Origin of the sequence: Stenotrophomonas maltophilia (assembly GCF_001676385.1) — a bacterium.
GTDB classification, from domain to species: domain Bacteria; phylum Pseudomonadota; class Gammaproteobacteria; order Xanthomonadales; family Xanthomonadaceae; genus Stenotrophomonas; species Stenotrophomonas maltophilia_J.
In genome coordinates, this window is the sequence record NZ_LYVJ01000006.1 from 114,746 (window position 1) to 171,571 (window position 56,826).

Annotated in this window: 48 protein-coding genes (2 of these 48 only partly in view); 23 read left to right on the top strand and 25 right to left on the bottom strand. The window is 66.9% G+C overall.

All coding sequences use genetic code 11. The features are described from left to right. Positions 1–577 carry the final stretch of an acetyl-CoA C-acyltransferase gene (locus tag A9K58_RS09315; RefSeq protein ID WP_005409292.1) on the top strand. 632 nt of this gene lie to the left of the window's left edge, so only the last 577 of its 1,209 coding nucleotides appear in the window; the start codon falls outside the window, past its left edge; its stop codon occupies positions 575–577. Between the two features lie 478 nt (positions 578–1,055). On the opposite strand, the gene galU is transcribed toward A9K58_RS09315, so the two are convergent. The 8 genes from galU to cmk form a co-directional block, all read right to left on the bottom strand. Continuing rightward, positions 1,056–1,934: a UTP--glucose-1-phosphate uridylyltransferase GalU gene (gene galU, locus A9K58_RS09320; protein WP_065199117.1), complete on the bottom strand. Its 879-nt coding sequence runs from the start codon at positions 1,932–1,934 to the stop codon at positions 1,056–1,058. Continuing rightward, positions 1,931–3,844 (bottom strand): polysaccharide biosynthesis protein, encoded by a 1,914-nt coding sequence (locus tag A9K58_RS09325; RefSeq protein ID WP_065199118.1) that lies wholly within the window; start codon positions 3,842–3,844, stop codon positions 1,931–1,933. The genes galU and A9K58_RS09325 overlap by 4 nt, the downstream gene beginning before the upstream one ends. Before the next feature lie 3 nt (positions 3,845–3,847). Then, positions 3,848–4,837 (bottom strand): MraY family glycosyltransferase, encoded by a 990-nt coding sequence (locus A9K58_RS09330; protein ID WP_065199119.1) that lies wholly within the window; start codon positions 4,835–4,837, stop codon positions 3,848–3,850. A 3-nt stretch (positions 4,838–4,840) separates the two neighbouring features. After that, entirely contained in the window at positions 4,841–6,019 is a 1,179-nt protein-coding gene (gene lapB, locus A9K58_RS09335; RefSeq protein ID WP_065199120.1) for a lipopolysaccharide assembly protein LapB, read from the bottom strand. Between the two features lie 6 nt (positions 6,020–6,025). Continuing rightward, positions 6,026–6,310 carry a lipopolysaccharide assembly protein LapA domain-containing protein gene (locus tag A9K58_RS09340; protein WP_065199121.1) on the bottom strand — a complete coding sequence of 95 codons (285 nt, stop codon included), beginning with the start codon at positions 6,308–6,310 and terminating at the stop codon, positions 6,026–6,028. Positions 6,311–6,387: 77 nt separating this feature from the next. After that, positions 6,388–6,693, bottom strand: a complete 306-nt coding sequence (locus A9K58_RS09345) for an integration host factor subunit beta (RefSeq protein WP_005409286.1) — start codon at positions 6,691–6,693, stop codon at positions 6,388–6,390. Positions 6,694–6,779: 86 nt separating this feature from the next. After that, positions 6,780–8,459 (bottom strand): 30S ribosomal protein S1, encoded by a 1,680-nt coding sequence (gene rpsA / locus A9K58_RS09350; RefSeq protein ID WP_065199122.1) that lies wholly within the window; start codon positions 8,457–8,459, stop codon positions 6,780–6,782. Between the two features lie 198 nt (positions 8,460–8,657). After that, a complete protein-coding gene (gene cmk / locus A9K58_RS09355) occupies positions 8,658–9,335 on the bottom strand; it encodes a (d)CMP kinase (protein WP_065199123.1) in 678 nt (225 codons plus the stop codon). 197 nt (positions 9,336–9,532) lie between these two features. Between cmk and ykgO the strand changes: the two genes are divergently transcribed. The 6 genes from ykgO to A9K58_RS09385 all read left to right on the top strand — a co-directional run bounded on the left by ykgO (position 9,533) and on the right by A9K58_RS09385 (position 14,060). Then, positions 9,533–9,658 (top strand): type B 50S ribosomal protein L36, encoded by a 126-nt coding sequence (gene ykgO, locus A9K58_RS09360; RefSeq protein WP_005409283.1) that lies wholly within the window; start codon positions 9,533–9,535, stop codon positions 9,656–9,658. Between the two features lie 146 nt (positions 9,659–9,804). Continuing rightward, a complete protein-coding gene (locus tag A9K58_RS09365) occupies positions 9,805–10,134 on the top strand; it encodes a hypothetical protein (protein ID WP_065199124.1) in 330 nt (109 codons plus the stop codon). A gap of 39 nt (positions 10,135–10,173) precedes the next feature. Beyond that, the gene (locus A9K58_RS09370; protein ID WP_065199125.1) at positions 10,174–11,211 is read left to right on the top strand and encodes an agmatine deiminase family protein; all 1,038 of its coding nucleotides are present in this window, start codon (positions 10,174–10,176) and stop codon (positions 11,209–11,211) included. 191 nt (positions 11,212–11,402) lie between these two features. After that, positions 11,403–12,290, top strand: a complete 888-nt coding sequence (locus A9K58_RS09375) for a carbon-nitrogen hydrolase (protein WP_065199126.1) — start codon at positions 11,403–11,405, stop codon at positions 12,288–12,290. 14 nt (positions 12,291–12,304) lie between these two features. Further along, positions 12,305–12,835 carry a GNAT family N-acetyltransferase gene (locus tag A9K58_RS09380; protein WP_065199127.1) on the top strand — a complete coding sequence of 177 codons (531 nt, stop codon included), beginning with the start codon at positions 12,305–12,307 and terminating at the stop codon, positions 12,833–12,835. A 4-nt stretch (positions 12,836–12,839) separates the two neighbouring features. Next, positions 12,840–14,060, top strand: coding sequence for a TraB/GumN family protein (locus A9K58_RS09385; RefSeq protein ID WP_155760464.1), 1,221 nt, complete (start codon positions 12,840–12,842; stop codon positions 14,058–14,060). Between the two features lie 201 nt (positions 14,061–14,261). Here the strand turns inward: A9K58_RS09385 and A9K58_RS09390 are convergent, their stop codons facing one another. Genes A9K58_RS09390 through A9K58_RS09400 form a run of 3 tightly spaced genes read right to left on the bottom strand, consistent with a single transcriptional unit; the run spans position 14,262 to position 21,999 of the window. Beyond that, the gene (locus A9K58_RS09390) at positions 14,262–17,339 is read right to left on the bottom strand and encodes an efflux RND transporter permease subunit (RefSeq protein ID WP_065199129.1); all 3,078 of its coding nucleotides are present in this window, start codon (positions 17,337–17,339) and stop codon (positions 14,262–14,264) included. Then, on the bottom strand, positions 17,336–20,857 hold the full coding sequence (locus tag A9K58_RS09395; RefSeq protein ID WP_065199130.1) for an efflux RND transporter permease subunit: 3,522 nt from the start codon (positions 20,855–20,857) through the stop codon (positions 17,336–17,338). Before A9K58_RS09395 ends, A9K58_RS09390 begins: the two co-directional genes overlap by 4 nt. After that, positions 20,854–21,999: an efflux RND transporter periplasmic adaptor subunit gene (locus A9K58_RS09400; RefSeq protein ID WP_065199131.1), complete on the bottom strand. Its 1,146-nt coding sequence runs from the start codon at positions 21,997–21,999 to the stop codon at positions 20,854–20,856. Before A9K58_RS09400 ends, A9K58_RS09395 begins: the two co-directional genes overlap by 4 nt. A 205-nt stretch (positions 22,000–22,204) precedes the next feature. On the opposite strand from A9K58_RS09400, the gene A9K58_RS09405 reads away from it, so the two are divergent. Both A9K58_RS09405 and A9K58_RS09410 read left to right on the top strand, forming a co-directional pair. After that, on the top strand, positions 22,205–22,588 hold the full coding sequence (locus A9K58_RS09405; RefSeq protein WP_065199132.1) for a c-type cytochrome: 384 nt from the start codon (positions 22,205–22,207) through the stop codon (positions 22,586–22,588). A 9-nt stretch (positions 22,589–22,597) separates the two neighbouring features. After that, positions 22,598–23,059, top strand: coding sequence for a c-type cytochrome (locus A9K58_RS09410; protein WP_065199133.1), 462 nt, complete (start codon positions 22,598–22,600; stop codon positions 23,057–23,059). Positions 23,060–23,221: 162 nt separating this feature from the next. On the opposite strand, the gene A9K58_RS09415 is transcribed toward A9K58_RS09410, so the two are convergent. Continuing rightward, a complete protein-coding gene (locus tag A9K58_RS09415) occupies positions 23,222–25,105 on the bottom strand; it encodes an ATP-binding cassette domain-containing protein (protein ID WP_065199134.1) in 1,884 nt (627 codons plus the stop codon). Between the two features lie 498 nt (positions 25,106–25,603). After that, positions 25,604–26,479, bottom strand: coding sequence for a LysR family transcriptional regulator (locus tag A9K58_RS09420; protein WP_065199135.1), 876 nt, complete (start codon positions 26,477–26,479; stop codon positions 25,604–25,606). Positions 26,480–26,580: 101 nt separating this feature from the next. Here A9K58_RS09420 and A9K58_RS09425 point away from each other — a divergent pair, with 101 nt between their 5' ends. From A9K58_RS09425 to dbpA, 3 genes are all read left to right on the top strand, one after another. After that, complete coding sequence (locus tag A9K58_RS09425) at positions 26,581–27,660, top strand: YeiH family protein (protein ID WP_065199136.1); 1,080 nt, start codon at positions 26,581–26,583, stop codon at positions 27,658–27,660. Positions 27,661–27,718: 58 nt separating this feature from the next. Next, a complete protein-coding gene (locus A9K58_RS09430; protein WP_155760465.1) occupies positions 27,719–27,991 on the top strand; it encodes a hypothetical protein in 273 nt (90 codons plus the stop codon). Between the two features lie 103 nt (positions 27,992–28,094). After that, entirely contained in the window at positions 28,095–29,471 is a 1,377-nt protein-coding gene (dbpA, locus tag A9K58_RS09435) for an ATP-dependent RNA helicase DbpA (protein ID WP_065199138.1), read from the top strand. A gap of 78 nt (positions 29,472–29,549) precedes the next feature. On the opposite strand, the gene A9K58_RS09440 is transcribed toward dbpA, so the two are convergent. The 4 genes from A9K58_RS09440 to A9K58_RS09455 all read right to left on the bottom strand — a co-directional run bounded on the left by A9K58_RS09440 (position 29,550) and on the right by A9K58_RS09455 (position 33,375). Then, positions 29,550–30,086 (bottom strand): adenine phosphoribosyltransferase, encoded by a 537-nt coding sequence (locus A9K58_RS09440; protein ID WP_065199139.1) that lies wholly within the window; start codon positions 30,084–30,086, stop codon positions 29,550–29,552. A 605-nt stretch (positions 30,087–30,691) separates the two neighbouring features. Next, positions 30,692–32,257 carry a protein adenylyltransferase SelO gene (locus A9K58_RS09445; protein ID WP_065199140.1) on the bottom strand — a complete coding sequence of 522 codons (1,566 nt, stop codon included), beginning with the start codon at positions 32,255–32,257 and terminating at the stop codon, positions 30,692–30,694. Positions 32,258–32,289: 32 nt separating this feature from the next. Next, on the bottom strand, positions 32,290–32,979 hold the full coding sequence (locus A9K58_RS09450) for a glutathione S-transferase family protein (RefSeq protein ID WP_065199141.1): 690 nt from the start codon (positions 32,977–32,979) through the stop codon (positions 32,290–32,292). 186 nt (positions 32,980–33,165) lie between these two features. Next, the gene (locus A9K58_RS09455; RefSeq protein ID WP_004153307.1) at positions 33,166–33,375 is read right to left on the bottom strand and encodes a cold-shock protein; all 210 of its coding nucleotides are present in this window, start codon (positions 33,373–33,375) and stop codon (positions 33,166–33,168) included. A 302-nt stretch (positions 33,376–33,677) separates the two neighbouring features. On the opposite strand from A9K58_RS09455, the gene A9K58_RS09460 reads away from it, so the two are divergent. Beyond that, entirely contained in the window at positions 33,678–34,166 is a 489-nt protein-coding gene (locus tag A9K58_RS09460) for a YaiI/YqxD family protein (protein WP_065199142.1), read from the top strand. A 6-nt stretch (positions 34,167–34,172) separates the two neighbouring features. Here the strand turns inward: A9K58_RS09460 and A9K58_RS09465 are convergent, their stop codons facing one another. Further along, on the bottom strand, positions 34,173–35,051 hold the full coding sequence (locus tag A9K58_RS09465) for a pseudouridine synthase (protein ID WP_065199143.1): 879 nt from the start codon (positions 35,049–35,051) through the stop codon (positions 34,173–34,175). A 123-nt stretch (positions 35,052–35,174) separates the two neighbouring features. Between A9K58_RS09465 and A9K58_RS09470 the strand changes: the two genes are divergently transcribed. The 3 genes from A9K58_RS09470 (at position 35,175) to A9K58_RS09480 (ending at position 39,065) form a co-directional block, all read left to right on the top strand. Beyond that, positions 35,175–35,723: a YaeQ family protein gene (locus tag A9K58_RS09470; protein WP_065199144.1), complete on the top strand. Its 549-nt coding sequence runs from the start codon at positions 35,175–35,177 to the stop codon at positions 35,721–35,723. Continuing rightward, on the top strand, positions 35,720–36,904 hold the full coding sequence (locus tag A9K58_RS09475) for a BaiN/RdsA family NAD(P)/FAD-dependent oxidoreductase (protein ID WP_065199145.1): 1,185 nt from the start codon (positions 35,720–35,722) through the stop codon (positions 36,902–36,904). The genes A9K58_RS09470 and A9K58_RS09475 overlap by 4 nt, the downstream gene beginning before the upstream one ends. A gap of 91 nt (positions 36,905–36,995) precedes the next feature. Continuing rightward, complete coding sequence (locus tag A9K58_RS09480; protein ID WP_065199146.1) at positions 36,996–39,065, top strand: EAL domain-containing response regulator; 2,070 nt, start codon at positions 36,996–36,998, stop codon at positions 39,063–39,065. A 114-nt stretch (positions 39,066–39,179) separates the two neighbouring features. On the opposite strand, the gene fabV is transcribed toward A9K58_RS09480, so the two are convergent. The 6 genes from fabV to queA all read right to left on the bottom strand — a co-directional run bounded on the left by fabV (position 39,180) and on the right by queA (position 47,020). Next, on the bottom strand, positions 39,180–40,439 hold the full coding sequence (fabV, locus tag A9K58_RS09485) for an enoyl-ACP reductase FabV (protein WP_065199147.1): 1,260 nt from the start codon (positions 40,437–40,439) through the stop codon (positions 39,180–39,182). A gap of 830 nt (positions 40,440–41,269) precedes the next feature. Continuing rightward, complete coding sequence (gene secF, locus A9K58_RS09490) at positions 41,270–42,250, bottom strand: protein translocase subunit SecF (protein ID WP_065199148.1); 981 nt, start codon at positions 42,248–42,250, stop codon at positions 41,270–41,272. A gap of 16 nt (positions 42,251–42,266) precedes the next feature. Then, positions 42,267–44,123: a protein translocase subunit SecD gene (secD, locus tag A9K58_RS09495; RefSeq protein ID WP_065199149.1), complete on the bottom strand. Its 1,857-nt coding sequence runs from the start codon at positions 44,121–44,123 to the stop codon at positions 42,267–42,269. Between the two features lie 61 nt (positions 44,124–44,184). Further along, positions 44,185–44,529, bottom strand: a complete 345-nt coding sequence (gene yajC / locus A9K58_RS09500) for a preprotein translocase subunit YajC (protein WP_005416201.1) — start codon at positions 44,527–44,529, stop codon at positions 44,185–44,187. 134 nt (positions 44,530–44,663) lie between these two features. Further along, positions 44,664–45,794 carry a tRNA guanosine(34) transglycosylase Tgt gene (gene tgt / locus A9K58_RS09505; protein WP_065199150.1) on the bottom strand — a complete coding sequence of 377 codons (1,131 nt, stop codon included), beginning with the start codon at positions 45,792–45,794 and terminating at the stop codon, positions 44,664–44,666. Positions 45,795–45,952: 158 nt separating this feature from the next. Then, a complete protein-coding gene (queA, locus tag A9K58_RS09510) occupies positions 45,953–47,020 on the bottom strand; it encodes a tRNA preQ1(34) S-adenosylmethionine ribosyltransferase-isomerase QueA (RefSeq protein WP_065199151.1) in 1,068 nt (355 codons plus the stop codon). A gap of 210 nt (positions 47,021–47,230) precedes the next feature. Between queA and A9K58_RS09515 the strand changes: the two genes are divergently transcribed. Further along, complete coding sequence (locus A9K58_RS09515; RefSeq protein ID WP_065199152.1) at positions 47,231–48,727, top strand: aminotransferase class III-fold pyridoxal phosphate-dependent enzyme; 1,497 nt, start codon at positions 47,231–47,233, stop codon at positions 48,725–48,727. Between the two features lie 252 nt (positions 48,728–48,979). Next, a complete protein-coding gene (locus A9K58_RS09520; protein WP_065199153.1) occupies positions 48,980–49,573 on the top strand; it encodes an LOG family protein in 594 nt (197 codons plus the stop codon). Between the two features lie 19 nt (positions 49,574–49,592). Here A9K58_RS09520 and A9K58_RS09525 read toward each other — a convergent pair whose 3' ends face one another. Further along, positions 49,593–52,430: a bifunctional diguanylate cyclase/phosphodiesterase gene (locus A9K58_RS09525; RefSeq protein ID WP_065199154.1), complete on the bottom strand. Its 2,838-nt coding sequence runs from the start codon at positions 52,428–52,430 to the stop codon at positions 49,593–49,595. A 247-nt stretch (positions 52,431–52,677) separates the two neighbouring features. Here A9K58_RS09525 and A9K58_RS09530 point away from each other — a divergent pair, with 247 nt between their 5' ends. From A9K58_RS09530 to A9K58_RS09550, 5 genes are all read left to right on the top strand, one after another. Further along, positions 52,678–53,196 carry an RNA polymerase sigma factor gene (locus tag A9K58_RS09530; RefSeq protein WP_231109285.1) on the top strand — a complete coding sequence of 173 codons (519 nt, stop codon included), beginning with the start codon at positions 52,678–52,680 and terminating at the stop codon, positions 53,194–53,196. Further along, positions 53,193–54,206: a hypothetical protein gene (locus A9K58_RS09535; RefSeq protein ID WP_065199156.1), complete on the top strand. Its 1,014-nt coding sequence runs from the start codon at positions 53,193–53,195 to the stop codon at positions 54,204–54,206. Before A9K58_RS09530 ends, A9K58_RS09535 begins: the two co-directional genes overlap by 4 nt. Before the next feature lie 38 nt (positions 54,207–54,244). Further along, positions 54,245–54,838 carry an IMPACT family protein gene (locus tag A9K58_RS09540; RefSeq protein ID WP_065199157.1) on the top strand — a complete coding sequence of 198 codons (594 nt, stop codon included), beginning with the start codon at positions 54,245–54,247 and terminating at the stop codon, positions 54,836–54,838. Next, positions 54,831–56,603, top strand: a complete 1,773-nt coding sequence (locus A9K58_RS09545) for an ABC transporter transmembrane domain-containing protein (RefSeq protein ID WP_065199158.1) — start codon at positions 54,831–54,833, stop codon at positions 56,601–56,603. Before A9K58_RS09540 ends, A9K58_RS09545 begins: the two co-directional genes overlap by 8 nt. A 70-nt stretch (positions 56,604–56,673) precedes the next feature. After that, positions 56,674–56,826: the 5' portion of a hypothetical protein gene (locus A9K58_RS09550; RefSeq protein ID WP_065199159.1), read on the top strand. 42 nt of this gene lie beyond the right edge of the window; only the first 153 of its 195 coding nucleotides appear in the window; it begins with the start codon at positions 56,674–56,676; the stop codon falls past the right edge of the window.

The window sequence follows — 56,826 nt, forward strand, 5'->3', positions numbered from 1 at the left end:
GCGCATCATCACCCGCAACAAGATCGCCGACACCGACGAAGGCCCGCGCCCGGATTCTTCGGCTGAAGGCCTGGCCAAGCTGCGCCCGGTGTTCCGCAACGGCCAGTTCGGCGGCACCGTCACCGCCGGCAACTCGTCGCAGATGAGCGACGGCGCCGGCGCGGTGCTGCTGGCCTCGGAACAGGCGATCAAGGACTACGGCCTGACCCCGTTGGCCCGCTTCGTCAGCTTCTCGGTGGCCGGCGTGCGGCCGGAAGTGATGGGCATCGGCCCGATCGCCGCGATCCCGAAGGCACTGAAGCAGGCCGGCCTGACCCAGGACCAGCTGGACTGGATCGAACTCAACGAAGCGTTCGCCGCGCAGTCGCTGGCGGTGATCCGTGATTGCGGCCTGGACCCAAGCAAGGTCAACCCGCTGGGCGGCGCGATCGCCCTGGGCCACCCGCTGGGCGCGACCGGCGCGATCCGTACCGCAACCCTGCTGCACGGCCTGCGTCGGCGCCAGCAGAAGTACGGCATGGTGACGATGTGCATCGGCACCGGCATGGGTGCGGCGGGTATTTTCGAGGCGCTGTAAGGTTCAAAGCGTTGCCGGCGGACGTTTCGGCTTGCTGTGGGGCCCGGGTGGGTGAGACTGCCCGGGACACGCCGCAAGTACATCCCTGTAGGCTTGGCAGCGGCATCCATGCCGCTGACAGTCCCGGTCAGCCTCACCCGCCCGTGCCATCCAACATTCCGCGCGGCGGAGGGATGAGCAAAGGCAGGGTCAAAGGCCGGGGTCAGATCCCTTTGCTGCGCAAAGGGATCTGACCCCAACAAGCAGAAAAGGCAGCCAATGGCTGCCTTTTCTGCTTGTGCTTCTGCCTTTGATTCCGCCCTTCCCGTCCGCGCCGGCAGGAAACTGTCGAGAGGCGTGGGCAGGCCGCTGCAGGACCGTTGGCGCCATGGATGGCGCCATCGAGCCCCCAGGGATGGGTTTACGGCGTGTCCTGCAGCGGCCTGCCCGCGCCTCCCCCACTTTGGCAGGAAGGCGCTGACGGAGCGCTTGATAAACCTTATTCCGCCAACATCGCCGTCAGCTTCTCCCGCGCCGGGCCGGCCAGCTTCGGGTTGTCCAGCGCAAAGCGGATCGTCGCCTCCACCAGGCCCAGGTGCGTGCCGCAGTCGAAGCGGGTGCCCTCGAAGCGATAGGCATCCACTTCTTCGGTCTTCAGCAGCTGCGCGATCGCATCGGTCAGCTGGATCTCGCCACCGGCACCACTGCCGGTCTGCTCCAGCAGTTCGAAGATCTTCGGGCTCAGCACATAGCGTCCCACCACCGCCAGGTCGCTCGGCGCGTCCTCCGGCTTCGGCTTCTCGACAATCTGCGAAATGCGGCCCTTGCGGCCGTCGAACGCCTCCGTGGCGACGATGCCGTAGCTGGCGGTCTTGTCGTGCGGCACGTCTTCGACCGCAATCACGCTGGCACCACTGGCCTCGTTGAGGTCGGCCATCTGCTTCAGTGCACCGGCGCCGCGGTTCCAGATCAGGTCGTCGGGCAGCAGCACCGCAAACGGCTCGTCACCGATGACGGCCTTGGCACACAAGACGGCATGGCCCAAGCCCAGGGCCTCGGCCTGGGTCACGAAGATCGCGCGCACGCCATTGGGCAGCACGTGACGGATCATCTCCAGCTGCTCCTGCTTGCCGGCCCGCTCGAGCTTCTGCTCCAGCTCGTAGGCCTTGTCGAAATAGTCGGCCACCGCGTGCTTGTAGCGGTTGGTGATGAACACCAGCGTGTCGCAGCCCGCCTCGATCGCCTCATCGACCGCGTACTGGATCAATGGACGATCGATGATCGGCAACATTTCCTTCGGAACCGTCTTGGTAGCAGGGAGGAAGCGCGTCCCCAGCCCTGCCACCGGAAAGACCGCCTTGCGAATTCGCTTGCTCATTGGTGCCTGTTGGCCTCACGTGCCGGAAAAGGCACGACTTTAGCGGATGAAATGTAAGCGTCCTGTTCGATTGGCGAGAACTCCGGCATGGTCGCGAACAGGATTTCCTGGATGGTGCCGGTGTCGTAGCTGCACACCGCCTCGCGCAGGCGCGGGACATTGCCCAGCACCAGGTCACGTGAGAACGCGCGCACACCGGCCTCGAGAATCTTCGGGTGCGCGGTGGAACGATAGTCCTCGTCCGAATAGAACAGCGTCTCGTGCAGCTTCTCGCCCGGACGCAGCCCGGTGTAGATTATCGGAATGTCCTTGTACGGCTGCTTGCCGGCCAGGCGGATCATCTGCTCGGCCAGTACGCGGATCGGCACCGGCTCGCCCATGTCGAGGGTATAGATCGCACCGTGCGACGCCGAGGCGGCGGCCTGCAGGATCAGCTGGCAGGCCTCCGGGATGGTCATGAAGTAGCGGCTGACTTCCGGGTCGGTGACCGTCACCGGGCCACCCCGCAGGATCTGCTCGCGGAACAGCGGCACCACGCTGCCGGCCGAGGCCAGCACGTTGCCGAAGCGCACGGTGACGAAACGGGTATGCGTGGACTTCTGGTCCAGGCTCTGGCAGATCATCTCGGCGTAGCGCTTGCTGGCGCCCAGCGCGTTGACCGGATCGACCGCCTTGTCGGTGGAGATGAACACGAAATGCTCGACACGCGCTTCAAGGCAGGCGCGGGCCACGTTCTCGGTGGCCAGGATGTTGTTGCGCACCGCTTCACGCAGCTGCCGCTCCAGCACCGGCACATGCTTGTACGCCGCAGCGTGGAACGCGGTATCCACCGAATGCAGCGACAGCGCATGACGGATCACAGCCGGATCACCACAGTCGCCCAGCACCGCCTCGATCTCGACATCGGGGAAGCTGCGGCGCAGCTCGCCCTCGATGGTCAGCAGCAGCAGCTCGCTGATCTCCAGCAGGATGATGCGACCGGCGCCATGGCGTGCGCACTGGCGGCACAGTTCCGAGCCAATCGAGCCACCGGCGCCGGTCACCAGCACGGTACGCCCGCCCAGCCAGCCACGGATCAGGTTCCAGTCCGGCATGATCGGCTTGCGGCCGAGCAGGTCCTCGATCGCCACTTCCTTCAGCTGCCCGGGGAGCGACTGGCCCTGCAGGATGTCGCTGAGCTTGGGCACGGTGCGGAACGGCACGCCGGTGCTTTCGCAGATGGCGACGACCCGCTGCATGCCCGCCGCGTCCAGCGATGGAATGGCGATGACCAGCAGCTTGGCGGCCGTCTCGCGCACCACGCTCGGGGCATCATCCAGGGTGCCCAGGATCGGCAGTCCCTGCAGCTTGGCGCCGCGCAGGTGAGGAGCGTCGTCGAGCAGGCCGACCGGCTCGAAATTGCCGGAACGGCGCAGGTCACGGACCAGGGTTTCGGCCGCCTGCCCGGCGCCCAGGATCAGTACCCGCCGCGCGGTCGAGTCCGACTGCAGCGCCTGGTAATCCTTCCAGGCGCGATACAGCAGGCGCGGTGCACCCAGCAGCGCCGAGAGGGCGAACGGATAGATCACCAGGACCGACATCGGCACGCCGTCGAACCGCTTCCACATCAGTACCAGCACGATGGCGACCATGCCGATGAAGCTGGCCTTGAAGATGTTCAGCAGGTCGCTGACGCTGGCGAACCGCCACAGGCCGCGATACAGGCCCACGCGCCAGAACACCAGGCCCTGCAGCAGCAGGACCAGGGTGGTATCGACATTCCACAGGGGCAGCGCAGGCGCGTTGGGCAGGATCGAGTAACGTCCCGCATGTAGCAGCTGCCAGCATGCCCAGACCATGAACAGGTCGTGGCAGACGATGGCCGAACGCGGCATCAGGCCGAGGATTCTGTCCCGCCAGGGTGAAGCCATAAGTCAGGTAATTCCTTGTCGGTGGCGCATTCCATTGCGCAGGAGGAGCCAGAGGACGCTCAGCGCGATGAACCACGCGATCGCCACGGCAGCCTCCCACCTCGGCTGCAGTTTGGAGCAGACATTGAACACTGTAATGCTGAACAGGCCTAAAGCAAAGTACATCCCTGTCACCTGGGGGTGACTGGCTCCTGCCTGCACCGCGCGCTGGTAGACATGCTGGGTATGGGGTTCCATCCAGCGTTGTCCGGAAATGATGCGCGCCAGCAGTGTGAAGCCTGCGTCCACGAGGAACAGCGACGCGGGCACCAGCAACAGGATCCAGTGGATGTCGGTGCGCAGCGCGGCCATGGCCAGCACGACGGCTACGGCATAGCCGAGGGCACCACTCCCGACATCCCCCATGAAAATCCGCGCCCGCGGGAAGTTGAACGGCAGGAAACCGAGGCAGGCCAGGCCCAACGCCAATGCCGCGAGCGAGTATGGCCACGGCAGCACCGGCGCCAGCCCCAGCGCGACCACGACGGCCTGGCTGGCGGCGATGCCGTTGATGCCATCCATGAAGTTCCAGATATTGATCAGCGACGCAGTGAACAGCAGCACCAGGCCGGCCAGCAGCCAGCTGCCGCCATGCACCTTGACCAACGCTGCCAGCAGGGCGGCGGCGATGAAATGAACGAGCAGGCGACGCATGGCCGGAAGCGGCCGGTGGTCATCCCACCAGCCGATACCCGCTACCAGCATCAGGCCCAGGCTGGCGACCAGCAGGCCGGGCATCGCGTGCGGCCAGGCCCACATGGCCGCAGCGGCAGCCACCAACAGCGTGATGACGATGGCGATGCCACCCCCACGCGGCGTCGCGACGCTGTGGCTGCGGCGCTCGCCAGGCTGGTCCATCAACTGCCGGCGCAGCGCATAGCCACGCGCCGCCCAGGTCAATGCGGCGCTCAGCAGGGCCAGCCCCAGCAGCGCGCCCATCACAAGCCACGGCATGGATCAGAGCACCGCGTAGTTCAGCAACGGCTTGACCGTGCCCCACTCCTTGCAGCTCGGGCACTGCCAGTGGTGAGTGCGTGCACCGAAGCCACAACGGGTGCAGCGATAGGCCGGGTTGCGTACCAGCAACTGGTCGGTGATGTGCTTGAGATCATGCAGCGTTGCGGTGGAATCGGCGCCTTCGGCCAGGGTCAGGTCGATCAGTGCCGACTCGCCCCGCACCGACGGCCGATCCTTGAGCTGCCGCCCGAGGTAGGCGCGGGCCGGGGCAACGCCCTCCTGCTCTTCCATCAGGCGGGTCAGTGCCAGCACCGGGGCGATGCCCCGGTAATGCTCGGTCATTTCCGACAGGAAGGCGCGCGCGCCGGCCAGGTCGCCGACCTTGCGGTAGTTCTGCATCAGTGCCGGCAGCAGTTCCGGCAGGTATTCGGGATCGTTGCGGGCGGCGCGTTCGAAGGCGCGCACGGCGGCCTCGGGGTTGCCCGCATCGGTTTCCAGGCGGCCTTCGATGATGCCGGCCCGCACCGACATCGCGTCGGCCTGGTAGGCGCGGGCAATGGCCGCCCTCGCCTCGTCCAGCTTGCCGGCCCCGCGGAAGCGCTCGGCCAGTTCGCATTCGAACTGGCCGATCAGCTTGCCCATCGGCTCACCGGTGACGTCCTCGAAGCGGGTGGCGTTGTCGATCGCCTTTTCCCAGTCGCGCTCGGCCTGGTAGATGCCGATCAGGTGCTTGAGCGCCTGGGGCGCGCGCTGGTCGAGCTGGGCCAGCTCGGTGAACACGGTCTCGGCGCGATCCAGCAGGCCGGACTTCATGTAGTCCTCGCCCAGTGCCAGCAAGGCCTGCACGCGCTGCGCGTCGCTCAGGTCGTGGCGGTTGACCAGGCCCTGGTGCAGGCGGATGGCGCGGTCGACCTCGCCACGGCGGCGGAACAGATGGCCCAGCGCGACCTGGGTCTCGAAGGTTTCCTTGTCCAGTTCGGCGATGTGCAGGAACAGTTCGATGGCCTTGTCCGGCTGCTCGTTGAGCAGGTAGTTCAGGCCCCGGAAGTACGTGCTGGACAGGCGGCTGACCTGGTTGTCACCGTGGCGTTGGCCGCCACGACGCCCGATCACCCATCCGGCCAGCGCGGCCAACGGAACGAACAGGAAGAACCAGAACCACTCGGTGACGAAATCCATCTTCGATCAGCGTCCATCAAAGGATTGCGGGGAAGCGACCGGCGCCGGCGACGCGGCGGCGGACTTGTTGGCGCGGCGCAGTTGGCCGTAGAGCGGAATGACCACACTCACCAGCACCAGGCCGGCACCGACCACGACGCCCAGCAGCAACGCAGCGATCAGGGCGACGCCGACGGGCGCATGGAATTCGGTGAACAGCAGGTTGATCGACATGTCGGCCATGTTGGCCGCACCGATGATCAGCCCGAGGATCAGGATTGCCAGCAGAACCAGCAGGCGAAAAACCTTCATGCGACAGCTCCAGTGGCAGGAGCCCGTAGCTTATCCGACTCGCGGCTGGATTCGCACGCGGTGGCGCGACGGGAGGCTCAGGCCGGATCGGCGTCCAGCGGCAGCACGCTGCTGACCCGCTCGCGCAGTTCCTTGCCCGGCTTGAAATGGGGGACGTGCTTGCCCGGCAGGGCAACCGATTCGCCGGTCTTCGGGTTGCGACCCAGGCGCGGCGGCCGATAGTGCAGCGAGAAGCTGCCGAAACCACGGATTTCGATGCGATCCCCGGCGGACAGCGAGCCGCCCATCATTTCCAGCAACGACTTCACCGCCAGATCGACATCATCGGCCTTCAGGTGCGCCTGGCGGCGCGCAAGGATTTCGATCAGTTCGGATTTGGTCATCACCGGCTCACATCAGGGGTATCTCAGCCTGAAACGGCCCGGGCAGTGCCCGGGCCGTCCAGGAAACAACAGAACCGCGGATCCGATTACTCGGACTTGCCACCGTTCAGCTGTGCACGCAGCAGCGCGCCGAGCTGGGTGGTACCGCCCGAAGCCGACTGGTATTCCTCCAGCACTTCGCGCATTTCCGCGTCGTCCTTGGCCTTGATCGACAGCTGCAGGGTGCGGCCCTTGCGGTCCATGCCCACGAACTTGGCTTCGACCTTGTCGCCGACCTTCAGGTGCTGGGTGGCGTCGTCAACGCGCTCGTTGGCGATGTCGCGAGCCGACACGTAGCCTTCGATGCCGTCGGCCAGTTCGATCACGGCGCCCTTGGCGTCGACTTCCTTCACCACGCCTTCGACCTTGGAGCCCTTCGGATTGGCAGCCATGTACTGGCCAAACGGATCCTGCTCCAGCTGCTTCACGCCCAGCGAGATGCGCTCGCGCTCCGGGTCGACGGCCAGGACGACGGCGTCCAGGGTATCGCCCTTCTTGAAGTTGCGAACGACGTCTTCGCCGGTGGTGTTCCAGCTGATGTCGGACAGGTGGACCAGACCGTCGATGCCGCCGTCCAGGCCGATGAAGATGCCGAAGTCGGTGATCGACTTGATCTGGCCCGACACCTTGTCACCCTTCTTGTGGGTGGCAGCGAAGGTTTCCCACGGATTGGCGGCAACCTGCTTCATGCCCAGCGAGATGCGGCGACGCTCTTCATCGACGTCCAGCACCATCACTTCGACTTCGTCACCGACCTGCACGACCTTGGACGGGTTGACGTTCTTGTTGGTCCAATCCATCTCGGAGACGTGCACCAGGCCTTCGACGCCCGGCTCGATCTCAACGAACGCACCGTAATCGGTGACGTTGGAGACCTTGCCGAAGACGCGGCTGTTGGCCGGGTAACGACGGCCGATGTTGTCCCACGGATCCTCGCCCAGCTGCTTCAGGCCCAGCGAAACGCGGTTGCGCTCGCGGTCGAACTTCAGCACGCGGACGTCCAGCTCGTCGCCGACGTTCACGACTTCCGACGGGTGACGCACGCGCTTCCACGCCATGTCGGTGATGTGCAGCAGGCCATCGATGCCGCCCAGGTCCACGAACGCGCCGTAATCGGTCAGGTTCTTGACGACACCCTTCAGGATCGCGCCTTCCTGCAGCTTGTCCATCAGCTGCTCGCGCTCTTCCGAGTGCTCGCTTTCGACGACAGCGCGGCGCGAGACCACGACGTTGTTGCGCTTGCGGTCCAGCTTGATGAGCTTGAACTCCAGCTCCTTGCCTTCCAGGTAGGCCGGATCGCGCACCGGGCGCACATCGACCAGGGAACCCGGCAGGAAGGCGCGGACATCCTTGATGTCCACGGTGAAACCACCCTTGACCTTGCCGCTGATGCGGCCGGTGATGGTTTCGTTCTTTTCCAACGCTTCTTCCAGCTCGTCCCACACCATCGCGCGCTTGGCCTTCTCGCGCGACAGGACGGTTTCGCCGAAGCCGTTCTCGATGGAGTCGAGGGCGACCTTGACGACGTCGCCTTCGGCAACGTCGATCTCGCCAGCGTCGTTACGGAACTGTTCGATCGGCACGATGCCTTCGGACTTCAGGCCAGCGTTGATCACCACGACGTCGCCGCGGACTTCAACAACGGTACCGCTGACGATGGCGCCCGGCTTCAGCTTGGCCAGGTTGGCCTGGCTGGCTTCAAACAGTTCGGCAAATGATTCGGTCATTAGATTTACTCTGTTGGACACATGGGTCGGTGGCGTCCCCTTCAGGGGAATGGCGACCGCCCGCCTGTTGGTCGACCCCGGAAACGCAGGTCGTGTGTAGTAGGAAAACCGCCACGCATCATTGCGCGGCGGAGCGTGTACAGCACTGCTTTGCGCGACCACCACCGGTGCTGCTGGCAGTGCTCCCGCGCGAACGGATCAGGCAGCCGGAACCGGAAGCAGATCCATCACTCGGGCAACGACATCTGCGATGCCGATGCCTGTGGTGTCGATGAGGACAGCATCATCTGCCGGCTTCAGGGGCGCCACGGTACGCTGAGCATCACGGGCGTCGCGGGCCATGATCTCGCGCAGGAGGTCATCAAAGTTAACAGAAACCCCCTTGTCTTTCAACTGCTTATGCCGGCGCTCGGCGCGCTCCTCGGCACTGGCGGTCAGGAACACCTTGTAGGGGGCGTCCGGGAAGATCACCGTGCCCATGTCGCGACCGTCGGCAACCAGGCCGGGCAGCTCCCTGAATGCGCGCTGGCGCTCCTTCAGGGCGGCCCGGACTTCGGGAATGGCGGCAATGGCCGAGGCCAGTGCACCGGTGGTCTCCAGGCGCAGTTCGTCGGTGGCGTCGGTGCCATTGACCATCACCCGCATGGCCTCGCCCTGTTCGACAAACTGAACATGGGTATCGAAGGTGCAGCGGACCAGGGCCGATGCGTCCGAAGTGTCGATGTCGGCCCAGCTCGCGGCCACCCCCACCGCCCGGTACAGCGCCCCCGAATCCAGGTAATGCCAGCCCATCCGGCGCGCCACGATGCGGCTGATGGTACCCTTGCCAGCCCCGGACGGGCCGTCGATGGTCAGGACGGGAGCGAGTGGATTCATGGGGGTCCCAGAGCGTGTGAAGAGGCCATTCTAGCCCCTGCCACGCGCCCCGCGACGGGTCATTTGTGCAACCACTTGAAACCATGAGGAAAAGCCCGGTAGAATGGCGGGCTTGAACGAGCGTCAACTGCCGATTGTCTTTCGCATATCGCGGCCACGCTCCACCCGAACAACTACTGTTTACGCCGAGGTATGCCATGAAAGTCCTGTCCTCCCTGAAGTCGGCGAAGGCCCGTCACCGTGACTGCAAGGTCGTCCGTCGCCGTGGCAAGATCTTCGTGATCTGCAAGTCGAACCCGCGTTTCAAGGCGCGTCAGCGCTGAGCCCGACAGCCCTCGCGGCTGCGGCTGGCCCCGCGCGGGGCCGACCCGATGCAAGAAACCGCCTTCGGGCGGTTTTTTGTTTATGCGGCTTTTTCCTGCCGTTTTTGCTGTAATCGCCTTTCTTGACCACTGGGGAGTAGATCGAGATGAAGCGTTACCTGTCCACCCTGGCCGTGATGGCCACCCTGGCCGCCGCCACGCCGGCGCTGGCCGATACCCTGCTTGTCGACCGCGCCCGCGAGAAGCCGGCCGGTGCCCTGCCCGTGCGCGGCCAGAGCATGCAGCAGGTGCAGGCGCAGTTTGGCGCGCCGAGTGAGCAGCTGCAGCCGCGTGGTGGGCAGAAGCGGCAGTGGCCGACCATCAACCGCTGGGTGTACCCGCAGTTCACCGTCTACTTCGAGAAGCAGAAGGTGATCGACGTGGTGGCCAACCAGGCGGACCCGAACGAAATCGGCCCGAAACCTCCGATCCGTTGATCCCTTTACCCGCCGTGGGCGGGCCTGTGTAGCGAGACCATGAACCAGACCCTTCGTTTTCCTGCCGAGTGGGAAGCCCAGAGCGGCGTCCTGATTGCCTGGCCCACCGCCGACACCGACTGGGCTGAGCGCCTGGACCAGGTGGAAGAGACCTACATCGCCCTGGTCGCGGCCATCACCCGCTTCCAGCCGGTGCTGATCTGCGTGGCCGACGACGATGTGGAGACCTACGCCGAGATGCGGCTGCGCTCCAACCGCATCGACATGGACAAGGTTCATTTCACCACCGCGGCCTACGACGATACCTGGCTGCGCGACTCGGGCCCGATCACCCTGCGCCGTGCCGACGGCGGCTTCCAGCTGCTGGACTTCCGCTTCACCGGCTGGGGCGGCAAGTTCGACGCCACCCTGGATGACCAACTGGTGGGCGTGCTCGACCAGGCCGGCGTGTTCAACGATGCGCCGGTACGCAGCATTCCGTTCGCGCTGGAAGGCGGCGGCATCGAGACCGACGGCGAAGGTACCCTGCTGACCACCTGGAAATGCCTGCACGAGCGTCATCCGGACCGCGACCGTGCCAGCCTGAGCGCCGACCTCGCCGACTGGCTGCAGCAGGACCGCGTGCTGTGGCTGGACCACGGCTACCTGGAAGGCGACGACACCGACGCGCATATCGACACCCTCGCCCGCTTCGCCTCGGCCGACAGCATCGTCTACCAGGCCTGCGACGACGAGAGCGACTCGCACTACGCCGAGCTGCAGGCGATGGGCAGGGAACTGGCCGCACTGCGCACAAGGGACGGCCAGCCATACCGCCTGTTCCCGCTGCCGTGGGCACGGCCGGTGATCGATGAGGGACGCCGCCTGGCCGCGTCGTACGCCAATTACCTGATCATCAACGGCGCAGTGCTGATGCCCGCCTATGGCGACCCGGCCGATGACCTGGCCCGTGACGTGCTGGCCCAGGCCCACCCCGGTCGCGAGATCGTGCAGGTACCCTGCCGCTCGCTGATCTGGCAGAACGGCAGCCTGCACTGCATCACCATGCAGTTGCCGGAAGGGCTGCTGAAGGCCTGATGGATGACGCCGGGCCCCGCCCGGCGCCGCTTTTGTAGAGTCGAGCCATGCTCGACTGCTCTCCGATCAGATCGCACGGTAAGGCAGTCGAGCATGGCTCGACTCTACAAAGGGCGGCCCATTCAGCGCGCGACACGCTGCGACCGCCCATCCGCGCTAACATGCAGGTTTTCCCCCGCAGGAACGCCCGCATGAACTCGCGCAGCCCCCTTACCGTCGCCCTGATCCAGGAGCGCAACCACGGCGACGCCGCCGCCAACCTGGCGGTGATCGAAGCGCGCGTGGCCGAGGCGGCTGCGCAGGGTGCCAGGCTGGTGCTGCTGCAGGAACTGCACAACGGCCCGTACTTCTGCCAGCACGAATCGGTCGATGAATTCGACCTGGCCGAACCGATTCCCGGCCCCAGCACCGAGCGTCTCGGCGCGCTGGCGAAGAAGCACGGCGTGGTGCTGGTAGGCTCGCTGTTCGAGCGCCGCGCTGCCGGCCTGTACCACAACACAGCCGTGGTGTTCGAGAAGGACGGCACCCTGCTGGGCAAGTACCGCAAGATGCACATCCCCGACGATCCGGGCTTCTACGAGAAGTTCTACTTCACCCCGGGCGACCTCGGCTTCACCCCGATCGATACCTCGGTGGGCCGCCTTGGCGTGCTGGTGTGCTGGGACCAGTGGTACCCGGAAGCGGCGCGCCTGATGGCGCTGGCCGGCGCCGAACTGCTGCTGTACCCGACCGCGATCGGCTGGGATCCAGACGACGGGCAGGACGAGAAGACCCGCCAGCGCGATGCCTGGGTGCTCAGCCACCGCGGTCATGCCGTAGCCAACGGCCTGCCGGTACTGAGCTGCAACCGTGTCGGCCACGAAGCCTCGCCGCTGGGCGCTTCCGGGATCCAGTTCTGGGGCAACAGCCACGTGCTCGGCCCGCAGGGCGAGTTCCTGGCCGAGGCTGGTACCGAGGCCACCGTGCTGCTGTGCGATGTCGACCTGCAGCGCAGCGAGCATGTGCGCCGCATCTGGCCGTTCCTGCGCGATCGCCGCATCGATGCCTACGGCGACCTGCTCAAGCGCTACATCGACTGAGCCGGAGCCTGCGCATGGCCGTCCTCATCCGTGATGCCGGCCCGGCCGACATCGCCGCGATCACCGCGATCTACGCGGTGGAAGTGACCGACTTCGTCAACACCTACGAGTACGACGTCCCGGACCAGGAGGAGATGCTGCGCCGCATGCGCGACATCGCCGGCCGCGGCTTCCCCTACCTGGTCGCCGAGATCGACGGCCAGGTGGCCGGCTATGCCTATGCCAACACCTACCGCACCCGCATCGCTTACCAGTGGACCGTGGAAAACTCGGTCTACGTCGATGCGCGCTTCCAGGGCCGGGGCGTCGGCGCCAGCCTGCTGCAGGCATTGATCGACGCCTGCACCGCGCGTGGCTACCGGCAGATGGTGGCGGTGATCGGCGAACCGGCCAATACCGCTTCGATCAGGCTGCACGAGCGCTTCGGCTTCGAGCGGGTGGGCGTGTTCCGTGGCCTCGGCCGCAAGCATGGCCGCTGGCTGGACACCGTGCAGATGCAGCGCGCACTCGGCGATGGCGCCGACTCCGCACCTTCCAATGAATGAACCCATGACCGAACTCCTTCCCGAAACCGGCGACGACCTGTTCGCCGGCCAGCCGGTGCGCGTCGTCGAACGCGACGGCGTGCGCTACACCCTGCTGGGCACCGCCCACGTTTCCCATGCCAGCGTCGAGGCCGTGGAGAACGCCATCGACAGTGGCCGCTTCGACGCGATCGCCGTCGAGCTGGACCCGCAGCGCCTGCAGGCACTGAGCGACCCGGACACCTTGGCCAAGCTTGATCTGGTGGAAGTGATCCGCAAGGGGCGCGTGGCCCTGTTCGCGGCCAATCTGGCGCTGTCCGCGTACCAGCGCCGACTGGCCGAACAACTGGGCATCGAGCCCGGTGCCGAACTGAAACGCGCGGCGGACCTTGCGCGCGAACGCAATCTGCCGCTGCACCTGATCGACCGCGAAGTGGGCCTGACGTTCCGCCGCGCATCGCAGCGCCTGGGCTTCTTCGGCAAGCTGAAGCTGATTGCCGGCCTCGGCGCGGGCCTGTTCTCCTCGGAGGAGGTGGGCGAGAACGAGATCGAGAAGCTCAAGCAGGGGGACATGCTGGAATCGAGCTTCGGCGAGTTCGCCAGCGAAAGCCCGGCACTGTACGAGACGATCATCGGCGAGCGCGACCGCTACATGGCCACGCGCCTGCGCGAAGCGCACGACCCGCACCAGCGCGAAGTACTGGCGGTGGTCGGCGCGGGCCATCTGGCCGGGCTGGCGCGTTACCTGGAGACCGATACCGAAGCGCCGGCAGCGTTGCGTGCCGAGCTGGAAGCGGTGCCAAAGAAGCGCAACATCCCGTGGTTCACATTGGGCATCCTCGCGATTGTGGCCACGGGCATCGGCGTGGGCTTCTACCGTGGTGGCCTGGGCGTGGGCACCGAACTGCTGGCGACCTGGGCGATGTACACCGGTGGCCTCGCGGGCCTGGGCTGCCTGCTGGCCGGCGGCCACCCGCTGAGCATCCTCACCGCAATTGCCGTGGCCCCGTTCAAGCCGTTCCGCCTGAGCATTCCCACCGGCGCGTTCTCAGCGCTGGTGGAAGCGCGCGTGCGCAAGCCTACGTACGAGGACTTCCTGAAACTGCGCGACGACGCACAGAACGTGAAGGGCTGGTACCGCAACCGCGTCACCCGCGTGGTGCTGGCCTTCATGTTGACCAATCTGGGCAGCATGCTGGGCCTGTGGCTGACCACGTTCAAGGTGTGGGGCAAGGTGGCGGGATAAGCCTCTCAACCGACCACAGAATCTGTAGCGCCCGAGCCCATGCTCGGGCGACGCCGCGATGCGGCGAACGGCAGCCGAGCATGGCTCTACAGAGGCAAACAGACGCGGCGAGCCGAAAAAAGGGGGAGGCCGCCCCACTACGACCGGCCTCCCCCACACCACAACACATTGCCGCCACGTACGACCGAGCAAGCTCGGCCACTACACCGCGGTTCCCGCCGCCACCTCGAGGCCGCGCGCCCGGCGGATCAGCCGCGTCACCGCGCTGCGTAGATCGTCCAGCACGGCATAGATGGTCGGCAGGAACAGCAGGCTGACCACGGTCGAGAACGCCAGGCCACCGGCGATCGCGCGCGCCATCGGTGCGTACTCCGGGCCATCGCCGAACATCTGGGTGCTGGTCAGCGAGATCGGCACCATCGCCAGGATCGCCGTGCCCATGGTCATCATGATCGGGCGCAGGCGTTCGCGCGAGCCTTCCACCAGCGCCTGGGTGCGCCCCATCCCGCTGCGCCGCAGGTTGTTGATGTGCTCGATCATTACGATGCCGTTGTTCACCACCACGCCCATCAGCACCAGGATGCCGATGAAGGACATGATCCCGAACGACGTGCCGGTGACCCAGAACAGCCAGAACACGCCGAAGATCGAGAACAGCACGCCGCTCATGATGGCCGCCGGGAACAGCAGCGACTCGAATACGGCCGCCATCACCACGTAGATCATCACCAGCGCGATCAGCAGGTTGAACACCATCTGCTGCATGGCCTCGTCGTCGTTGCCGTAGTCGCCGCCGTCGAAGGTGAAGCCATAGCCAGCCGGGAAGTTCATCGGCTTGAGCACCGCTTCGATCGCCTTGCGCCCCTCCGGGGCAGTGACCTTCCCGGCCAGGTTGGCCTTGATGGTCAGCGTGGTCTGGCGGTTGGTGCGGCCAATCTGGGTGGCTGACGAACCGACATCCACCGTGACCAGACTGAGCAGGGGAACGCTGCGGCCGTCACCGGTGCGCACACTGAAACCCGCCAGGTCTTCCGGGCTGCTCTGCTCGGCACCGGCGAAGCGCACCCACACCGGCACTTCGTTGTCGCCGCGGCGGAACTCGCGCATCGGCGCACCACGCAGGGCCAGGCCGACGAAGCTGGCGACCTGTTCGGCGTTGAAGCCGAACGCCGCGGCACGTTCGCGGTCGACCCGCACCTTCAGTTCGCCCCCCTTCTCACCGTTGTCGATGCGCACGTCACGCAGCTCGGAACGCTGGGCGAGCATCGGCAGCACGTCCTGGCCGATCTCCTGCAGCATCGAGCTGGAATCGCCCACCAGCTGTACCTGCACGCCCTGGTTGCCACCGCCACCGTCCCCGCCCTGGTTGCCGACGAAGTAGTCAGTCCGCGCCGACTTCGGCAGGCCCTTGCGCAGCTCTTCCTGCAATGCCTTGATGTCCTTGGCGTACTTCTCGTCCAGGGTGACCACGGTCGAGCTGCCTTCCTGCTCGCTGTACCAGGAGTACACCTGCTGCACATGCAGGCGCTCGCGGTTCTGGTCGATCCAGTTCTCCACCCGTGCCACTTCCTCGGACATCTGCCGGTAGGTGTAGGCGCCCTTCCACATGTAGCCGATGAAGATGTCCTTGCCGCCGTCACCACCGAACATGTCGACCTTGGTCAGTTTCATCGGTACCAGGCTCACCAGCACCACCAGCAGGATGCCGAGCAGGCTCCAGCCACGATGGCGCAGCGACCAGTCCAGCACCTGCGCGTAGCGGCGCTGCAGGCGCGCGATCATGCCGTTCTGCGAGTGCACCAGCTTGGGCGTGGCCATGCGCGCGGACAGCATCGGGATCAGGCTGACCGCAACCAGCCAGGAGGCCAGCAGCGAGACCGAGATGGTGATCGCGATCTGTGCCATGAAGATGCTGATGTTGTTGGTCTCACCAAACAGGTTCGGCACGAACACGATGCAGTGGCACAGCGTGCCCGCGCTGAGCGCGATGGCCACGTTGCGGGTGCCGATGATCGAGGCCAGCCGCGGCTGGCCAGGCATGCGCTCGCGCTCCTGGTAGATGCTCTCCACCACCACCACGGCATTGTCGACGAGCATGCCCACGGCCAGCAGCAGGCCCATCATGGTCAGGATGTTCAGCGTCACCCCGGCGAAGTACATGAAGCCCAGGGTGATGGTGAAGCAGATCGGAATGGCCAGGGTCACCATCAGCGTGGACGGCCAGTGGCGCAGGAAGAAGAACAGCACGGTGACCGACAGGATCAGGCCGACTGCGCCGGCTTCGGCCAGCTCCAGCAGCGACGACGTCACCGCCTTGCCCTGGTTGTCGATTACCTTGATCTGCACGTCGCGCATCGACGGCTGCGCACGGATCGCCTCGACTTCGGCCAGCGCCCCACGCGAGACATCCACCAGGTTGGCGCTGCGCTCCTTGAAGATGTCCAGGCCCACCGCCGGGTTTCCATCCAGGCGACGCCCGTAGTTCATGCGCGCCGGTTTCAGGCGAACGTCGGCAATATCTCCAAGGCGCAGGCCCTTGGCGTTGATCACCAGGTCACGCATTTCCTGCAGATCGGTGATTTCGCCCACCGGCTGCACGCGCACGCGTTGGCCATTGTCATCAATCTGCCCGGCCGAGATCGAGAAGTTCAACGTGCGCAGGCGCTCGCTCAGCTCGTTGATGCTCAACCCATGTGCATTGAGCCGGTTCGGATCAATGGCGATCTCCACTTCGTTGGGCGGCGCACCGGTGATCTCGACGCGCGCCACGCCGGGAATGCGTTCGATGCGCCGCTTGAACTCGCGGTCGAGCATGTCATAGGCGGTGGTCAGGTCGGTGGCGCTGGCCAGGCGCACCTTCAGCACCGGCTCGTCGCTGCTGGACCACTTGAATACGTTGTAGCGCTGCAGGTCATCAGGCAGGTCGCTGCGGATCGCATCGATGCGTTCGCGCGCGTCCGACGCGGCGATGGCGATGTCGCGGTCCCAGTCGCTGAACTCGATGAAGATCAGCGCCGCCTCGGACGTGGCCGAGGAACGCATGCGCTTGATCCCGGTCATCGTCGCCAGCGACTCCTCCACTGGGCGGATGATGGTCCGCTCCACTTCCTCCGGCGTCGAGCCGGTGTACGGGATCTGCACGAACAGGAACGGCGCGGAAATGTCCGGCAGCGCCTCGAGCGGCAGGCGGAACGAGGCAATCAGGCCGATCACCACCAGTGACACGAAACACATGATGGTGGTGACCGGGCGCCGGATGGAGAACTCGGCAACGCTCATGCCGGTTCCTCCGCTCCGCGGGCGCCGGCGCCGCCGTCCTGCAGGCCTTCGCCGGCATGCTTGCGGCCGCGCTCGCGGTAATAGGCATCACCGCGGCGGTCCATCAGGTCATAGACCACCGGGATCACCAGCAGGGTCAACAGGGTCGACACCAGCAGGCCGCCGATTACGGTGATCGCCATCGGCGCACGCACTTCGGCACCCTCGCCCATCGCCACCGCCAACGGCAGGAAGCCGAACAGCGTGCACAGCGTCGTCATGATGATCGGGCGCAGGCGCGAGCGTGCCCCCTCCACCAGCGCCTCATGCTTGGCGACGCCGGCTTCGCGCAGCTGGTTCACCTTGTCGATGAGGATGATCGCGTTCTTGGTCACCAGCCCGACCAGCAGGATCAGGCCGATGAACACCACCACCGAAATGGGCTTGCCGGTCAGCATCAAGGCGAGGATGGCCCCCACCAGTGCCAGCGGGATGGTGAACAGGATCACAAACGGATGCAGCAGCGACTCGAACTGCGAGGCCATCACCAGATAGACCAGGAAGATCGCCAGGCCGAAGGCGAAGATCAACGACTTCGCCGCCTGCGCCAGTTCCTCGCCCTGGCCGCCGATGTGCAGGCCGACACCGGCGCCCAGCGGCTGCTCGGCCACCATCTGCTGCACCTCGCGCATGGCCGCGCCGAGGTCGATGTCGCGCAGGTTGGCCGACACGACCGCAACCCGGGTCTGGTCGGCGCGGTGGATCTCGCTGGGACCGGTGGTAGCGACCACGTCGGCCACTGCGCCCAGAGTGACCGGACGCGTGCTGCCCGGATTGACGATCAGCCTGCGGATGCTCTCGACACTGGCGCGGTCGCCCTCCTGTGCACGCACCAGTACGTCGATCTTGCGGTCGCGGAAGCTGTAGCGGGTGGCCACGTCGCCACGCACCTTCTTCACCACCACATCGGCGATCTGGCGGGTGGTCAGGCCCAGCGCGCCGGCGCGCTCCTGGTCGAAGCGGATCTGGATTTCCGGGAAGCCCTCCTCCACCGTCGACTTCACGTCGGCATAGTGCGCATTGCCGCGCAGCATCGCCGCCAGGCGCTGGCCCGCCACTTCCAGGGTGGCCATGTCCTGCCCGCGCAGTTCGATTTCCAGGGGCGTGGAAAAACTGAACAATGCCGGTCGCGCGAAGTCGACCTGCACGCCCGGATGCTGGCCCATGGTGTCGCGCAGGCGCTCTGTGATCTCCGCTTCGGTGCGCGCGTTGCCACCGCCTTCCATCACCACGGTCAGCTTGCCGATGTTCTCCCCGCTCTCGGTCGGATTGGCGTCCAGCCGGGTGCCACTGCCGCTGACGCCGTACAGCGAGGCCACGCCCTCGCCCTGGCCGTGCGCCATCTGCAACTCGCGGACCAGCGCATCGGTGTGCTTGAGGGGCGTGCCCGCGGGCAGCTTGACCGTCATCTCGAAGCGATCCTGGGCCAGCTGCGGAATCAGGTCGGCCCCAAGCATCGGCACCATCGCCATGGTCGCCACGAAGATGGCCGTGGCCACGCCGAGCACCTTGCCCGGATGCGCCAGCGCACTGGGCAGCAGGCGCAGGTAGCCACGTTCGGCGCCAGCGTACGGCTTCATCGCCAGGTCGCTGGCCCTGCGCATCACCGGGCCGACCACGGCCACCACGCCGCGCCACAGGCGCACGATCAGCCAGGCCAGTGCGAAGAAGCTCCAGCGCACGGTCGCGACCATGCCCCGTCGACCCAGCGCGACCGGCTTCTGCCAGCGGTTCTCCGGTTGCCACGGCTCATGCGCCGGCTCCTCCGGGAAGGCCAGCGGCGGCCGTCCCTTCAACGAACTCAGCATTGGGATCAGGGTCATCGACACCACCAGTGAGATCGCGATGGCGATCGCCACGGTCAGTGCCTGGTCGCGGAACAGCTGGCCTGCGATACCGTCGACGAATACCAGCGGCAGGAACACCGCGATGGTGGTCAGGGTCGAGGCAACCACCGCCATGCTCACTTCACGGGTACCGGCGATGGCGGCCTGCAGGATGCCCAGGCCACGCTCGCGCGCCTTGGCGATGCTCTCCAGCACCACGATCGAGTCATCCACCACCAGGCCGGTAGCCAGTGCCAGTCCGCCCAGCGACATCACGTTCAGGCTCAGGCCGAGCTGGCCCATGAAGAAGAACGTGGCGATGATCGAGACCGGCAGCGACAAGCTGATCACGAACGTGCTCCAGCCATCCCGCAGGAACAGGAAGATGATCAGGATCGCCAGCAGGCCGCCGATCACCGCGTCCTTCTTGACGTCGGCGATGGCGTGCTCGATGAAGCGCGACTGGTCCTCGATGGTGGTCAGCTCGGCATCGGCCGGGAAGGTCCCCTTGATCTGCTCCAGGCGCTTGCGCAGGGCTTCTGCGGTGGAAACGGTATTGGCATCGCCCTCCTTGTAGATGGCCAGCTCGACCGACTCCTTGCCCCCCAGGCGGATGATCGCTTCGCGTTCCTTGTAGCCCTGGCGCACGGTGGCAACGTCCTTCAAGCGCACCGGCACACCGTTGGCGACCACGCTGGAGCCACTGCCGGACGACGCGCTCTGCGCCGCCGAGGCTGCCGCGATGGCCGCCGCCGAACCGGTCGAGGCCGCGATATTGAACATCTGCTGCAACGCCGAGTCAGCCGCGCTGCCGTTGGCCCCCTGGGTGGTCACCAGCAGGTTGCGGATTTCCTCCAGGTCGGCGAACTGGTTGACGGTACGCACCAGGAAGCGCTGCGAGCCCTCCTCGAGACGGCCACCGGAAATGTTGATGTTCTCGTCCTTGAGGCGCTTGATGACGGTGTCGATCGGCAGATTCAGCTGCGCCAGCTTCTGCTGGTCGATATCAACCTGGATCTCGTCCTCCAGGCCGCCGCCGACCTTGACCGCCGCCACGCCGGCAACCGGCTCCAGCTTCTTCTTCAGGTCTTCATCGGCATAGCGGCGCAGGCCGGTCAGTTCGCGGATCGCATCGGCATCTGTCGCCGGTGCCGCCTTGGTCGACAGCACCAGGCGCATGATCGGCTCGGTGGACGGATTGAAGCGCAGCAGCACCGGAGCCTTGGCCTCCAGTGGCAGGTTCAGCGCCTCCATTTTGTCGCGCACCTCCAGGCTGGCCTGGTCCATGTTGGTGCCCCACGCGAATTCGAGCACCACATCGCTCTGGCCGGTGCGCGAGATCGACTTCAGCTTGCGCAGGTTCTTGACCACGCCGACCGCTTCTTCCACCGGCTGGGTGATCAGGGTTTCGATCTCGGTCGGTGCCGCACCGGTGTACTCGGTACGCACGGTCAGCGTCGGGTAACTCAGGTCGGGCAGCAGGTTGACCTTCAGGTTGCCCAACGCGATCAGGCCGAACAGCAACAGGGTGACCGTGCACATGGCGATGGTCACGCGGCGGCGGGTGGCGAACTCCACCAGGCCGCCGCGCATGCCGGCGGCGGCACCGTCGCTCGCCGGCGAGGCACCGTGGTCGTGGCCCGCGGCGGTCATTGCTTGCTCCCAGCCTTGTCTGCCGGCTTGGCGGCTGTGGCGACGGTCTTCGCCTTCGGATCGGCAATCACCTGCACGGTGGTGCCGTCGCGCAGGGCGACCTTGCCGGCAGTGACCACCTGATCACCGGCCACCAGGCCATCACGGATCTCCACCCACGGGCCCTCGGCGTAACCCAGCTTGACCGGAATGCGTGCGACCTTGCCTTCGCGCACCCGGAACACCGCCGGCTCACCGTCGTCGAGCAGCGCCAGGCGCGGCACCACCAGCGCGTCGGCACGCTGGTCGTAATCGATGCGGATGCGACCGAACATGCCGGGCTGCAGTGCGCCTGCGCCGCCGTCGAAGGCACTGACCACCCTGAACGTACCGCTACCCGAATCGACCACCGGCGCGATGCGATCAACGGTTCCGGCAAAGCTCTGGCCCGGCAGCGCGTCGGCGGCCAGCGTCACCGGCTGGCCGGCGCGCAAGGTCGCGAGCTCGCGCTCGGGCACGTTGAGGGTGGCTTCCAGGCGCGTGTTGTCGACAATGCGGAAGATCGGCGTATTGATCTGCACGAAGTTGCCGGTCTTGATCGAGCGCGAGGCGATCACGCCGGAGATCGGAGCCACCACCGTGGTGTAGGACAATTCCAGCGTGGCCAGGCGGTACTGCGCACGGGCGTTTTCCAGGTCATATCGCAGTTGGTCGACGTCGGCGGCACTGATCATCTGCTGGCCGACCAGCTTCTGCGCGCGTTGGTAGCTGTTCTCCAGCTTGCGCATCTGCGCCTCGCTCTGCGCCACGGCCAGGCGCGCGCGGTCCGGGTCCAGCCGCACCAGCGGCTGGCCGGCGGTCACCCGCTGGCCTTCTTCGACCAACACCGCCAGCGCCACGCCGGAAGTCTTGGCGACCACCTGCGATTCGGCCCGCGGTTCCAGCGCGGCGGTGCCGGTGTAGCTGGCCGCAACCGCGCGGTGGCTCGCTACCGCCACTTCAACCGGGACCGCGTCGGCCTTCTTCTCCTCCTTGGTCTCGGCAGCCTTGGCGTCGGCGTTGGGCCCTGCGGCGCAACCGCCCAGCAACAAGGAGGAGGAAATCAGCAGTGCGGCGGCGCAGATTCCGCTACGACGGCCGGACAGGAAGGTTGAGTGCGACATCGTCAGGTCCCTGGAGGATGCGTGGGCAGGTGTGGTAGCAAAGTAATGCACCACTTCACGGCAACACCATATCCCAAAGGTCATGGTGCCTTCACGCCGTTGGTCGGCGTCCCCCCATTTCAGCTAGATGAAACCTGAGGCTATACTCGGGTCGTTCCGTACCCCACGCCGGAACGACCAGACCCGAATCCCCGGAAACGACACCATGCGCCCGCAGCCGCTCGCCGCTTGTCTCGCTCTGGCCGTCCTCCTGCCCCTTGGGGCCGCCGCACAGCCCGCTCCTGCTCCTGCCCCACCGGCTCCGGCTCCCGCCGCAGCGCCGGCGCCTGCCGCGCCCGTCGGCAACTTCGACAATGGCCGCGTCCTGGCCTACACCTGCCAGGGATGCCATGGCATCACCGGCTACAAGAACGCCTACCCCAGCTACCGGGTTCCGAAGATCGGCGGCCAGACCCAGCAGTATCTGGCCCAGGCCCTGACCGAGTACCGCCAGGGCAAGCGCCGGCATCCGACGATGCAGGCGCAGTCGATGAGTTTCAGCGAACAGGAGATCGCCGATCTCGCTGTTTACCTGTCCACCGTCAAGTAAGGCCCGCCCATGTCGAAAGCCGCGCATCCGATGCGTCACGCCATCGCCCTGTCCGTTGCCCTGCTGCTGGCGGCCTGCTCGCAGTCGCAGGTGGAGAGCAGTGAGAAATCCGCCGCCGATCCGGGCCATGCCAGCGGCGAGCACGGTTCGTCATCGTCGGCTGGCCTGCCACCGGGCCGCGAGGCCGCCGGCGAGGCGCGTGCCAAGGTGAAGAACAAGACCACCAACCAGAGCTGCATCGATTGCCACGGCGCCGACGGCAACGCACCGATCAATCCGACCTACCCGAAGCTGGGTGGCCAGTACGGTGACTACCTGGCGCATGCGCTGCAGGCGTATCGCGCCGGCGACCGCGAGCATGCGCTGATGACACCTCAGGCAAAGGACCTGAGCGATCAGGAGATCGCCGATCTGGCGGCGTATTTCGGCAGCCGGCCCAGCCAGCTGCGGGACCTGCACGGGGTCAAATGACGGCCGGCCCCCCGGTCGGTGCGGACCGTCGGTTGGTAGGTGCGGACCGTCGGTTGGTAGGTGCGGACCGTTGGTCCGCACAGATTCCGGATATCCACGCATGGCGTGGATCTGCTGAGCCGAGCGTGGGCTCGGCTCTACAACAGTCCGCGCGACCGACGCTCAGCCTTCCAGCTCTTCCCAGCGCGCGTAGGCGGCATCCAGTTCGGCCTGCACCCTGGCCAGCTGCTGGGTATGCGCGGTCACTTCGGCACTGCTGCGGGTGTAGAACGACGGGTCGTTCATCGCCGAGGTCAGGCCTTCGACGTCACCCTCCAGCTTCTCGATGGTCTTCGGCAGCTGCTCCAGTTCGCGCGCTTCCTTGTAGGCCAGCTTGCGCTTGGACGCGGCGGGAGTGGCAGCCGCCGGAGCAGCCGGCGCGGCGGCAGCCGGCTTGGCTGCCGGGGCCGCCGCAGGCGCCGCCACGCTGGCGGCATAGCGCTGCCAGTCGCTGTAGCCACCCACGTACTCACCGATCACGCCATCGCCTTCCATCACCAGCGTGGAGGTCACCACGTTGTCGATGAAGTCACGGTCATGGCTGACCAGCAGCAGCGTTCCGGTGTACTCACCCAGCAACTCTTCCAGCAGCTCGAGGGTTTCCACGTCGAGATCGTTGGTCGGTTCGTCCATCACCAGCAGGTTGGACGGCTGCGCGAACAGCTTGGCCAGCAGCAGGCGGTTGCGCTCGCCGCCGGACAGGCGGGTGATCGGCGCGCGCGCGCGCTCAGGGGTGAACATGAAGTCCTGCAGGTAGGCATGGACGTGCTTGCGCTTGCCGTTGAACTCGAGGAAGTCGCGGCCCTCGGCCACGTTCTCGATTGCGCTCCAGTCCTCGCGCAGCACCGCACGGTACTGGTCGAAGTAGGCGACCTGCAGGTTGGTGCCTGCGTTGACTTCACCCTTGGCCGGCTGCAGTTCGCCCAGCAGCAGCTTCAGCAGCGTGGTCTTGCCACTGCCGTTGGGGCCGATCAGGCCAATGCGGTCGCCGCGCATGATGGTGGTGGTGAAGTCGCGGACCATGGTGCGCTCGCCGAACGCGAACGAAATGCCCTTGACGTCGATGACCTTCTTGCCGGAACTGACGCCTTGCGCCGCTTCCATCTTGACGTTGCCGCTGAGCTCGCGGCGCTGCGAGCGCTCCACGCGCATCGCCTTCAAGCGTCGCACGCGGCCTTCATCGCGGGTGCGGCGGGCCTTGATGCCCTGGCGGATCCAGACTTCTTCCTGCGCCAGCAGCTTGTCGAACCGTGCGTTTTCCTGCGCCTGCGCGTTGAGGCGCTCCTCGCGGCGGCGCTCGTAGTTGGCCCAGTCGCCGGGCCAGCTGGTGACCTGGCCGCGATCGATCTCGACAATGCGGGTGGCCAGCGCACGCAGGAAGCGGCGGTCATGGGTGACGAACACCACGCTGCCACTCCAGCCCTTCAGGAACGCTTCCAGCCAGTCGATGGCTTCGATATCGAGGTGGTTGGTCGGTTCGTCCAGCAGCAGCACGTCCGGGCCGGACACCAGCGCGCGTGCGAGCAGGACGCGGCGCTTCATGCCACCGGACAGGCGGCCGAATTCGGCTTCACCGTCCAGGTCGAGCTTGGTCAGCGTTTCACTGACGCGCTGGTCCAGGCCCCAGCCGTTGGCGGCATCGATCTTGGCCTGCACGTTGCCGAGGGCCTCACCATCGAATACATCGGCATGGCTGAGGTGGTGGAACTCGGCCAGCCACTGGCCCAGTTCGCCGAGGCCATCGGCCACCACGTCGAACACCGAGCCAGCCGCGCCGTGTGGCACTTCCTGCTCCAGGCGGGTGACGCGCACGCCCTGCTGCACGCGCACTTCGCCGTCATCGGGCTTGTGGTCGCCGGACAGCAGTTTGAGCAGGGTGGATTTGCCGGCGCCGTTGCGGCCGATCAGGGCGATGCGTTCGCCCGGCTCGATCGACAGTTCGGCCTTTTCCAGCAACAACGGGCCGCCGACGCTGAAGTCGACGTTCTGCAGAGTAATCAGAGGCATCCGGATATTGTACGGGTTGGGGGCATCGGCCGGGTTGCACCCGGCACCCGCAGAGGCAACGGCCGAAGCAACAGCCAAAGCGGCTTACGGTGGCAGGCAGGTCGGTGTGGGGCTGCAGGACACGCCGTGAACCCCGCTCCGCGGTCCGGCCCAGCCGCTGGCGGCTGTGCGTTCGGGCGCTTGCGAAGCAGTGCTTCGCAAGCAAAGCGCCCTCACCCATGGGGGCTCGATGGCGCCTTGCTCGTGTGCGCAGTCCTGCGCACACGGCAAGACCGGGGTTGGGCGTCCTGCCCAACCCGCCCGAGGCATGCCTCGGGCCCATGGCGCCAACGGTCCTGCAGCCCCACACCGCCCCACCTCTGACAGTTTCTCGCAATCTGTCGGAACTACATTCTGCTCTGGTGGGTGTCGACCTTGGTCGACACGGTAGATCCACGCCATGCGTGGATGAGCGCTACAAGAAGGGCCGATGGATGGAATCGACTGGAAATCTGATGGCTACCCCAGCTCCCCCAGCAACGCCTGCAACCCCGGCAGCCATTGCTTGCCCGGGTGGCGGACCAGCCACAGGGTGCGCTGCAGGCCAGGCAGCGGGGTTTCGAGCACGCGCAGGCGTCCGAGCGCCAATGGCTCTTCCAGGGCGTGGCGGGAAAGGCAGGCCAGCCCGAGACCGGCGATGGCGGCCTGCTTGATCGCTTCGGTGTTGCCCAACTGCAGGGCCTGGGCAAAGCCGCTCAAGTGCGGCAGCAGGGCCTGTTCAACTGCTTCGCGGGTGCCAGAGCCCGGCTCGCGCAGCAGCCAGCGTGCGCCCCGCAGTTGATCCAGCGACCAGCGCGCCGGCGCGTCGGTGGCGGCCACGATCACCAACGGGTCCTGCTGCCAGGCGGTCACCTGCAGGCCGCGCTCATGGCACGGGCCTTCGATCAGCCCGGCGTCGACTTCCAGGCGCTGTACCGCAGCGACCACGCCTGCGCTGTTGTCGATGCGCAGGTCGACTTCGGCCTGCGGCGCCTGGCGCAGCAGTTCAGCGATGCGTGCCGGCAGCAGGTAGTTGCCGATGGTGGTACTGGCCGCGAGTGCCAGCCGCAGCGGCGCGCCCTGCGCCGGATCGCCGCCGGCGGCGAGCTGCCGCTCCAGATCGGTGGCGTTGACCAGCAGTGCGCGCGCCGGCTCCAGCAGCGCACGGCCGTGCCCGTTCAGGACCAGGCGGCGGCCGATGCGGTCGAACAGTGGTGTGCCGAAATGGGCCTCCAGCTCCTGCAGCGCTGCACTGCTGGCCGACTGCGAGAGCGCGATGGCCTGGCCGGCGGCGGTGGTACTCCCGTGATCGGCGATGGCGACGAACACCTGCAGCTGGCGCAAGGTCAGGCGCATGACGCTTACCTTCTGGATGGGTAGGTTTCACCCATATTATTCGTTTTACAGGTCATTGGTCCGAGCGCACGCTTGTCCTGTCACTCCAGCACAGCCCTGCCATGAACGCCCCCGCTCTCTCCTCCTGGTCCCTGCCCGCCCTGCGCCAACGCTGGCAGCCGCGCCTGCCCGGCCTCCTGCTGGTCGGCCTGATCGCGGCGGCATCACTCTACCTGGCCGAGCTTCCCTGGCTGCAGGCGCACGGCCTTAGCGCGCTGACCCTGGCCATCGTCGCCGGCATCGTGGTCGGCAACACCCTCTACCCGCGGCTGGCGCCGCGCAGCGCGGCAGGTGTCGGGTTCTCCAAGCACTGGCTGCTGCGCGCCGGCATCGTGCTGTACGGCTTGCGCCTGACCTTCCAGGACATCGGCCACGTCGGCGTCAGCGGCATACTGATGGACGTTCTGGTGGTGGCCAGCACGTTCGGCCTGGCCTGCTGGCTGGGGGTGCGCGTGTTCAGAATGGAACGCGAAGCGGCGATGCTGATCGGCGCCGGCAGCGCGATCTGCGGTGCCGCCGCCGTGATGGCCGCCGAACCGGTGGTGCGTGGCCGCACCGCGCAGGTCACCGTGGCGGTGTCGACGGTGGTGGTGTTCGGCACGCTGGCGATGTTCCTGTACCCGGCGCTGTATGCGCTGGCGCAGTCGCATGGCTGGCTGGCGATGGACGCACGGCAGTATGGCCTGTTCACCGGCGCGACGGTGCACGAAGTGGCGCAGGTGGTGGCCGCGGGCCGCGCGGTCAACGAAGCAGCGGCCGATACTGCAGTGATCACCAAGATGGTGCGGGTGATGCTGCTGGCACCGTTCCTGGTCGCGCTGTCGCTGTGGCTGGCGCGCGGCGGCGAGGCCCGCGCGGACGGCAGTCGTGCGCGCATCGTGGTGCCGTGGTTCGCGTTCGGTTTCGTGGCGGTGGCCGGGTTCAACTCGCTGCATCTGCTGCCGGCCGGCCTGCAGGCGGGGCTGGTGCAGCTGGATACCGTGCTGCTGGCGATGGCGATGGCCGCGCTGGGCCTGACCACCCATGTCTCGGCGCTGCGCCAGGCGGGCCTGAAGCCGCTGCTGCTGGCCTTGATCCTGTTCGCCTGGCTGCTGTTCGGTGGCCTGGCGATCCACCAGGGTGTGCTGGCGGCGCTGGGCTGAGGCAGCGGCGGAAACCGCCGCCGGGCGCGGTCCGCCCACCTTCCTCTACACTGCCCGCATGCCTGACGTCCCTGTCCTCCTGCCGATCCCGTTGCGCCTGCTGGATGATCGCTACGGGCCGGGCAACGCGGATGAAGCCGAGGACGTCCTGATCGGCATCGTGCAGGCCGTGATGGGCGCGGAGGCGACCTGCTCTTTCGCTTTCGACACGCGGCACGCCAACCCGTGGTTCCATCGGCTGCTGCTGGAGCCGAAAGCCGGGGCACGGCCGGCCAGCCCGGAGCAGTTGCAGGCGATGGCCGCGCGGTTGGTTGCCATCGGGCTGGGCTGAAGAAGCGAAGTCCCGGGGCCGTCCCAGGCTGGCAATGCCCGCGGCAACCGACCGGAATCGTGAACGACGGCGGGACCGACGGCGCGCGCAGGTACAATGCGCCATGACCGACTTTTCAACCCTGCCGCTGAGCCCGGCCCTGCAGCCCGGCCTGGACGCCCTCGGCTATACCACCCTCACTCCCGTGCAGGCACAGAGCCTGCCGGCCATCCTCGATGGCCGCGACGTGATCGCGCAGGCGCCGACCGGCAGCGGCAAGACCGCCGCTTTCGGCCTGGGCCTGCTGCAGTCCATCGACCCCAGCCTGATCCGCGTGCAGGCGCTGGTACTGTGCCCGACCCGTGAGCTTGCCGACCAGGTCGGCAAGCAGATCCGCAAGCTGGCCACCGGCATTCCCAACCTGAAGCTGCTGGTGCTGACCGGCGGCGTAGCGCTCGGTCCGCAGCTGGCCTCGCTGGAGGGCCATGACCCGCATGTGGTGGTCGGCACGCCCGGCCGCGTGCAGGAACTGGCGCGCAAGCGTGCGCTGAACCTGGGCGCGGTGCGAACGCTGGTCCTGGACGAAGCCGACCGCATGCTCGACATGGGCTTCGAGGAACCGATCCGCGAGATCGCAGGCCGCACCCACAAGGATCGCCAGAGCCTGTTGTTCTCGGCCACCTTCCCCGACAGCATCCGTGCCATGGCGCGCGACCTGCTGCGCGAGGCCGTGGAAGTCACCGTGGAAGGCGCCGACCAGGCGCCATCCATCCGCCACCTGTTCTGCGAGGTTGAGCCCGCCCATCGCCAGAAGGCGCTGGCCGGCCTGCTGCTGAAATACACCCCTGAATCGGCGGTGGTGTTCTGCAACACCCGCAAGGATGTGGACGAGGTGGCCAACTCGCTGCAACAGTTCGGCTTCTCGGCCCTGGCCCTGCACGGCGATATGGAGCAGCGCGACCGCGAGGAAGTGCTGCTGCGCCTGGCCAACCGCAGTTGCAACGTGCTGGTGGCCAGCGACGTCGCCGCGCGCGGCCTGGACGTGGAAGCGCTGGCAGCGGTGATCAACTACGAACTGCCCACCGACGTGGAGAGCTACCAGCACCGCGTGGGCCGTACCGGCCGTGCCGGTGCCAGCGGCCTGGCGATCAGCCTGGTGGCCGGACGCGAGAAGATCCGCGCCGAGGCCATCGAAGCCCAACGCGGCGAACCGCTGGACTGGCAGAAGACACCGCTGGCGACCGCGCGTCCGGCCGAGTTGCCGCAGGCGGCAATGCGCACCCTGCGTATCGACGGCGGCAAGACCGACAAGCTGCGCCCGGGTGACATCCTCGGGGCACTGACCGGCGACGCCGGCCTGTCGGGGAAGTTCATCGGCAGGATCGCGATTTTCCCGACCCGCTCGTACGTGGCCATCGCCCGGGAGCAGGCGGGCAAGGCCGTGGCAAAGCTGGAAGCCGGCAAGATCAAGGGCCGCCGTTTCCGTGTGCGGATGATGTAAGGGCCAAGGTGGCCGCCGGGCATGGCCCGGCGCTACCTGCATGGCGCGTGCGGCGCCCGGCCCTGCCCGGCGACAGGATCAGTACACCAGTTCGGCGTGCAGCGGCAGGTCCGCCCCCCAGCGGCTGCGGCCACCCAGGCCAACCAGTTCGACCAGTACACCGGCACCGACCACTTCAACGCCCAGGCGGCGCACCAGCGACAGTGCGGCGACCAGGGTGCCGCCGGTGGCCAGCACATCGTCGATGATCGCCACGCGGGCGCCGGCCGGCAGTGCATCGGCATGAACCTCGATGCAATCACTGCGGTATTCCAGCGTGTACTCCTCGCGCAGCACCTGGCCCGGCAGCTTGCCCGGCTTGCGCACCGGCACGAAGCCCACGCCCAGCTCCAGCGCCATGGCGGCGCCGAGGATGAAACCACGCGACTCGATGCCGACCACGGCGTCCAGCTTCTGGTCGCGCCAGCGATCGGCCATTGCGGTGATGGCACCGCGGAAGTCCTCGCCGTCGGCGAGCAGCGGCATGATGTCCTTGAACAGGATGCCGGGCTTGGGGAAGTCGGCGATGTCGCGCAGGCGCGAGGCCCACTGCGGAGCGACGATGGCGTCGGTCATGTCACATTGGCTGTCTGATGGCGGCATAGGGTACCTGTTCCGGGCGCCGCCTGCCTGTTGGGGGTACGGCCGGGCAGCGCCCGGCACCTGCAGAGGCTTCAGGCCAAGGCAACAGCAACGGCAACAGCGGGTTTCCTGTGGGATGGCGGGGTGGGCCCGGTTGCGGGAGACGCCGTAAACCCGTCCGTGGGGGCTTGGCCGCGGCATCCATGCCGCGGACACTCCCGCAACCGGACCCACCCCGCCTTCGACAGTTTCCTGCGATCTGTCGGGCAGCTCTTGGGGTCAGATCCGTTTTCCGAAGGAAAACGGATCTGACCCCTTTTTTGTGTATCGATATCTGACAGATTTCATCCACGCATGGCGTGGATCTACCGTGTCGACCAAGGCCGACACCTACCGACAGCCACCGGAATCTGTCAGAGGTGGGGCGGTGTCGGAGTGCGGGGTGTCAGCCGCATGGATGCGGCTGCCAAGCCTACACGGACGTACTTGCGGCGTCCCCGCACTCCGACACCGCCCCGCCAAACCACGGAATCCGCTTTTGCTCTGGTTTTTGATCTGGCCTCTGCAGGTGCAGGGCGCAGCCCTGCCGGAACCGACCCTCACGAACTGCAGGACAGCATCGAGCAGCCAGCACGGTTGTCGGCCCAGGCGGGCCGCTTGCCAGCGTAGTGCTCCAGCCCGGCACGCTCGGTATACGGGTCGCGCAGTACGTCCTGCAGGGCGTGAACACCGCCGAGGTCGCCCTGCTCCGCGCGGTCAATGGCCTCCTGGGCCAGCCAGTTGCGCAGCACGTACAGCGGGTTGGCCGCAGCCATCTTCCTCACGCGTTCGCTGGCCGAAAGCGGATCGGCATGCACGCGGGCGGCGTAGTCCTGCAGCCACTGCTGCAACGGGGCCTGCACTGCCTGCCGGCGGCCCTCGTCGTAGTACACCGCGTCCAGCACGCCCACGTCGGGCGCCACGGGATCAACCCGCATCAGCGCGCGCCAGGCCAGCGTCATGTCCATCGCTCCGTCCTGCATCAGCTGCTGCCAGCGCTGGTAGAGCCGCAGGTCGTCATCGTCGGCGGCGGCCAGGCCGAGCTTGGCCGCTGCATCGCGGCGCGTGCAGGCCGTGAAGGTGGCCTGGTACGCAGCCAGCCCTGCCCGCAGCGCGGTGGCATCGGCGAACAGTGGCGACAGCGCCTGCGCCAGCCGGCCCAGGTTCCAGTACGCGACCTGCGGCTGGGTGCCGAAGCGGTAGCGGCGCCCCTGCGCGTCGGTGGTGTTCGGTGTCCAGTCCGGATCGAAGTCCTCGATCCAGCCATAGGGCCCGTAGTCCAATGTGAGGCCCAGCACGGACAGGTTGTCGGTGTTCATCACGCCGTGCACGAAGCCGACGCGCATCCAGTGCGCGATCATTTCGGCGGTGCGCACCGCGATCCGCGCGAACCAGTCGCCGTACAGCGCCTCGCCCTGCCCCTCCAGCTCGGGGAAATCGCGGGCGACGCAGGCGTCGACCAGTTGCTGCAGCAACGCGGTTTCGCCGCGCGACGCGGGCAGCTCGAAGGAACCGAAACGCAGGAACGACGGCGAGACCCGGCACACGATGGCGCCAGGCTCGGCGCGGGGATGGCCGTCGTAGAACATGTCGCGCACCACGTCCTCGCCGGTGCCGACCAGCGACAGTGCGCGCGTGGTCGGTACCCCGAGGTGGTGCATCGCTTCGCTGCACAGGAATTCGCGAATCGACGAACGCAGCACCGCGCGGCCATCGGCGCCACGCGAGTACGGCGTCGGGCCTGCTCCCTTCAGCTGCAGCTCCCAGTGGCGGCCATCCGGCGCGACCAGCTCGCCCAGCGAAATCGCACGACCATCGCCGAGCTGGCCGGCCCAGTGGCCAAACTGATGGCCACCGTAGTTGGCCGCCCATGGCTGCATGCCGGCGTAGAGCGCATTGCCGCCGAACACACGGGCGAAGGCTTCGCTCTCGACCTCGGCCTTGTCGAAGCCAAGCATCGCGGCCATCTCCGGCGACCAGGCCAGCAGGCTCGGCGCCGCTACCGGCGTCGGCATCACCGATGACCAGGCGGCACCCAGTACTTCACGGCGGCGCGGGCCGGATTCGTGGTCACCCGGCAAGGCGCGCAGCAAGCGGTTGTCGAATCGGGGGCTGTCGGTATCCATGCCGTGGAAGATGGGGGCGACCGCCACCGGCCTCAATTGCCGCTGAGCGCCTGCAGGTGGCCGCCGTGGGCTTCGGCGCGCTGGAAGGCCGGGCGCTCACCAATGCGCACAAGGAATCGGCGCAGTGCAGGCTTGTCGTCGAGGCCACCGCCCCGCGCAGCGGCCGCCTGGATCGGAAAGCTCATCTGGATGTCGGCGGCACTGAAGCGCTCGCCCGCGAACCAAGGGCTCTCGGACAGGCGGCGCTCCATCCATTCCAGGTGCAGGCGTCGCTGCGGCCCGATGAAACCCTGCTCGGCCTTGTCAGCGATGCGGCGCGCGATCGGACGGGCGAACAATGGCATCGGCGCATTGCGGATGCGGCCCATTACCAAGGTCAGCAGCAGCGGAGGCATCGCCGAACCTTCGGCATAGTGCAGCCAGTACCGGTAGGCGATGCGCTCGGCACCATCGGCGGGCATTGGTGGCGGGGACAGCTGGCGCTGGCTGTCATAGCGGTCCGCAAGGTAGTCAAGGATCGCACCGGACTCGGCCAGCACCAGGTCGCCATCCTGCAGTACCGGCGATTTGCCCAGCGGATGCACGCTGCGGAGCGCGGCGGGTGCCAGCAGCGTCTTCGGGTCGCGCGGATAGCGGCGAAGCTCGTAGTCCAACCCCAGCTCCTCCAGCATCCACAGCACGCGCAGCGAACGGGAGTTTTCCAGGTGATGGACGATGCGCATGAGGGTGATCCTTGGGAAGGCCCACATCGTACCGCGCGCAGTGCATGCCCTTTGTAGAGTCGAGCCATGCTCGACTGGCTTTGAGAACAGTCGAGCGTGCCTCGACTCTACAAAAAACAGCGGGCAACAAAAAACGCCGGAAGCTTTCGCTTCCGGCGTTCTGGCTACCCAGCGGTAGCAGACGGATCAGACCGCCTGCACCTGGTCAGCCTGCATACCCTTCTGGCCCTGGACGGCGATGAAGGTGACCTTCTGGCCTTCCTGCAGGGTCTTGAAGCCGGTGCCCTGGATGGCACGGAAGTGCACAAACAGGTCCGGGCCGCTTTCCGGGGTGATGAAGCCGAAGCCCTTGGCGTCGTTGAACCACTTGACGGTGCCGGTCTGACGATCAGACATTTTACTAACTCCTGAAACACATGTTGAAAAAAATCGCAGCCACCGGGTATCGGGGCCGAGACTGAGTTGCAGGCGTTGGTAAAGCGGATCGATGAGCGGATCGTGAGATCAACTGCACCAGGCCACGATTCACGGTGACCCTAGCAAACACAGTGGCTCGCACGATACGCGGGTTTTCGGCAAAAAGCGATAGCCCGGACGTTCATGGACACGCCCCGCCCGCTAGGCGGGACAAGGGCTGGCAGCAGGTTGGGGCTAACCCCGAGCCCCCATTCAGGTTTTTCCTACCCTAGACTGGGTGAATGACTGAAGCTGAAACCCACGCTGAACCCGCCCTCCCCCGTATCTGGGTAGACGCGGATGCCTGCCCCACCGTCATTCGCGACATCCTGTTCCGAGCCGCTGAACGGGTCGGGATCGAGCTGACCCTGGTCGCCAACCAGTGGATCCGCACCCCGCCTTCGCGCTGGCTGCGCTCGATCCAAGTGCCGCAGGGCCTGGACGTGGCCGACAGTGCCATCGTCGCGCGGGTAACCGCCGGCGATCTGGTGGTCACCCAGGACATCCCGCTGGCCGCACTGGTGCTGCAGAAAAAAGCAGTCGCTCTGAACCCGCGCGGGCAGCTGTACACCCCCGACAACATGGCCGAGCGGCTGTCGATGCGCAATTTCATGGAAGAACTGCGCGGCGCCGGTGTGCAGACCGGAGGCCCACCACCGCTCGGCCCGCGCGACCGGCAGCTGTTTGCCGCAGAGCTGGACCGCTGGCTGGCCCGGCGTCCGCCCCAGTGAGTGTCCCTACCCGCTCTGGCCGGGCAGGCGCAGGCCGCGCTCGCTGCGGAACCGCCGCAGCGCCCCGCTCAACGGATCAGTGAACGCCAGCTCCTCGGCGAGCAGTTGCAGTGGTGCCTCGGCCGCACCTTCCTGGTGCGGCCCCAGCTGTGGATACAGGTCATCCCCCACGATGGGCGCACCCAGCATCGCCATGTGCACGCGCAACTGGTGCTTGCGGCCGGTCTCCGGCCGCAGCCGGTAGCGCCATACCGGTCCCTCGGCCTCCATCAGCTCGATCCGGGTGTGCGCATTGGGCTCACCGGGCACTTCGGCCATGCGGAAGAACGGCTCGCCCGGCACCAGCCGGCTGTGCCGTTGCTGCGGGAACGTCACTCCGGGCAGGGCGGGCGCCAGCGCCTGGTAGATCTTCTCGATACGTCGCTCCCGGAACAGCCGCTGATAGGCATCGCGCGACGCCGCCTGGGTCGAGAACAGCACCAGCCCGGCGGTCAGCCGGTCCAGCCGGTGCATGGGCACCAGTTCGGTGTTGCCGGTACGCGCAACCAGGCGCGCCAGCAGGGTTTCACGCGCATGGCGGCCCGCCGGTGTCACCGGCAGGAAATGCGGCTTGTCGGCTACCAGCAGGTGTGCATCCAGATGGACGATGGTTTCGCTGAAGGGAATCACCGGCTCGCCCGCCACCTCGCGGAAATACCGGATCTCAAGCCCGGCCTGCCAGGCCATGTCCGGCGCCAGCGCCCTGCCCTGCGCGTCCTGCACGCGGCCACGGGCGAAGCGATCCTGCCACTGCGCACAGTCGATGCGCGGGAAACGCGCGCACAGGCCGTCAAGCAGGCTGGGCCAGTGGCCGGGCGGCAGCTGCAGCCGGCTGGGCAGGGTCATGGCGTCCGCTCCGGCCACGGAAAGACTGCAAGCGTCCCATCGTTGACGCCCGGCAGACAACCCCACCACGGACACCCCTGAAGCAAACCTCTATCATTGTCCTCTTTAGTCCACGGATCTCCCATGGCCCTGACCGCCACCATCCGCAAGGCCGAACTGCAGATCAGCGACATGGATCGCGGCTATTACGCGACCCACAACCTGACACTGGCCCAGCATCCGTCCGAGACCGACGAGCGCCTGATGGTGCGCCTGCTCGCCTTCGCACTGAACGCCAGCGACCGCCTGGAATTCGGCCGCGGCCTGAGTACCGATGATGAACCCGACCTGTGGGAGCACGACTACACCGGCGACATCCTGCAGTGGATCGATCTGGGCCATCCGGACGAATCGCGTATCCGCAAGGCCAGCAACCGCAGCCGACACGTGCAGGTGATCAACTACGGTGGCAACGCCTCGGAGATCTGGTGGGGCAAGCAGGGCAAGGGCCTGGCGCGTTTCGACAACCTCTCCGTGATTGACCTGGACGGTGAGTTCGTCGAGCGCTGGGGGCAGCAGGTCCAGCGTGCGATGCGCTGGAGCGTGCTGATCCAGGATGGCGAGGTGCAGCTGCTCAACGACCAGATCCAGCTCGACGTGATCCCGGACTGGCGCAAGCGCGCCAAGGCATGAGCACGATCCGTTGCGATGTGGTGGTTATCGGTGCCGGCGCGGCCGGCCTGATGACCGCGATCACCGCCGGCCAGCGCGGTCGCCAGGTGCAGGTGATCGACCACGCCAACAAGGTCGGCAAGAAGATCCTGATGTCCGGCGGTGGACGCTGCAACTTCACCAACACCGGCACCACGCCGGCCAACTTCCTCTCGGCCAATCCGCACTTCTGCAAGTCGGCACTGGCGCGCTATACGCCCTGGCACTTCATCGAACTGGTGCACAAACACGGCATCGCCTATCACGAAAAGGAACTGGGACAGCTGTTCTGCGATGTTTCGTCCAAGCAGATCGTGAAGATGCTGGTGGACGAATGCCAGGCGGCCGCTGCGCAGATCCGTACCCATTGCAGTGTCGAGCGCATCGAGCACGGCGGCGACGGCTTCCGCGTGCATACCACGCAAGGCCTGTTCCACTGCGCCTCGCTGGTGGTTGCCACCGGCGGCCTGTCGATTCCCAGCCTCGGTGCCACCGGTTTCGGCTATGAGATCGCGCGCCAGTTCGGCCACCAGGTGCTGCCGACCCGTGCCGGCCTGGTCCCGCTGACGCTCAGCGGCAAGCACCAGGAGCGGCTGGCCGATCTCAGCGGTGTCGCCCTGCCGGTCGATGCACGCTGCAACGGAAAGAGCTTCCAGAACTTCATGCTGCTGACCCATCGCGGCGTGAGCGGCCCGGCCATCCTGCAGATTTCTTCGTTCTGGCAACCCGGCGATGCGCTGGAGCTGGACCTGCTGCCCGGCCAGGATGCCGGCGAATGGCTGCGCCGGATGAAGCGCGAACGGCCCGCCGCCGAGCTGCGCACGGTGCTGGGCGACGTGCTGCCCAAGCGGCTGGCGCAGCGCCTGTGCGAGCACTGGCTGCCCGACCGCCCGGTGCGGCAGCTGGACGACCCTGTGCTGCGCCAGGCCGCACAGCTGCTGGGCGCGTTCCCGCTGGTGGCCAGCGGCACTGAAGGCTACCGCACCGCCGAGGTCACCCTGGGCGGCGTGGATACCGCCGAAGTGTCATCCTCGACTCTGGAGTCCAAGCGCGTGCCTGGCCTGCACTTCGTCGGCGAGGTGCTGGACGTGACTGGCTGGCTGGGGGGGTACAACTTCCAGTGGGCCTGGGCCAGCGGGCACGCCGCCGGCGGCGCGGTGTGAACCACATCGCCGTTCGATGCGCGCAAGCGGGCCGCACATGGACGGTTCGCCGCGCATCGTGTATCTAGAGTCGCAGATTGGGGAGCAGTGAATGCAGAACGCGAACGACATCACCATCCGCCTGCTGATCGTCGATGATAGCGGCGAGAATGCCGAAGCCATCGTCAGCACCCTGCGCAACAGCGGCATCGCAGTGCGCCCATGGCGCCCGCAGGATGCGGCCGAGCTGGCCCAGGTGCTGTCCAGCCAGGCCATCGACCTGGTGCTGGCCTCGCCGACGCAGGGCATTCCCTTGCCCTTGATCACCCAGCACATCGCGGCCGGAGGCAAGGACATCCCGCTGGTGCTGCTCGCCGAGCGCATCGACGAGGACGAGCTGGTGCAGGCCAGCAGCCATGGCATCCGCGCCCTCGCACTGCGCCAGCGCCCCGAACACCTGCTCGCCGTGGTCCGCGACCAGTGGGTGGATCTGCAGGCCCGCCGTGGCCTGCGCCGCATCGAAGCGCAGATGCGCGAAACCGAGCGCCGCTGCGATGCGCTGATCGCCTCCTCGCGTGATCCCATCGCCTATGTGCACGAGGGAATGCACATCCGCGCCAACGACGCCTACCTGGAAATGTTCGGCTACACGCACTTCGACGACATCGAGGGCATTTCGCTGCTGGACATGGTCGCTGCTCCTCACGTGGAGGGCTTCAAGCAGCTGCTGAAGGGCCTGAGCCGTGGCGAGGCACCGCCGCCGCAGTACCAGCTCGATGCGCGCCATGAGGACGGCAGCACGTTCCCTGCGACGATGGAGTTCACCGCAGCGACCTACGAGGGCGAATCCTGCCTGCAGGTGGTCCTGCGCCGCCGGATGGAGTTCGATCCGGAGCTGGCGCGCGAGGTAGAGGACCTGCGCCAGCGCGACCAGGTCACCGGCCTGCTCAACCGCCCAACCTTCATGCTGCAGCTGGAAACCGCGGTGGCCCAGGCCGGGCGCAGCGAGGGCCAGTTCGGCCTGCTGCTGATCGAACCGGACCATTACGCGCGCCTGCTGCCGGACATCGGCCTGGCCTCGGCCGACGCCCTGGTCGGTGCCCTCGCCGCGCTGCTGGCCGAGGTGGCCGGCGAGGACGCGCAGCTGGCGCGCTTCGGCGAACACAGTTTTGCTGTACTGCAGGCCGGCCCCTATGCACAGACCGTGGCGCTGGCCGAACGCATCCGTGAAGCCCATGCTGCGCATGTCTTCAGCATCGGCTCGCGCTCGGCCACGGTGACCGTGAGCATCGGTGGCGTGCAGATCGGCGAGAAGATCGCAAGTGTCGGCCAGGTACTGGCACGTGCCAGCGAATGCACGCAGGCGGCCGCTGAGCTCGGCAACACCTGCCGCATCTTCGACCCGGCGGCCGTCGATCGAGTCGAGGAGGAGCGCGTGCAACGCTGGGTCGCGCGCATCCGCGAGGCACTGGCCGGCGACGGCTTCCAGCTCCACTACCAGCCTGTGTTGAACCTGCAGGGCGAGCCGCTGGAACTGTACGAGGCCTACCTGCGCCTGGAGCACAACGGCGAGCTGTTGAGCCCGACCGCGTTCCTGGGCATTGCCGAGGAATACGGCCTGCTGGCCGATATCAACCGTTGGGTGGTCTCGCAGGCGCTTTCGGTGCTCGGCCAGCGCGCACGCGGCGGCCATCCGACCCAGATGCTGGTGAAGGTGACGCCGGAATCATTCGACGACCCGCAGATGATCGCCACCCTGCGCCGCGAGCTGCAGGCACAGGGCGTGCCCGGCGAACGCCTGTGGCTGCACGCACCGGAAGCGAAGGTGTTCACCCATCTGCGCAGTGCCCAGCAGTTCCTTGCCGAAGTGGCACCGCTGGGGTGCCGCATCGGCCTGGAGCAGTTCGGTTCGGGCCTGGATTCGTTCCAGTTGCTGGCCCATTTCCAGCCGCAGTTCCTCAAGCTGGACCGCGGCTTCACCAGCGACCTGGCCGCCACGCGCGAGAACATCGATCGCATCAGCCAGATCACCGCGCGCGCCCAGGAAGCCGGTATCCGTACCATCGCCGAGTTCGTCAGCGACGCCAATTCGATGACCCTGCTGTTCAGTGCCGGCGTGGACTACGTGCAGGGCGACTTCGTCGGACCTGCGTTGCCCGAGATGGGGTTCGAGTTCGGGTGATTCCTACCTGCGGAGCCGAGCCATGCTCGGCTGCGGGACTCAAGCGAAGAGCAGCCGAGCATGGCTCGGCCCTGCAAGAACAGAAAGGCCGGCGTTCGCCGGCCTTTCTGTTGATCAGGTCATGTCGACCAGATTCCCGATCTTCACATCCGGGTTGACGTCGGCTTCGTAATCGACGCCATCCACGCCGAAACCGAACAGGCGCAGGAAGTCGGCCTTGTAGCCCGCCAGGTCGCTGATCTCGTACAGGTTCTCGTTGGTCACCTGCGGCCACAGCGCGACCACCTTCCCCTGCACGTCCGCAGCCATTTCCTTGTAGTCCGCACGCAGGCGGCCTTCCTCATCGATCAGTGCGACGGTGCGGCCCTCGCCATCGACCAGATCGTGGCGCAGGCGATCGACCGCCACGCCATCGGCCTTGCCGCCGTAGAGGATGTCGTACAGCACGTCGAGCTGCTCGATGCAACCTTCGTGCGTGCCCTTTTCCTTCATCACCTTGAACAGCAGCGACAGGTACAGCGGCATGGTCGGGATGGCCGAGCTGGCCTGGGTGACCACTGCCTTCAGCACCGACACGCGCGCGTCGCCACCAATTTTCGCGAGCTTCTCGCGCAGGCCCAGCACCTTGTTGTCCAGATCCTTCTTGGCGGCACCGATCGAGCCGTTCCAGTAGATGGCCTGGGTGATTTCTTCACCCACGTAGGTGAAGGCGGTGGTGGTGCAGCCGTTGGCCAGCACGCCGGCATCGGCCAACGCGTCGATCCACATCTGCCAGTCCTCGCCACCCATTACTGCGACGGTGCCGGCGATTTCCTCCGGCGTGGCCGGCTGCAGCGTGGTCTCGGTGATCACTTCCTTGTCGGTGTCCAGCCCACGCAGGGTGATCGGCTCGCCGATCGGCTTCAGCGTCGAACTGATGATCTCGCCGGTCTTGGGGTGCTTGCGGCGCGGTGCGGCCAGGCTGTAAACGACCTGGTCGACCTGGCCGAGGTCGGCCTTGATCATTTCGATGGTCTTCGCCTTCACTTCATCGGAGAAGGCATCGCCATTGATGCTCTTGGCGTACAGGCCGGCTTGGTCGGCGTACTTGTGGAACGCCGCCGAGTTGTACCAGCCCGCGGTACCCGGCTTGGTTTCGCTGCCCGGCCGTTCGAAGAAGATGCCCAGCGTGGCGGCGCCACTGCCGAACGCGGCCGTGATGCGTGCGGCCAGGCCGTAGCCGGTGGAGGCACCGATCACCAGCACGCGCTTGGGACCGTTCTGGATCGGCGGGCGGGCGCGGATATAGTCGATCTGCTGCTTGACCGCAGCGTCGCAGCCGGTCGGATGGGTGGTGACGCAGATGAAGCCGCGAACGCGCGGTTTGATGACCATGGATACCTCGGGTTGGCAGATGCGGCGCACGGGGCGCTCAGCAGGAATACGGGCGCGCACGCGCGCGAACCGCAGGATCGTAGTGCGCGGGGGAGGATTGCACAACCGACGCTGGCGTAGGGTGAGGTTTGTTTTGCAGGGTTGCACCCTGCACCCGCTGGAAGCCAGAGCAACGTCAGCGTCAAAAGCTGGGTTCCTGTGGGTTGGCGGGGTGGATCCGGTTGCGGGGGGCGCTGCAAGTACGTCCATGTAAGCTCGGTCGCCGCTTGCTCGTGTGCGCTTTCCTGCGCACACGGCAAGACCGGGGTTGGGCGTCGTGCCCAACCCGCCCGAGGCATGCCTCGGGCCCATGCGGCTCACGCCCCCGCAACCGGACCCACCCCGCCTTCGACAGATTTCCGCGACCTGTCGGGACAGCATTCTTCTCTGGTGGGTGTCGACCTTGGTCGACACGGTAGATCTGATTCCAGTTTGATTATCGATATCTGATAGATGTGTCGACCAAGGTCGACACCTACCAACAGCCGCAGGAATCTGTCAGAGGCGGGGCGGTGTCGGAGTGCGGGGTGTCAGCCGCATGGATGCGGCTGCCAAGCCTACACGGACGTACTTGCGGCGTCCCCGCACTCCGACACCGTCCCGCCCAACCACGGAATGCACTCTGTTGCTGTTGCTGTTGCTGTTGCTGTTGCTGTTGCTGTTGCTGTTGCTGTTGCTGTTGCTGTTGCCGGCCAGCGGCCGGCACTACCGTGGGTGCAGGGCTGCAAGCCCTGCACACAAAAAACCCCGCTTGCGCGGGGTTCCCTGTGTGTTGCGTGCAGCGCGAACGCTTACGGGCGACGGGCCAGGGCCTCGACGTCCTTCGCCTTCGGCAGCAGGTCCTGCTTGCTCACGCGCAGGAAACCGATCGTCAGCATCGGCACCGCCACCAGGATCGAGGACAGCACCACAATCACCGCGCCAATCATGTGCGTCTCGGCCAGGCCTTCCATCGAACTGCCACCGTACAGGTACAGGGCAAGCGCCGACAGGAAGAACATCACCGCAGTGATCACCGTACGCGACAGCGTCTGGTTGATCGAACGGTTCAGCACTTCCATCGAATCCACGCGCAGGCTGCGGAAGTTCTCGCGGACGCGATCGAACACCACGATGATGTCGTTGATCGCAAAGCCCATCACCGACAGCAGGCCGGCCAACACGGTCAGGTCGAACTCACGGCCCAGCAGCGACACGTAAGCCACCGTCACGATCAGGTCGAACATCGCCACGATGCTCGCGGTGACCGCGAACTTCCACTCGAAGCGAACCGCGATGTAGATCAGGAAGCCGGCCAGCATGAAGATGGTGGCGTACAGGCCATTCATCGCAAGGTCCTTGCCGATCTGCGGGCCGACGAACGCGGTACTCATCACCGTGGCCTTGTTGTCGGCGCTGGACAGCGCCTTCACCACGGCGGCGGCGGTGGCCTTGTCCTCGGCGGCGGCATCCCCGGTACCCGGGGCATGCTCACCGTGCGGGGCCAGGCGGATCAGCAGGTCGGTGTTGCCACCCACGCTCTGCACCTGCGCACCATCGAAGCCACCCTGCTCCAGCTTGTTGCGGACCTGTTCGACATCGACCGGGCGTTCGAAGCGCGTTTCGATCAGGGTGCCGCCGGTGAAGTCCAGTGCGTAGTTGAAACCCTTGATGCCGATGATGGCGATCGAGGCGAGGAACACGACAACGGTGACCACCATGGCGACATGGCGCCAGCGCATGAAGTCGATCTTGGTGTCGTTCGGGAGGATGTGCAGCGGAAACAGTTTCATTGTGCGTGTCGTCCCGTCAGATGGCCACGTTCTGGAGCTTCTTCCGGCCGCCGTAGATCAGCGTCGCCAGCGCGCGCGATACGGTGATCGCGGTGAACATGGAGGCGAAAATACCGATGATCATGGTCAGTGCGAAGCCCTTCAGGGGACCGGTACCGAATGCGAACAGCGCCACGCCGACGATCAGGCCGGTCAGGTTGGCGTCAAGAATGGTGCCCGAAGCACGTTCGTAACCGGTCACGATCGCGGTCTTGCCCGGCACGCCGGCTCGCAGCTCTTCACGGATACGCTCGTTGATCAGCACATTGGCGTCCACTGACAGGCCGACCGACAGCGCCAGGCCGGCAAAACCCGGCAGCGTCATGGTCGCACCGAACAGCGACATCACCGCCACCACGATCAGCAGGTTGAACAGCATCGCTGCCGAGGTGATCACGCCGAACACGCGGTAGTAGATGCTGAAGAACACCAGGGTGAACAGGAATGCGAACACGACCGCGCGCATGCCGTTCTCCACGTTCTCGGCGCCCAGGCTCGGGCCGACCACGCGCTCTTCGACGAAGTCCATCGGCGCGGCCAGCGAACCGGACTTGAGCAGCTTGGCCAGGTCCTCGGCCTCCTTCTTCTGCAGGCCGGTGGTCTGGAAGTTCTTGCCGAACACGCCGTTGATGTTGGCCACCGAGATCACTTCCTCGTTGACCTTGAAGCCACGTACTTCCTGCCCATCGACGATGGTCACGGTCGGCACGCGCTCGGTGTACACCACCGCCATCGGCTTGTTCACGTTGGCACTGGTGAAATCGAACATGCGCTGGCCGCCGACGTTGTTCAGCGTCACGCTGACGGCCGGAGCACCGCTGTTCGTATCGGTCACCGCCTGCGCACCCACCATCTGGTCGCCAGTGACGATCACGCGCTTGTTCAGCAGGATCGGGCCACGGCCGTCACGCTGCTGGTAGACCTTCGCTTCCGGCGGGATGCGGCCGGCATTGATCGCGTCCTGGGCATTGCCTTCGACCACCGCGCGGTATTCCAGGGTCGCGGTAGCACCGATCATGCGCTTGGCTTCGGCGGTGTCCTGCACGCCGGGCAGCTGCACGACCACCCGGTCGGCACCCTGGCGCTGGATGATCGGTTCGGCCACGCCCAGCTGGTTGACGCGGTTGCGCAGGGTGTTGATGTTCTGCTCGATGGCGCCGTTGGCGATCTGCGCGATCTCGGTTTCCGGCACGGTCACCGTGATGCGGCTGCCGCTGACGTCATAGCCAAGGGTCGGCTGCGCCTTGACCAGGGCGGTGCGGGCGCGCTGTGCGGCGTCGTCCCCGGCCGACGGGCTCAGGTTGGCCACGATCGTGTTGTCGGCACGGCGTTCCACCGACTGGTACGCAATGCGCGCATCACGCAGGGTGCTGCGCACGTCCTCGGTGTAGGCGTCCAGGCGCTTGTCGAGGGCCGCCTTCTGGTCGACCTGCAGCACGAAATGCACGCCACCCTGCAGGTCCAGGCCCAGCACCATCGGGCGGCCGCCCAGCCTGGCCAGCCAGTCCGGCACCGTCGAGGCCAGGTTCAGGGCCACGGTGTACTTCTCGCCGACGCTGTCACGCAGGACGTCGCTGGCCGCGGTCTGCGACTTCAGGTCCGACAGGCGGACGATCAGGCTTTCGCCTTCCTTCTCGGCACCGATGGTGTCGACACCGGCCGTCTTCAGGTCGGCCAGCACGCGGTCGCGCAGCGCATCGTCGATCTGCCCGCCGCGGTTGGCGGTGATCTGGATGGCCGGGTCCTTCTGGTAGAGGTTGGGCAGCGCGTACAGCGCGCTGAGCGCCAGTACGATCAGGATGACGACGTACTTCCAGCGTGGAAATTCGAGCATTGCTTGGGTCCCGCGCGGCGCCATCCCCGGCGCCGCGGTTGTGCTTCGGAAAGGGAGTGGCTTACTTGGCCGAATCCAGGGTACCGGTCGGCAGCACGCTGCCGACAGCGCCCTTCTGCACGCGGATGCGCACGTTGTCGGCCACTTCGACGGTGATGAAGTGGTCGCCGATGTCGGTGACCTTGCCGGCGATGCCACCATTGGTCAGCACTTCGTCGCCACGCTTGATCTTCTCCAGCATGGCCTTGTGCTCCTTCTGCCGCTTCATCTGCGGGCGGATCATCAGGAAGTACATGATGGCGATCAGGATGATCGGGAACAGCAGCGTGGTCAGGCCCATGCCCTGCGGTTGGCCGCCGGCGGCCTGGGCGTGGGCGGCGGGAATCAGGAAGGCAAGCAGGTTCATCGTTGGTCCTTTGGTTGGGCGGCGCTTCGGCCGTTTCACGGGCACGAGGTGTCGACCGCGGATCTGGGTCAGCCTTGAAGTATGCCACGGCCCCGGGCGTTCGTCCTTGGGCCGTTTGGCAGGGGGTACACGGGTTACAGGGGCGGCGGCACCGCCCCGCGTGCCGCGTAGAAAGACTCGCGGAACGCCAGGAAGGTTCCCGCCTCGATCGCCGCTCGGACGTCCGCCATGAGCTTTTCGTAATAGAACAGGTTGTGCAGGGTGCCCAGCATCGGCGCCAGCATCTCGTTGCAGCGGTCCAGATGGCGCAGGTACGAGCGGGTGTAGCCGCCGGTGCAGGCCACGCAGCCGCAGCCCGGCTCGATCGGGTCCATGTCGCGCGCGTACTGGGAATTACGGATGCGGACGGTGCCGAACGAGGTGAAATAGTGGCCGTTGCGGGCGTTGCGGGTCGGCATCACGCAGTCGAACATGTCCACGCCGCGTGCGACACCCTCGACCAGGTCTTCCGGCCGGCCCACGCCCATCAGGTAGCGCGGGCGGTCGCCCGGCAGTTCCGGGTCCAGGTGGTCGAGCATGGCGTTGCGCTCGTGCTCCGGCTCGCCGACGGCCAGGCCGCCGATGGCATAGCCGTCGAAGCCGATGGCCTGCAGGGCCTCGGCCGAGCGGCTGCGCAGGCCAGTGTGCACGCCGCCCTGCACAATGCCGAACAAGGCCGCGTCGTTGCCGAGCTCGTCATGCGCGTTGCGGCTGCGCTGGGCCCAGCGCAGGCTCAGTTCCATCGAACGGCGGGCAACGTCCTCGGTGGCCGGGTATGGAGTGCACTCGTCGAAGATCATCACGATGTCCGAATCGAACACCTTCTGGATCTTCATGCTCTCTTCGGGCCCCAGGAAGACGCGGGCGCCGTCGGTCGGCGAGGCGAAGGTCACGCCCTGCTCGGTGATCCTGCGACGGTGGGCCAGCGAGAAGACCTGGAATCCGCCGGAGTCGGTCAGGATCGGGCCGTCCCAGCGGCAGAAGCCATGCAGGCCGCCGTGGTCGGCGATGATGTCCAGTCCCGGGCGCAGGTACAGGTGGAAGGTGTTGCCGAGGATGATCTCGGCGCCCAGCGCCCGCACCTGGTCCGGCAGGATGCCTTTGACCGAGCCATAGGTCCCCACCGGCATGAAGGCCGGCGTTTCCACCGTGCCACGCGGGAAGGTCAGGCGGCCACGGCGGGCACGGCCGTCGCGGGTCTTGAGCTGGAACTGCAGTCGGGACATGGAGCGGGTCGTTCAGGCAAATAGTCGCCTATTGTCTCCCAAAACCGGGCCGGTCGCCCATTCAGGCCTGAACGGGCCGCGCACCAGCGGTGCGCACCACTACCCACGCGCACCCACCACAGGCTCGCGTGTCCGCCAGGCATGGCCCGGCGCCTCCCCTACCCCGCCTGCGGGAACAGCAGCATCGCGTCGCCGTAGCTGAAGAAGCGGTAGCGCTGCTCGATCGCATGCCGGTAGGCCTCGAACACGCGCTCCTTGCCGGCGAACGCGGAGATCATCATCAGCAGCGTGCTTTCCGGCAGGTGGAAATTGGTCACCATCGCGTCGACGCTGCGGATGCGATAACCCGGGGTGATGAAGATCTGGGTCTCGCCGGCGAACGGCAGCAGTTCGCCATCGCGCATTGCGCTTTCCAGCGCGCGCACCACAGTGGTGCCGACGCCGATCACCCGGCCGCCGGCCGCACGCGTGCGCCGCACCTGTTGCACCAGCCCGGCGCCCACGTTCAGCCACTCGCGGTGCATCACGTGGTCCTTCAGGTCATCGGCGCGCACCGGCTGGAAGGTGCCCGCCCCCACGTGCAGGGTGACATGGCCGAACTCCACGCCCTTGTCCTTCAGCGCGGCCAGCAGCGGCTCGTCGAAGTGAAGTCCTGCGGTCGGCGCCGCCACCGCGCCCACCTCACGCGCGAACACGGTCTGGTAGCGCTCACGGTCGTCCAGGCCCGGCTCGCGTTGGATGTAGGGCGGCAGCGGCAGGCGGCCGGCATGCAGCAACCACTGTTCCAGCGGCTCGGGCACGTGGAAGTGCAGCACGTAGAACTCCCCGTCGCGCCCCAGCACCTCGGCTTCACCGCCGGCATCCAGCGCAATGCGGCTGCCGGCCTTCGGCGACTTGCTGGCACCGACCTGGGCGCGGGCCTGCTGGCCGCCGAGCAGGCGTTCGATCAGGATCTCCACGCGGCCGCCGCTGGCCTTCTGCCCGAACAGGCGCGCCGGGATCACCCGCGTATCGTTGAACACCAGCAGGTCGCCGGGCTGCAGCAGTGACGGCAGATCGCGCACCTGCAGATCGGTGAACGCGGCCGGCGCCGGCGGCACCAGCATCAGGCGGCTGGCGGAGCGTTCGGCCAGGGGTGCCTGCGCGATCAGTTCGGCCGGCAGGTCGTAATGGAAATCGGACTTCTTCAAGGCGAGGGGCGGAAACGGGTCGACAATGGCGCGCATTGTACGTCCAGCGTCTGCGAGGCGGCGCCCTTCATGGCGAACGTCGTGCAATATGCTGCTATGCAGCAGGTTTCTGCGGGGTTATCGCGCAAAAAAACAAGTGCTAGCATCGAGATGGAAGTCCGCTGCACGAGCCGGCCCCAAGCGCGCGTGATGACGCGCGTTTTGCTTTTGAAGGCCCGTGCGACCCAACGTTTCAGGAGATCTGCAATGAGCTTCATCGAACGCCTCGCCCCCCTGCGCAACCAGCCCGGCTCCCGTGTCACCACCGGCCTGGACGACGCCACCCTGACCGCCCTGTCCGCCAACCATCCGCAGCTGGTCGCCGCGGTGGACGCCGCCGCCGAGGAATTCGCGCGCGTGCAGGCCGGGCTGGGGCCCCTGCTGGCACAGGACGAACAGGCCCAGATCGATGCAATGCAGGACGGTTTCGTCAATTTCTATGCAGATGATGCGGTGACCCCGTACGTGGCACTGGCCGCCCGCGGCCCGTGGGTGGTCACCCTGAAGGGCGCCGTGCTGTACGACGCCGGCGGCTACGGCATGCTCGGCTTCGGGCATACGCCCGAAGCGGTGCTCGAGGCGATGGCCCGGCCGCAGGTGATGGCCAACATCATGACCCCGAGCTTGTCGCAGCAGCGCTTCATCGCCGCCCTGCGCGCCGAGATCGGCCACCGCCGTGGTGGCTGCCCGTTCGCGCGTTTCATGTGCCTGAACTCCGGCTCCGAAGCGGTCGGCCTGGCCGCCCGCATTGCCGACGTCAACGCCAAGCTGCAGACCGATCCAGGCGCGCGCCATGCCGGTGCTGCGATCAAGCGCGTGGTGGTCAAGGGCAGTTTCCACGGCCGCACCGACCGACCGGCGCTGTACTCCGATTCCAGCCGCAAGACTTACCTGCAGCACCTGGCCAGCTACCGCGGCGAGGACTCGGTGATCACCGTGGCGCCGTACGACGAGGCCGGCCTGCGCAAGGTGTTCGAGGATGCCGCGCGCAACCAGTGGTTCATCGAGGCGGTGTTCCTGGAGCCGGTGATGGGCGAAGGCGACCCGGGTCGTTCAGTGCCGCCGGCGTTCTACGCGGTGGCCCGCGAGCTGACCCGCGCGCACGGCAGCCTGCTGCTGCTTGATTCGATCCAGGCAGGCCTGCGTGCGCATGGCGTGCTGTCGGTGGTCGACTACCCGGGCTTCGAAGGCCTGGACCCGCCGGACATGGAGACCTATTCCAAGGCGCTCAACGCGGCGCAGTTCCCGCTATCGGTGCTGGCGGTGACCGAGCATGCCGCGCAGCTGTACCGCAAGGGCATCTACGGCAACACCATGACCAGCAATCCGCGTGCGCTGGATGTGGCCTGTGCCACCCTGGCGCAGCTGACGCCGCAGGTGCGTGCCAACATCGCCGAGCGCGGCGCCGAGGCCGTACGCAAGCTGGAGCAGCTCAAGGGCGAACTCGGCGGCCTGATCACCAAGGTGCAGGGCACCGGCCTGCTGTTCTCCTGCGAGCTGGCTCCGCAGTTCAAGTGCTACGGCGCCAATTCCACCGAGGAATGGCTGCGCCGCCATGGCATCAACGTGATCCATGGCGGGGAGAACTCGCTGCGCTTCACCCCGCACTTCGGCATGGACAGCGAAGAGCTGGACCTGCTGGTGGGCATGGTCGGCCGCGCCCTGCGCGAAGGCCCGCGCCGCGAGCAGGCTGCGGCGGCGTAAGCGCCCGCTTACGTAGAGCCGAAGGCAGCGGCAGGAGCCGCTGCCAACGTCGCTGGCGACGGCCCGAAGGGTGCCGGTCAGGACGACCGGCATAGCCCATGCTCGGCTGGCCTGTGCCGCTATCTGGACGAAGAGCAGCCGAGCATGGCTCGGCTCTACGGAAGGGGCGATAATCCACCCGCACCCCGCCCGTAACCGCTGACCCGGTTGCCGGCGGGGCGTTTTCGTTTCCGCACCAAGAGACAGCCCCCAATGAAGTCGATCTGCGTCTACTGTGGTTCCAACGCGGGCAGCAAGCCGGCGTATACCGAACGCGCCATTGCCCTGGGCGACCGCATCGCCCGTGATGGCCTGCGCCTGGTCTACGGCGGCGGCAACGTCGGGTTGATGGGAACCGTGGCCAATGCCGTGCTCGCCGCCGGTGGTGAAGTGACCGGTGTAATCCCGCGCCAGTTGGCCGACTGGGAAGTGGCCCATCGCGGCCTGACCGAGCTGGAGATCGTCGGCTCGATGCATGAGCGCAAGTCGCGCATGTTCGATCTCGCCGATGGCTTCGTCGCCCTGCCCGGCGGCTTCGGCACGATGGAAGAGATCTTCGAGATGCTGACCTGGCGCCAGCTGGGCATCGGCAACAAGCCGTGCGCCTTCCTCGACGTCGAAGGCTTCTACGCACCGCTGATCGGCATGATCGACCGCATGGTGGAAGAACGCTTCCTGCACCCGGACCAGCGCCAGGACCTGTGGTACGGCTCGGACATCGAAGCGATGCTGGCCTGGATGCAGAACTACCAGCCGGCCCAGGCTTCGAAGTGGATCGACGAGAAGCGCCGCGCCGCCCTGCGCTGACGCCCTCGCCTGCGCTGGCTCAGGCCGGGCGCTCCCGCGGGGCCGGCCGTCCCAGCAGGTAACCCTGGCCGTAGTCGCAGCCCAGTTCGCGCAGCGTCTGCCACTGCGCCTCGGTCTCGATGCCTTCGCCGATGGTCTCGATATCCAGCGTGCGGGCCAGCGACAGCACGCCTTCAACCAGCGCGCGCGTGCTCTGCACCTCCGGCCCGTGCAGGCCGGCGATGAAGCTCTGGTCGATCTTCAGCGTCTTGATCGGGAACCGGTGCAGGTAGGACAACGCCGAGAAGCCGGTACCGAAATCGTCCAGCTGCACCAGGATGCCGCGGTCACGCAGCCCCTGCAGGATACGCAGGGTATGCGGACCGTCATCGAGCAGCGCCACCTCGGTGATTTCCAGGCGCAACCGGCGCGGATCGGCACCGCACGCGTCGAAAAGCCCGAACAGGCGATCACTGAACTCTGCCGAACGGAAATGACGTGGCGATACGTTCACCGAGACATAGCCCTGGCCGCCGTCGGCCAGTCCGGCGATCACCTGTTCATAGATCAACCAATCGACCTGTTCGATCAGGCCGCTTTCCTCCCCCAGTTCCAGGAATGCACCCGGAAGCAGCAGGCCGCTGCGCTCGTGCTGCCAGCGCAGCAACGCCTCATGACCGACCACCTCGCCATCGGACAGGCGCACGATCGGTTGGTAGAACGGCAGGAAATCGCGGTTGTTGATCGCCCGCCTCAGGTCGGCCTCGAGGTCGAGGCTGCGCACCGCCTGCTCGCGCATGTCTTCGTCAAAGATCGCGCAGCGGTCATGGCCCTGCGCCTTGGCCCGGTACATCGCGGCGTCGGCGTCGCGCAGCAGCTCCTCACCGGTGCGGTAACGTGGATTCCACAGCGCGATGCCGAGGCTGCCGGAAGGGAACAACTCGCGCCCGGCGATCCACAACGATTCCTGCAATGCCAGCAGCACGCGCTGGCCGAAATCCAGCGCCTGCGCCAGCCCTTCCGGGCACTGCAGCAGCACTGCGAATTCATCCCCTCCCAGGCGTGCCACGACGTCCCCGGCGCCACTCATCGAGACGATGCGCTTGGCCACTTCCACCAGCATGCGGTCACCCGCAGCGTGGCCGATGCTGTCATTGACCAGCTTGAAGCGGTCCAGGTCGAGGAACAGCACGGCAAACACCGGTCCGCCCTCGCGCCTGGCCAGCGCCAGCGCATCCTGCAGGCGGTCCAGCAGGTGCAGGCGGTTGGGCAGGCCGGTCAGTGCATCGTGCATGGCCTGGTGGGTCAGGCGCTGCTCGGCGCGCAGGCGCTCACCGATCTGGCCAAGCAATCGCTCGTTGACTTCGGCCAGCTCACGGGTGCGCTCCTCCACCCGCTTTTCCAGCTCTGCATGCGCCGAGCGCAGCCGCTGCTGGTCGCGCTGGCGGGCCAGGCCCGTGCCGATGTTCTGCGCGACGAACGTCAGCAGGCGCTGATCGTGCATGCCGAACGTGCTGTTCTCGCTGTAGCTCTGCACCACGATCGCGCCGACCACCTCGTCGTCGCGCAGGAGTGGCACGCCCAGCCAGCACTGCGAGCGGGCACCGGATTCGCGCACCTCGCCGCTGGCCAGCAGCGCATCGATCTGTGCACGCGAAGCCAGCAGCGGCCGCCGGTTGCGCACCACGTACTCGGTCAGGCCGCGGCTGAACGGCCGGGGCGCCCGGCTGGCATTGTGCTCGTCCACCGAGTACACGAAGTCCAGGCCGTTGCCCGCAGGGTTGACCAGCGCGATGTAGAAGTTGCGCGCATCGAGCAGGCGCCCGACCACGCCATGCACCTGTCCATAGAACTGCGCCAGGCTGTCGGCCGACATCGCCATTTCAGCGATGTTGTACAAGGCGGTCTGCAACTGCTCGGCGCGACGGCGCTCGGCGACCTCATCCTGCAGGCTGCGGTTGGCGCGCTGCAATTCCTGCGTCCGGTGCGCGACCTGCTGCTCAAGCCGCACCTGCGCCTGGCGCCGGTCCATCGCCGTCTGCACATGCTGGGCCACAAACCCCAGCAGCGCGCGCTCGGCCTCGCCATACAGGCCCGCCTGCTCATAGCTCTGCACCACGATGGCGCCGCACACTCGACCATCGCGCAGCATCGGCACGCCCAGCCAGTCCAGGCTCTCTGGCCCGCCCTGCGGATCGTGCTCCTGCCCCGCCACCCGCGCCAACAACTCGCGCGAAGGACCGCTGAGCGGCCTGCCATGGCGCAGCAGCGCCACGGTCAGGCTGCGCGGCATCCCGTCGACGTCGTGGCTCTGCGAAGGATCGGCGACGAAGTCATCGACCTGATCGGCGAAGTACAGGAAGCGGATCTGCTCCCGGACATCGTCGTACTCGACGATGTAGCAGTTCTCGGCATACATCAGCGTGCCCAGCACGCCATGCACGTGGCGCAGCATTTCGCCCATCTCCAGATCGGCACCGGCCAGGTCGGCGATCTGGAACAACGCCTGCTGCAGTCGCTCGGCCTGTTCCAGCGCCTTGATCTGCCCGGCCTGGCGACCACGCTGCAGGGCCAGCTCCATTGCCTGCCGGGCCACTCCCCACCAGGCCGGTGACGGCACCGCGCCCTCCACCGACAGCAGCAGCCGCGCACCATCGTATTCCCAACCGTGGTGCCCGTCGCTGGCGCCCGGCACCCCGCTTGTGTCCCTGGCAGCCGCCGTCGGCCAGCTCCCTTGGCCGGAACCCAGTTGCGGGTCGTCCCAACCGACCCGCACCACGGCGTTTTCCGGTAACAGCGCATGCAACGCGCGCACCAGCGCCGTGCTCAGCACGGCCTCATGTGGTGGCTTTTCTGCCGGTTCAGCATGCGTGGACAAATGACACTCTCTTGGCGCCGCCTGTGCGTCGCCTCCCCTGAGCCGCCGAGCATAGCGCGCCACCCCGGGGGCAATGGAAGCCCGCCAACCCCGAATCGTGCGCCCGGGCGTTGTTCCCGTTGCCTGCCGCTGCTTTCGAGCCATGAATCCCGCCCCATCCACTGCCGCCACCGGCTATGCGCCAACGCCTGCAGGCCTTACCCTGTGCGCCGTGGAAGCCAGCGCACTGCCAACCGATGAAGCCTTGATGCTGGCCTGGGCCGGTGGCGACCTGCGTGCGTTTGAAAGTCTGTACGCGCGCCATCGCAAGCGCTTGTTCGGGTTCCTGCTGCGGCAACTGCGCGACAACGCGCTGGCGGAGGAGATCTTCCAGGATGTCTGGCAGCGGGTGATCAGCGCCCGTGCCGGCTGGCAGCCCGATGCGGCATTCAGCACGTGGCTGTTCCGCATTGCCCACAACCGGCTGAACGACCACTGGCGCGCGGCCCGCCATCGCCCGGCGGCGCCGGCCGACGCGGACCTGCGCCTGGCCGCGATCGAGGATGGGCAGACGCCGGAAGCCGAACTATCCGAATTCGAACAGCGTCGCCGTGTCCAGATGGCGATGGAGCAACTGCCGCCTGAGCAGCGCGAAGTGTTGCAGTTGCGGCTGGATCAGGAACTGAGCCTGGAGGAGATCGGCCAGATCACCGGCGTCGGCCGGGAAACCGTGAAATCGCGGCTGCGCTATGCGATGGACAAGCTGCGTGCGGGACTGAACGCATGAACCGAGACGAACCACTGACGCCGGAAGAACGCGAGCTGATCCGCCTGCTCGGCCGCCGCGTGGAACAGGCGCCGCCCGCCGCGCTGGACGCCGCCATCCTGGACGCGGCCCGCACTGCCGTGGAGGCCCCGGTTGCCGACGCCGTTGCCTCACCCCTGGCGCCACGCAGGCACCGCACGCGCCCACGCTGGCCCGCCGTGTTCGGCATTGCCGCGTCGATGGTATTCGCCATCGGCATTGCCTGGCAGTTGCGGCCGGAAGCGCCGCCTGTGGCCGTGGGCCAGGCCGACGTTACAGCAGCACCTGCTGCCGCCGACGCGACTGCCGCCGGGCAGACCGCTGCTGGCGCGCGTGCGGACAATACAGTGCCGTCCGCAGAATCCGCCGCTGCGCCGGCTGCGCTCAAGGCCGCACCGGCGGCTGCGCCAGCGCCGGTCGTCCCCGCGCCAGCACCGGCCATCGCGCCCACACGCGAGCCGGCACCGTCTGAAGCCGCCGCACCCCCGGCACGAAGGGCGCGCGCGACGGCTGCACCCGCGGCTGCTGATGCGTCCTTTGCCGCGATGCCGCCGGCGCCTGCAGCCGCACCACCCGTTCGTCCCGCGCCGGTCCTGCCTCCGGCACCTGCACCGGCCTCCGCACCGGCACCGGCTCCGGCCGGTGCGCTGGAGGCGGCGCGCAGCGCCGCGCCCCCCATTCCCTCTCCCGCAGAGGCCGAACAGGCCCCGGCACTGGATCGGGTGGAGATCACCTCGGCGAGCCGCGAGACATCGAACCGCTCCGCAGCGGGCATCATGCGCCGCGGCAGCGGTGCAGGCCCGGGCGCGCCGTCAGTGCAGGCGGAAGTGGACGCCGACGCACAGCTGCCGCGCCGGCAATGGCTGCAGAAGATCCGCGCAAGGCGTGACGAAGGCCAGCGTGACCTGGCCCGCGCCAGCTTGGAACGCTACATGCAGCAGTATCCGGAAGCGCGCCTGCCGCGCGACCTGCGCCCGCTGCTGGACGATTGAGTCCACGGAGACCGGGGCTACGCCGTAGAATGACGGGAATGCCCGATACCCTCGCCCAGCCGGTCAGCCACACGCTGGAAGTCAAACACAGCCGCTTCATCACCCACGCCACGCCGATCGACGGCGCCACGGAAGCGCTGGCGTTCCTGCAGCAGGTGGCGGTGGCCGATGCCACGCACAACTGCTGGGCCTACCGGCTCGGCCAGGACTATCGCTCCAGCGATGATGGCGAGCCTGCTGGCACGGCTGGGCGGCCGATCCTGGCCGCCATCGATGGCCAGGGCTTCGACCGCGTAATGGTAGTGGTGACGCGCTGGTTCGGCGGCATCAAGCTCGGCGCCGGCGGGCTGGTGCGCGCCTACGGTGGCGCCGCTGCCGGGTGCCTGCGCACCGCGCCACGGCTGCCCCTGGTGGCGATGGCCCGACTGCAGCTGGTGGTCGCATTCGAGGACCTGGGCACCCTGCATGCCGCTCTGGCCGCCTTCGGCGCCGAGAAACGCGATGAACAGTTCGACACCCATGGGGTCCGCCTGCGGGTCGAATTGCCGGCTGGCCAGGTCGATGCATTGAAAATCCGCCTGCGCGACGCCACTCGTGACCGTACCCGCATACAAGGCGACCAGGATGACTGACAAGGACGACGCTCCCGCCGTGACCCCGCCGCTGCGCCGCCTCGGCAGCCTGCGAACGCTGTGGCCATTCGTGCGCCGCCACAGTGGCCTGTTCATTGCATGGCTGCTGGCCCTGGCGGTGTCCTCCGCAGCGACGCTGAGCCTGCCGCCGGCAGTGAAGCAGATGATCGACCACGGCTTCAGCAGCGGTGGCCAGATCAATCGCGCCTTTGCCCTGCTGATGCTGGTAGCGGTGGTGCTGGCTCTCGCCACCGCCGCACGCTTCTACTTCGTGTCCCTGCTGGGGGAGAAGGTCGTCGCCGACCTGCGCAGCCGCCTGTATGCGCACCTGATCCAGCTCGGCGCCGGCTTCCATGACCGCAGCCGCAGCGGCGAGCTTGTCTCCCGACTGACCGCCGACAGCGAACTGCTGCGCAGCGTGGTCGGCTCCACCATGTCGGTGGCCCTGCGCAGCAGCGTCACCGTGGTCGGCAGCCTGGCGATGCTGTTCGTCACCAGCCCGCGGCTGGCGGCGTGGTCGCTGCTGGGCATTCCGCTCGCGGTCCTGCCGATCATCATCGGTGCACGCAAGCTGCGCACGGTCGCGCGCAGCAGCCAGGACCGCATCGCCGATGCCAACAGCCTGGCCAGCGAGACCCTCGGCGCGGTGCGTACGGTGCAGGCGCATGCGCGCGAGCCTTACGAGCGCGGTCGCTTCGACAGCGCCCTGGCGGATGCCATCGGTGCCGCGCGGCGCCGCATCGGTGCGCAGTCGTTGGTCACCGCCAGCGCCATCCTGCTCATCTTCGGCGCCATCGTCGGCGTGCTGTGGCTGGGTGCGCACGACGTCATCGACGGCCGCCTCAGCGCCGGCACGCTCGGCCAGTTCGTGCTCTACGCGCTGATTGGCGGCGGTTCGGTCGGCGCGCTGGCCGAAGTCTGGAACGAGCTGCAGCGCGCCGCTGGCGGCATGGGCCGCATCGGCGAACTGCTGCAGGAAGACATCGAGATCCGTGCGCCGGCGCAGCCGCACGCACTGCCGCAACCGCTGCGCGGCGAAATCCAGTTCGACGACGTGGTGTTCCACTATCCGCAGCGCCCGGACGAGGCCGCGCTGGACCACTTCAACCTGCACGTTCGTCCGGGCGAAACCGTGGCCCTGGTCGGCCCGTCGGGCGCGGGCAAGAGCACGGTGCTGTCGATGCTGCTGCGTTTCCACGATCCGGCCAGCGGCCGCATCTGCGTGGATGGCATCGATGTGCGCCAGGTGGATCCGGCTGAACTGCGCGCGCAGCTGGCGCTGGTACCGCAGCAGCCGACGCTGTTCGCGGCCAGTGCACGCGACAACATCCGCTACGGCCGCCTGCAGGCCAGCGATGCCGAGGTCGAGGACGCCGCGCGTGCGGCAGAGGCCGATGCCTTCCTGCGCGCGTTGCCGCAAGGCTACGACAGCGAGCTGGGCGAGCGTGGTGCGCGCCTGTCCGGAGGCCAGCAGCAGCGCGTGGCCATTGCGCGCGCGCTGTTGAAGGACGCACCGATCCTGCTGTTGGATGAAGCCACCAGCGCACTGGATGCCCAGAGCGAGCATGGCGTGCAGCAGGCACTGGAGCGATTGATGGCTGGCCGCACCACGCTGGTCATCGCCCACCGCCTGGCCACCGTGCTCAGGGCCGACCGCATCGTGGTGATGGACCAGGGCCGCATCGTGGCCGAGGGCACGCACGCACAGCTGCTGGCTGAAGGCGGCCTTTACGCTGAACTGGCACGGCTGCAGTTCATCGATTGATGACAGGCGGCTAACACGCGCCAGTCCAAGCTGTCACCGCGCCAGCAAGAACCGCTGCGAGGAGGTCACGATGTCGTTCCGCCAGTTCCCCGCCGTTGACAGCAATGGTGAAAGCCACATCATCATCGAGTTCAAGCCCGAAGCGAACGGCAGCGGGCACAACTCCGAAGCCACGCCGCGCTACGAGCTGGATGATGGGCGGCAATTGGTGCGCAATGGCCGT

What these genes read in the sequence shown, in the direction of transcription:
- galU (WP_065199117.1), bottom strand. Translation starts at nt 1,934, where the DNA reads ATGAGCAAGCGAATTCGCAAGGCGGTCTTTCCGGTGGCAGGGCTGGGG.
- A9K58_RS09325 (WP_065199118.1), bottom strand. Translation starts at nt 3,844, where the DNA reads ATGGCTTCACCCTGGCGGGACAGAATCCTCGGCCTGATGCCGCGTTCG.
- A9K58_RS09330 (WP_065199119.1), bottom strand. Translation starts at nt 4,837, where the DNA reads ATGCCGTGGCTTGTGATGGGCGCGCTGCTGGGGCTGGCCCTGCTGAGC.
- lapB (WP_065199120.1), bottom strand. Translation starts at nt 6,019, where the DNA reads ATGGATTTCGTCACCGAGTGGTTCTGGTTCTTCCTGTTCGTTCCGTTG.
- A9K58_RS09340 (WP_065199121.1), bottom strand. Translation starts at nt 6,310, where the DNA reads ATGAAGGTTTTTCGCCTGCTGGTTCTGCTGGCAATCCTGATCCTCGGG.
- A9K58_RS09345 (WP_005409286.1), bottom strand. Translation starts at nt 6,693, where the DNA reads ATGACCAAATCCGAACTGATCGAAATCCTTGCGCGCCGCCAGGCGCAC.
- rpsA (WP_065199122.1), bottom strand. Translation starts at nt 8,459, where the DNA reads ATGACCGAATCATTTGCCGAACTGTTTGAAGCCAGCCAGGCCAACCTG.
- cmk (WP_065199123.1), bottom strand. Translation starts at nt 9,335, where the DNA reads ATGAATCCACTCGCTCCCGTCCTGACCATCGACGGCCCGTCCGGGGCT.
- ykgO (WP_005409283.1), top strand. Translation starts at nt 9,533, where the DNA reads ATGAAAGTCCTGTCCTCCCTGAAGTCGGCGAAGGCCCGTCACCGTGAC.
- A9K58_RS09365 (WP_065199124.1), top strand. Translation starts at nt 9,805, where the DNA reads ATGAAGCGTTACCTGTCCACCCTGGCCGTGATGGCCACCCTGGCCGCC.
- A9K58_RS09370 (WP_065199125.1), top strand. Translation starts at nt 10,174, where the DNA reads ATGAACCAGACCCTTCGTTTTCCTGCCGAGTGGGAAGCCCAGAGCGGC.
- A9K58_RS09375 (WP_065199126.1), top strand. Translation starts at nt 11,403, where the DNA reads ATGAACTCGCGCAGCCCCCTTACCGTCGCCCTGATCCAGGAGCGCAAC.
- A9K58_RS09380 (WP_065199127.1), top strand. Translation starts at nt 12,305, where the DNA reads ATGGCCGTCCTCATCCGTGATGCCGGCCCGGCCGACATCGCCGCGATC.
- A9K58_RS09385 (WP_155760464.1), top strand. Translation starts at nt 12,840, where the DNA reads ATGACCGAACTCCTTCCCGAAACCGGCGACGACCTGTTCGCCGGCCAG.
- A9K58_RS09390 (WP_065199129.1), bottom strand. Translation starts at nt 17,339, where the DNA reads ATGAGCGTTGCCGAGTTCTCCATCCGGCGCCCGGTCACCACCATCATG.
- A9K58_RS09395 (WP_065199130.1), bottom strand. Translation starts at nt 20,857, where the DNA reads ATGACCGCCGCGGGCCACGACCACGGTGCCTCGCCGGCGAGCGACGGT.
- A9K58_RS09400 (WP_065199131.1), bottom strand. Translation starts at nt 21,999, where the DNA reads ATGTCGCACTCAACCTTCCTGTCCGGCCGTCGTAGCGGAATCTGCGCC.
- A9K58_RS09405 (WP_065199132.1), top strand. Translation starts at nt 22,205, where the DNA reads ATGCGCCCGCAGCCGCTCGCCGCTTGTCTCGCTCTGGCCGTCCTCCTG.
- A9K58_RS09410 (WP_065199133.1), top strand. Translation starts at nt 22,598, where the DNA reads ATGTCGAAAGCCGCGCATCCGATGCGTCACGCCATCGCCCTGTCCGTT.
- A9K58_RS09415 (WP_065199134.1), bottom strand. Translation starts at nt 25,105, where the DNA reads ATGCCTCTGATTACTCTGCAGAACGTCGACTTCAGCGTCGGCGGCCCG.
- A9K58_RS09420 (WP_065199135.1), bottom strand. Translation starts at nt 26,479, where the DNA reads ATGCGCCTGACCTTGCGCCAGCTGCAGGTGTTCGTCGCCATCGCCGAT.
- A9K58_RS09425 (WP_065199136.1), top strand. Translation starts at nt 26,581, where the DNA reads ATGAACGCCCCCGCTCTCTCCTCCTGGTCCCTGCCCGCCCTGCGCCAA.
- A9K58_RS09430 (WP_155760465.1), top strand. Translation starts at nt 27,719, where the DNA reads ATGCCTGACGTCCCTGTCCTCCTGCCGATCCCGTTGCGCCTGCTGGAT.
- dbpA (WP_065199138.1), top strand. Translation starts at nt 28,095, where the DNA reads ATGACCGACTTTTCAACCCTGCCGCTGAGCCCGGCCCTGCAGCCCGGC.
- A9K58_RS09440 (WP_065199139.1), bottom strand. Translation starts at nt 30,086, where the DNA reads ATGACCGACGCCATCGTCGCTCCGCAGTGGGCCTCGCGCCTGCGCGAC.
- A9K58_RS09445 (WP_065199140.1), bottom strand. Translation starts at nt 32,257, where the DNA reads ATGGATACCGACAGCCCCCGATTCGACAACCGCTTGCTGCGCGCCTTG.
- A9K58_RS09450 (WP_065199141.1), bottom strand. Translation starts at nt 32,979, where the DNA reads ATGCGCATCGTCCATCACCTGGAAAACTCCCGTTCGCTGCGCGTGCTG.
- A9K58_RS09455 (WP_004153307.1), bottom strand. Translation starts at nt 33,375, where the DNA reads ATGTCTGATCGTCAGACCGGCACCGTCAAGTGGTTCAACGACGCCAAG.
- A9K58_RS09460 (WP_065199142.1), top strand. Translation starts at nt 33,678, where the DNA reads ATGACTGAAGCTGAAACCCACGCTGAACCCGCCCTCCCCCGTATCTGG.
- A9K58_RS09465 (WP_065199143.1), bottom strand. Translation starts at nt 35,051, where the DNA reads ATGACCCTGCCCAGCCGGCTGCAGCTGCCGCCCGGCCACTGGCCCAGC.
- A9K58_RS09470 (WP_065199144.1), top strand. Translation starts at nt 35,175, where the DNA reads ATGGCCCTGACCGCCACCATCCGCAAGGCCGAACTGCAGATCAGCGAC.
- A9K58_RS09475 (WP_065199145.1), top strand. Translation starts at nt 35,720, where the DNA reads ATGAGCACGATCCGTTGCGATGTGGTGGTTATCGGTGCCGGCGCGGCC.
- A9K58_RS09480 (WP_065199146.1), top strand. Translation starts at nt 36,996, where the DNA reads ATGCAGAACGCGAACGACATCACCATCCGCCTGCTGATCGTCGATGAT.
- fabV (WP_065199147.1), bottom strand. Translation starts at nt 40,439, where the DNA reads ATGGTCATCAAACCGCGCGTTCGCGGCTTCATCTGCGTCACCACCCAT.
- secF (WP_065199148.1), bottom strand. Translation starts at nt 42,250, where the DNA reads ATGAAACTGTTTCCGCTGCACATCCTCCCGAACGACACCAAGATCGAC.
- secD (WP_065199149.1), bottom strand. Translation starts at nt 44,123, where the DNA reads ATGCTCGAATTTCCACGCTGGAAGTACGTCGTCATCCTGATCGTACTG.
- yajC (WP_005416201.1), bottom strand. Translation starts at nt 44,529, where the DNA reads ATGAACCTGCTTGCCTTCCTGATTCCCGCCGCCCACGCCCAGGCCGCC.
- tgt (WP_065199150.1), bottom strand. Translation starts at nt 45,794, where the DNA reads ATGTCCCGACTGCAGTTCCAGCTCAAGACCCGCGACGGCCGTGCCCGC.
- queA (WP_065199151.1), bottom strand. Translation starts at nt 47,020, where the DNA reads ATGCGCGCCATTGTCGACCCGTTTCCGCCCCTCGCCTTGAAGAAGTCC.
- A9K58_RS09515 (WP_065199152.1), top strand. Translation starts at nt 47,231, where the DNA reads ATGAGCTTCATCGAACGCCTCGCCCCCCTGCGCAACCAGCCCGGCTCC.
- A9K58_RS09520 (WP_065199153.1), top strand. Translation starts at nt 48,980, where the DNA reads ATGAAGTCGATCTGCGTCTACTGTGGTTCCAACGCGGGCAGCAAGCCG.
- A9K58_RS09530 (WP_231109285.1), top strand. Translation starts at nt 52,678, where the DNA reads ATGCTGGCCTGGGCCGGTGGCGACCTGCGTGCGTTTGAAAGTCTGTAC.
- A9K58_RS09535 (WP_065199156.1), top strand. Translation starts at nt 53,193, where the DNA reads ATGAACCGAGACGAACCACTGACGCCGGAAGAACGCGAGCTGATCCGC.
- A9K58_RS09540 (WP_065199157.1), top strand. Translation starts at nt 54,245, where the DNA reads ATGCCCGATACCCTCGCCCAGCCGGTCAGCCACACGCTGGAAGTCAAA.
- A9K58_RS09545 (WP_065199158.1), top strand. Translation starts at nt 54,831, where the DNA reads ATGACTGACAAGGACGACGCTCCCGCCGTGACCCCGCCGCTGCGCCGC.